This window comes from Plesiomonas sp. ZOR0011 (genome assembly GCF_000800945.1).
In the GTDB taxonomy this organism is placed as follows: Bacteria; Pseudomonadota; Gammaproteobacteria; order Enterobacterales; family CAMTGL01; genus Plesiomonas; species Plesiomonas shigelloides.
The window spans coordinates 1-51,050 of sequence record NZ_JRKB01000109.1 but is presented as its reverse complement, the minus strand read 5'-3'; the positions used below and the strand labels follow the sequence as shown (position 1 = coordinate 51,050).

At 54.0% G+C, this 51,050-nt stretch carries 44 protein-coding genes, 1 tRNA gene and 1 pseudogene; 21 read left to right on the top strand and 25 right to left on the bottom strand.

All coding sequences use genetic code 11. The annotated features are described in order from the left end of the window. Both L975_RS16360 and orn read right to left on the bottom strand, forming a co-directional pair. Positions 1-73 (bottom strand) — tRNA-Gly (locus L975_RS16360). A gap of 196 nt (positions 74-269) precedes the next feature. Continuing rightward, positions 270-815, bottom strand: coding sequence for an oligoribonuclease (gene orn, locus L975_RS16355; protein ID WP_047709325.1), 546 nt, complete (start codon positions 813-815; stop codon positions 270-272). 86 nt (positions 816-901) lie between these two features. On the opposite strand from orn, the gene rsgA reads away from it, so the two are divergent. From rsgA to mscM, 3 genes are all read left to right on the top strand, one after another. Then, entirely contained in the window at positions 902-1,945 is a 1,044-nt protein-coding gene (rsgA, locus tag L975_RS16350; protein WP_010864782.1) for a small ribosomal subunit biogenesis GTPase RsgA, read from the top strand. A 328-nt stretch (positions 1,946-2,273) separates the two neighbouring features. Then, on the top strand, positions 2,274-3,194 hold the full coding sequence (gene asd, locus L975_RS16345; protein ID WP_047709324.1) for an archaetidylserine decarboxylase: 921 nt from the start codon (positions 2,274-2,276) through the stop codon (positions 3,192-3,194). A gap of 77 nt (positions 3,195-3,271) precedes the next feature. Further along, the gene (mscM, locus tag L975_RS16340; RefSeq protein WP_052181555.1) at positions 3,272-6,625 is read left to right on the top strand and encodes a miniconductance mechanosensitive channel MscM; all 3,354 of its coding nucleotides are present in this window, start codon (positions 3,272-3,274) and stop codon (positions 6,623-6,625) included. Positions 6,626-6,911: 286 nt separating this feature from the next. Here mscM and epmA read toward each other — a convergent pair whose 3' ends face one another. Next, on the bottom strand, positions 6,912-7,886 hold the full coding sequence (gene epmA, locus L975_RS16335; protein ID WP_010864786.1) for an elongation factor P--(R)-beta-lysine ligase: 975 nt from the start codon (positions 7,884-7,886) through the stop codon (positions 6,912-6,914). 392 nt (positions 7,887-8,278) lie between these two features. Between epmA and frdA the strand changes: the two genes are divergently transcribed. The 5 genes from frdA (at position 8,279) to L975_RS16310 (ending at position 12,372) form a co-directional block, all read left to right on the top strand. Next, positions 8,279-10,072: a fumarate reductase (quinol) flavoprotein subunit gene (gene frdA, locus L975_RS16330; RefSeq protein WP_010864787.1), complete on the top strand. Its 1,794-nt coding sequence runs from the start codon at positions 8,279-8,281 to the stop codon at positions 10,070-10,072. After that, on the top strand, positions 10,072-10,806 hold the full coding sequence (locus L975_RS16325; RefSeq protein WP_010864788.1) for a succinate dehydrogenase/fumarate reductase iron-sulfur subunit: 735 nt from the start codon (positions 10,072-10,074) through the stop codon (positions 10,804-10,806). Before frdA ends, L975_RS16325 begins: the two co-directional genes overlap by 1 nt. 8 nt (positions 10,807-10,814) lie before the next feature. Further along, positions 10,815-11,213 (top strand): fumarate reductase subunit FrdC, encoded by a 399-nt coding sequence (frdC, locus tag L975_RS18255; protein WP_010864789.1) that lies wholly within the window; start codon positions 10,815-10,817, stop codon positions 11,211-11,213. Between the two features lie 12 nt (positions 11,214-11,225). Beyond that, the gene (gene frdD, locus L975_RS18250; protein WP_010864790.1) at positions 11,226-11,585 is read left to right on the top strand and encodes a fumarate reductase subunit FrdD; all 360 of its coding nucleotides are present in this window, start codon (positions 11,226-11,228) and stop codon (positions 11,583-11,585) included. 214 nt (positions 11,586-11,799) lie between these two features. After that, positions 11,800-12,372, top strand: coding sequence for a lipocalin family protein (locus L975_RS16310; RefSeq protein WP_052181554.1), 573 nt, complete (start codon positions 11,800-11,802; stop codon positions 12,370-12,372). Between the two features lie 159 nt (positions 12,373-12,531). On the opposite strand, the gene sugE is transcribed toward L975_RS16310, so the two are convergent. Next, positions 12,532-12,846: a quaternary ammonium compound efflux SMR transporter SugE gene (gene sugE, locus L975_RS16305; protein WP_047709323.1), complete on the bottom strand. Its 315-nt coding sequence runs from the start codon at positions 12,844-12,846 to the stop codon at positions 12,532-12,534. Positions 12,847-12,962: 116 nt separating this feature from the next. After that, on the bottom strand, positions 12,963-14,171 hold the full coding sequence (locus tag L975_RS16300) for an MFS transporter (RefSeq protein WP_052181553.1): 1,209 nt from the start codon (positions 14,169-14,171) through the stop codon (positions 12,963-12,965). 142 nt (positions 14,172-14,313) lie between these two features. Between L975_RS16300 and L975_RS16295 the strand changes: the two genes are divergently transcribed. After that, positions 14,314-15,387, top strand: a complete 1,074-nt coding sequence (locus L975_RS16295; RefSeq protein WP_052181552.1) for a DUF2157 domain-containing protein — start codon at positions 14,314-14,316, stop codon at positions 15,385-15,387. Between the two features lie 204 nt (positions 15,388-15,591). Here L975_RS16295 and L975_RS16290 read toward each other — a convergent pair whose 3' ends face one another. From L975_RS16290 to L975_RS17825, 3 genes are all read right to left on the bottom strand, one after another. Continuing rightward, entirely contained in the window at positions 15,592-15,876 is a 285-nt protein-coding gene (locus tag L975_RS16290) for a pyrimidine/purine nucleoside phosphorylase (protein WP_047709322.1), read from the bottom strand. Positions 15,877-15,990: 114 nt separating this feature from the next. Then, positions 15,991-16,344: a DMT family protein gene (locus L975_RS16285; RefSeq protein WP_010864797.1), complete on the bottom strand. Its 354-nt coding sequence runs from the start codon at positions 16,342-16,344 to the stop codon at positions 15,991-15,993. 41 nt (positions 16,345-16,385) lie between these two features. After that, positions 16,386-16,517, bottom strand: a complete 132-nt coding sequence (locus tag L975_RS17825; RefSeq protein WP_010864798.1) for an entericidin A/B family lipoprotein — start codon at positions 16,515-16,517, stop codon at positions 16,386-16,388. A 435-nt stretch (positions 16,518-16,952) separates the two neighbouring features. Between L975_RS17825 and L975_RS16280 the strand changes: the two genes are divergently transcribed. Beyond that, positions 16,953-17,285, top strand: coding sequence for a hypothetical protein (locus L975_RS16280; RefSeq protein ID WP_039046340.1), 333 nt, complete (start codon positions 16,953-16,955; stop codon positions 17,283-17,285). A gap of 302 nt (positions 17,286-17,587) precedes the next feature. Here the strand turns inward: L975_RS16280 and groL are convergent, their stop codons facing one another. The 3 genes from groL to L975_RS16265 all read right to left on the bottom strand — a co-directional run bounded on the left by groL (position 17,588) and on the right by L975_RS16265 (position 20,412). After that, positions 17,588-19,234: a chaperonin GroEL gene (gene groL, locus L975_RS16275; protein WP_010864800.1), complete on the bottom strand. Its 1,647-nt coding sequence runs from the start codon at positions 19,232-19,234 to the stop codon at positions 17,588-17,590. Positions 19,235-19,287: 53 nt separating this feature from the next. Further along, positions 19,288-19,581, bottom strand: coding sequence for a co-chaperone GroES (locus tag L975_RS16270; protein WP_010864801.1), 294 nt, complete (start codon positions 19,579-19,581; stop codon positions 19,288-19,290). A 312-nt stretch (positions 19,582-19,893) separates the two neighbouring features. Then, the gene (locus L975_RS16265) at positions 19,894-20,412 is read right to left on the bottom strand and encodes an FxsA family protein (protein ID WP_047709321.1); all 519 of its coding nucleotides are present in this window, start codon (positions 20,410-20,412) and stop codon (positions 19,894-19,896) included. A gap of 302 nt (positions 20,413-20,714) precedes the next feature. On the opposite strand from L975_RS16265, the gene aspA reads away from it, so the two are divergent. The 10 genes from aspA to phaC all read left to right on the top strand — a co-directional run bounded on the left by aspA (position 20,715) and on the right by phaC (position 33,382). Beyond that, complete coding sequence (aspA, locus tag L975_RS16260) at positions 20,715-22,148, top strand: aspartate ammonia-lyase (protein ID WP_010864803.1); 1,434 nt, start codon at positions 20,715-20,717, stop codon at positions 22,146-22,148. A gap of 114 nt (positions 22,149-22,262) precedes the next feature. Continuing rightward, positions 22,263-23,561 (top strand): anaerobic C4-dicarboxylate transporter, encoded by a 1,299-nt coding sequence (locus L975_RS16255; protein WP_010864804.1) that lies wholly within the window; start codon positions 22,263-22,265, stop codon positions 23,559-23,561. A gap of 258 nt (positions 23,562-23,819) precedes the next feature. Further along, positions 23,820-24,155, top strand: coding sequence for a divalent-cation tolerance protein CutA (gene cutA / locus L975_RS16250; RefSeq protein ID WP_039046339.1), 336 nt, complete (start codon positions 23,820-23,822; stop codon positions 24,153-24,155). Further along, positions 24,131-25,981: a protein-disulfide reductase DsbD gene (locus L975_RS16245; RefSeq protein ID WP_047709320.1), complete on the top strand. Its 1,851-nt coding sequence runs from the start codon at positions 24,131-24,133 to the stop codon at positions 25,979-25,981. Before cutA ends, L975_RS16245 begins: the two co-directional genes overlap by 25 nt. A 95-nt stretch (positions 25,982-26,076) precedes the next feature. Continuing rightward, positions 26,077-26,736, top strand: coding sequence for a response regulator transcription factor (locus L975_RS16240; protein WP_047709319.1), 660 nt, complete (start codon positions 26,077-26,079; stop codon positions 26,734-26,736). Positions 26,737-26,767: 31 nt separating this feature from the next. Beyond that, positions 26,768-27,388, top strand: coding sequence for a MarC family protein (locus L975_RS16235; protein WP_010864808.1), 621 nt, complete (start codon positions 26,768-26,770; stop codon positions 27,386-27,388). Between the two features lie 352 nt (positions 27,389-27,740). Beyond that, the gene (purH, locus tag L975_RS16230) at positions 27,741-29,330 is read left to right on the top strand and encodes a bifunctional phosphoribosylaminoimidazolecarboxamide formyltransferase/IMP cyclohydrolase (protein WP_047709318.1); all 1,590 of its coding nucleotides are present in this window, start codon (positions 27,741-27,743) and stop codon (positions 29,328-29,330) included. A gap of 87 nt (positions 29,331-29,417) precedes the next feature. Then, positions 29,418-30,731: a phosphoribosylamine--glycine ligase gene (gene purD / locus L975_RS16225; RefSeq protein ID WP_047709317.1), complete on the top strand. Its 1,314-nt coding sequence runs from the start codon at positions 29,418-29,420 to the stop codon at positions 30,729-30,731. Between the two features lie 361 nt (positions 30,732-31,092). Further along, positions 31,093-31,446, top strand: coding sequence for a phasin family protein (locus tag L975_RS16220; RefSeq protein ID WP_010864812.1), 354 nt, complete (start codon positions 31,093-31,095; stop codon positions 31,444-31,446). Positions 31,447-31,510: 64 nt separating this feature from the next. Further along, entirely contained in the window at positions 31,511-33,382 is a 1,872-nt protein-coding gene (phaC, locus tag L975_RS16215) for a class I poly(R)-hydroxyalkanoic acid synthase (protein WP_052181551.1), read from the top strand. Positions 33,383-33,627: 245 nt separating this feature from the next. Here phaC and hupA read toward each other — a convergent pair whose 3' ends face one another. From hupA to nudC, 5 genes are all read right to left on the bottom strand, one after another. Continuing rightward, positions 33,628-33,900, bottom strand: coding sequence for a nucleoid-associated protein HU-alpha (gene hupA, locus L975_RS16210; RefSeq protein ID WP_010864814.1), 273 nt, complete (start codon positions 33,898-33,900; stop codon positions 33,628-33,630). Between the two features lie 213 nt (positions 33,901-34,113). Further along, positions 34,114-34,719, bottom strand: coding sequence for a YjaG family protein (locus L975_RS16205; protein ID WP_010864815.1), 606 nt, complete (start codon positions 34,717-34,719; stop codon positions 34,114-34,116). Positions 34,720-34,841: 122 nt separating this feature from the next. Beyond that, positions 34,842-35,585, bottom strand: coding sequence for a deoxyribonuclease V (gene nfi, locus L975_RS16200; protein WP_052181556.1), 744 nt, complete (start codon positions 35,583-35,585; stop codon positions 34,842-34,844). A 128-nt stretch (positions 35,586-35,713) separates the two neighbouring features. Beyond that, on the bottom strand, positions 35,714-36,781 hold the full coding sequence (gene hemE / locus L975_RS16195; protein ID WP_047709316.1) for a uroporphyrinogen decarboxylase: 1,068 nt from the start codon (positions 36,779-36,781) through the stop codon (positions 35,714-35,716). 87 nt (positions 36,782-36,868) lie between these two features. Further along, entirely contained in the window at positions 36,869-37,678 is an 810-nt protein-coding gene (gene nudC / locus L975_RS16190; RefSeq protein ID WP_047709315.1) for an NAD(+) diphosphatase, read from the bottom strand. A gap of 111 nt (positions 37,679-37,789) precedes the next feature. Between nudC and L975_RS16185 the strand changes: the two genes are divergently transcribed. After that, complete coding sequence (locus tag L975_RS16185) at positions 37,790-38,284, top strand: Rsd/AlgQ family anti-sigma factor (RefSeq protein ID WP_010864819.1); 495 nt, start codon at positions 37,790-37,792, stop codon at positions 38,282-38,284. Between the two features lie 435 nt (positions 38,285-38,719). On the opposite strand, the gene rpoC is transcribed toward L975_RS16185, so the two are convergent. From rpoC to L975_RS17820, 9 genes and pseudogenes are all read right to left on the bottom strand, one after another. Continuing rightward, positions 38,720-42,943 (bottom strand): DNA-directed RNA polymerase subunit beta', encoded by a 4,224-nt coding sequence (rpoC, locus tag L975_RS16180; RefSeq protein WP_047709314.1) that lies wholly within the window; start codon positions 42,941-42,943, stop codon positions 38,720-38,722. Between the two features lie 97 nt (positions 42,944-43,040). Beyond that, positions 43,041-47,069 (bottom strand): DNA-directed RNA polymerase subunit beta, encoded by a 4,029-nt coding sequence (gene rpoB, locus L975_RS16175; RefSeq protein WP_010864821.1) that lies wholly within the window; start codon positions 47,067-47,069, stop codon positions 43,041-43,043. 322 nt (positions 47,070-47,391) lie between these two features. Beyond that, on the bottom strand, positions 47,392-47,757 hold the full coding sequence (gene rplL, locus L975_RS16170) for a 50S ribosomal protein L7/L12 (RefSeq protein ID WP_010864822.1): 366 nt from the start codon (positions 47,755-47,757) through the stop codon (positions 47,392-47,394). Between the two features lie 63 nt (positions 47,758-47,820). Continuing rightward, positions 47,821-48,318: a 50S ribosomal protein L10 gene (rplJ, locus tag L975_RS16165; RefSeq protein ID WP_010864823.1), complete on the bottom strand. Its 498-nt coding sequence runs from the start codon at positions 48,316-48,318 to the stop codon at positions 47,821-47,823. A gap of 261 nt (positions 48,319-48,579) precedes the next feature. Then, positions 48,580-49,281 (bottom strand): 50S ribosomal protein L1, encoded by a 702-nt coding sequence (gene rplA / locus L975_RS16160; RefSeq protein WP_010864824.1) that lies wholly within the window; start codon positions 49,279-49,281, stop codon positions 48,580-48,582. A gap of 4 nt (positions 49,282-49,285) precedes the next feature. After that, complete coding sequence (rplK, locus tag L975_RS16155; protein ID WP_010864825.1) at positions 49,286-49,714, bottom strand: 50S ribosomal protein L11; 429 nt, start codon at positions 49,712-49,714, stop codon at positions 49,286-49,288. 115 nt (positions 49,715-49,829) lie between these two features. Further along, positions 49,830-50,375: a transcription termination/antitermination protein NusG gene (gene nusG, locus L975_RS16150; RefSeq protein ID WP_010864826.1), complete on the bottom strand. Its 546-nt coding sequence runs from the start codon at positions 50,373-50,375 to the stop codon at positions 49,830-49,832. Position 50,376: 1 nt separating this feature from the next. Then, positions 50,377-50,760 carry a preprotein translocase subunit SecE gene (secE, locus tag L975_RS16145; protein WP_039046332.1) on the bottom strand — a complete coding sequence of 128 codons (384 nt, stop codon included), beginning with the start codon at positions 50,758-50,760 and terminating at the stop codon, positions 50,377-50,379. Between the two features lie 192 nt (positions 50,761-50,952). Next, a pseudogene (locus L975_RS17820) lies at positions 50,953-51,050 on the bottom strand (elongation factor Tu); the annotation flags it as partial.

Sequence of the window (51,050 nt, the reverse complement as noted above, 5' to 3'; positions counted from 1 at the left end):
AGCGGGAAACGAGACTCGAACTCGCGACCCCGACCTTGGCAAGGTCGTGCTCTACCAACTGAGCTATTCCCGCATCACTTACACGGCGTAACAGCGAAGTACTCGAACAGGTCGAATTCATCATTGCTACGGGCTGCGAATTATACGGAGATTCCCCCGCGACGCAACCCCCTAAAGCAAAAAACTTGTCATCGCCAGCGCGTCTGCTGACAAATCGGCCAATCCGGATAATTTGCCAGCAAATTTTGCCGTCACGGCGCGCAAGTCACTTATAAACGGATGAAATTCTCGCGGTAATAGCGCAGCTCTGCGATAGATTCACGGATGTCATCCAACGCCAAATGGGTGCCTTGCTTGCTAAAACCAGCCAGAACTTCAGGCTTCCAGCGACGCGCCAGCTCTTTTAAGGTGCTGACATCCAGATAACGGTAATGGAAGTACTGCTCCAGCTGCGGCATGTGGCGATACAAGAATCGGCGATCTTGGCCGATGCTGTTGCCACAAATCGGTGACGCGCCCGCAGGCACCCACTGCGCCAGAAAATCCAGCGTCTGCGCTTCTGCTTGCGCTTCGCTGCAGGTGCTGGCGCGCACGCGGGCCACCAGACCACTTTCGGTATGGGTGCGGGTGCACCAGTCATCCATCCCCGCCAGAACATCGTCAGGCTGATGAATGGCAAGTACCGGCCCTTCGGCTAAAATGTTCAAGTGCTTGTCGGTCACAATGGTGGCGATCTCCAGCACTTTATCGGTATCCGGATTGAGTCCGGTCATTTCCATATCAATCCAGATTAAATTTTCTTTATCAGCGGCCATGGGCACTCCTGCATTTTTTCTCGCAAACTGCGTGTATGATACAGGGTTTAAACTCCCTGCGTGTAATTACCAAAGAGCAAATCACTTTGAGTAAGAAAAAGCTAACCCTCGGCCAACAACGCCGAGTCAATGCCAACCAGCAACGCCGGTTGAAGCAAAAAGACCAAAATCCGGAATGGGATGATGCCCTGCTCGGCGATGCCCAAGAAGGGGTAGTCATCAGCCGTTTCGGTATGCATGCCGACATCGAGGCCGCAGACGGCAGCCTGCACCGCTGTAACCTGCGCCGCGCCATCAACAGCTTGGTGGCCGGTGATAAAGTGGTTTGGCGGCCAGGCAAGGAGCATATTCACGGGATCAGCGGCGTGGTCGAAGCCGTGCATGAACGCCACTCGGTGCTTACCCGTCCAGATTTTTATGACGGCGTCAAAGCGGTCGCCGCCAACATCGATCAGATTGTGATCGTCTCGGCGGTAGTCCCAGAGCTGTCTACCGATATTATCGACCGTTATCTGGTGGCCTGCGAGCAGGTCAACATCGCGCCGCTGATTGTGCTGAATAAAGTCGATCTGCTGAGCGCCGAAGATCGCTTATGGGCGGTCGAAGCCCTGGAGCAATACCACAGCATCGGCTATCGCATCTTGTGGGTGTCTTCCCATACCGGCGAAGGCATGGATGAGCTCAATGACGCCCTGCGCGAGCGCATCAACATTTTCGTGGGTCAATCAGGGGTAGGAAAATCCAGCTTGATCAACGCCTTGCTGCCAGAGGCCAATGCCGGTACCGGCGCGGTATCGGATAACTCGGGTCTCGGTCAGCACACCACCACCGCCGCGCGTCTGTATCACCTGCTGGAGGGCGGCGACCTGATTGACTCCCCAGGGATCCGCGAATTCGGTCTGTGGCATTTGGATCCGGAGCAAGTTACCGAATCTTTCATCGAGTTTCGTGACTACCTCGGCCTGTGCAAATTCCGCGACTGCAAGCATGATAACGACCCAGGCTGCGCGATCCGCGAAGCCGTGGAGGCGGGCAAAATCAGCCAAACCCGTTACGACAGTTATCACCGCATTTTGGAAAGCATGCTGCTGGCCCGTGCCCGCCGCCACTTCCCACAGCGCGATAATTAACTCGGTGCGCCTCACCCTGCGCGGTGAGGCCGTCTTCTGCGTACGCTAAGCGGTGCGACACAGCGCCTAGCTGCGCGCAGTGTTAGTGCTATCGCCTGAGTCGCATGCCATGCGCATCAGCATGACGTGATAAGAGAAATGGCAGGGATGACGCAGCTGACCGGCGCGGTCAACCTGCATCAACACTGACAAGGCGGCGGATTACGGGTAAAATGCGCGCCTTTTATGCATACGCACTGCGCACGCAGTCAGGCAAACTCGGATACATAACGAAGTTTCGCCCCATGACACTGCCCGCACAGACTCTAGGTGAACGGAGAAGCTACAGGTGTTCAACCAAGTAAAAATTGCACTGCAGTATCTGCTGCCAAAACAGCGGCTGACCCAACTGGCCGGCTGGGCGGCGGAAAAAAACGCCGGCGCGCTGACACACTGGGTGATCCGGCTGTTTGCCCGTCATTACGGCATCAACATGCAAGAAGCGCAAAAGAGCGATCTGAGCGCCTATGCCAGTTTCAACGAATTTTTTACCCGTCCGCTAAAGCACAGCGCGCGTCCAATTGATTTTGCACACAACTGCCTGTGCCTGCCCGCTGACGGCATGATCAGCCAGATTGGCCCACTGCGTGACGATCTGCTGCTGCAAGCCAAAGGCCACTACTATTCACTGGATACGCTGCTGGCCGGCCAAACCGAGTGGGTACGACGTTTTCGTCATGGCGCCTTTGCCACCACTTACCTGTCTCCGCGCGATTATCACCGCGTGCATATGCCGTGTGATGGCACTCTGCGCGAGATGATTTACGTGCCGGGTGAGCTGTTTTCCGTGAATCCACTGACCGCGGAAAACGTACCGGGGTTGTTTGCCCGTAACGAGCGCGTGATCTGCTTGTTTGATACCGCCGCCGGCCCAATGGCGCAGATTCTGGTCGGTGCCACCATCGTCGGCAGCATCGAAACCGTGTGGGCGGGAACCATTACCCCACCACGCCGTGGCGAGTTGCAGCGCTGGACCTATCCAGCTGCCGGTGACGAGCAAGCGGTACATCTGACCAAAGGTCAGGAAATGGGCCGTTTCAAGCTCGGCTCCACGGTAATCAACCTGTTTCCTGAAGGCAGTGTTGCATTTGAGTGCACATTACAGCAAGGTGTTACCACCCGCATGGGCGAGCGTTTTGCCCGGCTGCTGAGTGCCCCGAGTTCTGCTGAAGGTGACACCACCCTCGCATCCCCGCACTCCGGAGCCTGACTAACGCCAGCCTGCGGCTGAACGTTAACAGTATTTAGACCGTCGTTCGCGGCGGTCTTTGTTCCGCGAGGTCGCGCATGTCACGACACCCTTTACAGCGTTATTGTTCCCTCTTGTTGCTGCTGTGTGCCTTACTGGTCAACAGCCTGCCGCTACAGGCAGAGGTGTTGCAACCGGCAGACAAGCTGCAACAATCCATCGACACCACCGAAGCCGGTAATCTGCCCGATAAAAAAGCGATTTTAGAAAATCTGCAGACGGCACTGACTTGGCTGAAAACCCGTGATGAAGCGCAAAAGCGGCGCACGGAATATCAGGCGGCGATTGATAACTATCCCAACCTCACCAGCCAATTGCGCCAGCAGTTACAACAGCTACAGCGCAGCGCTAACAGCACCAGCCATACCCACAATGGCGCAGGGCTGACGACTGCCGAGCTTGAGCAGCAAATTTTGCAAACCAACAGCAAATTGCTGGGGGCGACGCGCGATCTGCAACAAGAAAGCGATCAAATTCAGGCCATCATCGATTCGCTGAACGATATTCCGACGCGGCAAAGTGAAGCGCGCACCTCCCTCAATCAGGCCGAGCAACGCTTATCGACGCTGCCGCCAAGCAGCAATACCCCGTTGCAGCAATCGCAAGAGCAAGCGCTGCGCGCCGAGGTAACTGCGCGCAAGGCTCAAGTGGATACCCTGGAGCTTGAGCAACTGTCGGCCAACAACCGGTTGGAATTGGCACGCCTGCGCCAAGAGATCTCGCGCACGGAGCGCGATCAGCTCGACAGCCGCCTGCAAGCCCTGCGCAATGCCTTTAACGAGCAACGCCAGCAAGAAGCGCAGCAAGCGCTCAAGCAAAGTACCGCCTTAATTGAGCAAAGCGCCGATCTGCCTGCCTTTGTCACCGAGCTGATTAACCAAAACCAGCAGTTGTCACAGGCGCTCAATCAACAGGCCAGCTTTTTAGAGCGCACCGCGGAAGCGCAGCGCAGCACCCAAGCGGACATCAATCAGGTTAAACAAGCGCTGAGCAGTATCCGTGAACAATCGCAGTGGTTATCGGTTTCCAACGCCCTCGGCGAGAGTTTGCGCTCACAAATTGCCAAACTGCCGAAAATGCCCAAACCACAGCAATTGGATCGGGAAATGGCGGATATTCGCGCCCAACGGCTGCAATATGATGAGATGCAAAATACGCCCCTGAGCGAAGAGCAGCTCACGCAAATTGAGGCGCTCCCGAAGAACCTGCGTAACATCTGGAACAGCCAGTATCAGACCCGCCATGACTTACTGACGTCGCTGATCACCGGCACCGATACCAGCATACTGGAGCTGGCCAAACTGAAAGTGGCCACGAACCAACAAATCGATGTGCTGCGCGAAATTAAAGTCGCCACCAATCGCTATCTGTTCTGGTTGCCAGACTTAAACCCGATTGGCCTCGGCTTCCCACTCGCGGTGCTACACGATGTGCGCCAACTGGTGGCGATGGATGTGTTCGGTCAGATAGCGCAGGGTTTTGTCGCCAGCTTACACAGCGAAAGCCTCTTGTGGTTGCTGGCCGCTATCGGCGTGAGCATCGCCAGCCGTTACAGCATGGGTAACTACCGCCGTTTTCTGGACAAAGCCGCCAGCCGGGTAGGCAAAGTGACCTTAGACAGCTTCGGTCTGACGCTACGCACCTTGCTGTGGTCGGTGTGGGTTTCCCTGCCCGCGCCGGTGCTGCTAGCCGCGGTGGGTTACAGTCTGCTCAATGCGTGGGCCTATCCGGTGGCCATTGCCTTTGGTGAAAGCCTGATCAATTTGGTTATCGTGATCAGCTTGTTCGTGATCACCGCCAATTTTGCCCGCGCTAAAGGGCTCTTCATCGTCCATTTTGGTTGGGACAGCAAGAAAGTGGGCCGCGCGATGCGCTATTACGCCGTGTCGCTGGCCAGCTTTGTGCCGCTGTGGTGTGTCGCCGATACCTTAAGCTCGCTTAACGATCGCCAGTTTAACGATACGCTGGTACGACTGGCCTTTATTGGCCTGTGCATCGTGCTGATGGTACTGACCGCCAGCTTACGGCGCACCAAAGTGCCGCTGTACCTCAACGCCCAAGGCTCGGGGCAGAACCTGATTAACTACTTGCTGTGGGGCGTGGTGTTAGCCACGCCGCCACTGGCGATTTTGTTCACCTGCTTAGGCTATCTGTCGACCTCACGGGCGCTGCTGGCGCGGGTGGAGGTGTCGTTGGTGGTATGGCTGTTCTTATTGCTGTTCTACTACCTGACCCGTCGCTGGATGTGGATCCAACGCCGGCGTATCGCCTTTGAGCGAGCCAAGCAGCGCCGCTCTGAGATCTTGGCGCAACGGGCACGCAGTAACGATGATGAGCATGCCACCAGCAATGATGGTGCGCAGGACATGATTGAAGAGCCGGTGATCGATCTGGATGTGATCAGCGCCAAATCCTTGCAGCTGATGCGCTCGATGATCTCGTTGGCCGCCCTCGGCTCGCTGATGTTGATTTGGTCTGAGCTGCGCTCGGCGTTTGCCTTCTTGGATAACATCAACCTGTGGAATGTCATCGACATCACCAATGGGGTCGAAAGCGTCCAGCCGATTACGCTGGGCTCGCTGCTGCTGGCCGGTCTGGCGCTGATCATTACCGCCAAGATCATCCGTAACCTGCCAGCGCTGATGGAGCTGGCACTGTTACAGCATCTGGATCTGACCCCGGGAACCGGTTATGCCATTACCACTTTAACCAAGTACTCGATCATTTTATTCGGGGTGATGATCACCGCCTCGATGATTGGGGTGGATTGGGCTAAGTTGCAGTGGTTAGTGGCGGCGCTCGGTGTCGGTCTCGGTTTTGGTTTGCAAGAGATCTTCGCCAACTTTATCTCTGGCCTGATTATTTTGTTTGAAAAGCCAATCCGCATTGGCGATACGGTGACGATTCGCGATCTGACCGGTACGGTGACCAAAATCAACACCCGTGCCACCACTATTGCCGATTGGGATCGCAAAGAGATCATTGTGCCGAACAAGGCCTTTATCACCGAGCAGTTCATCAACTGGTCGCTATCCGATCCGATCACCCGCATCGTGCTGCGGATCCCCGCCCCGCAACATGCCGATACGCAACTCGTCACCAGTTTGATAGAGCAAGCCGCGCGAAATACACCGAATGCCTTGGAAACCCCAGCACCCGAGGTGTATCTGGTCGACTTGCAGCAAGGGATCCCGCTCTATGAGATCCGCTTGTACGCGGCAGAAATGGGCCATCGAATGCCTATTCGCCATGAGCTGCACAAGCAGATCTTGGCTCTGTTCCACGCCCATGAACTGGAACTGCCGTATCCGCCCAGTCAGATTCGGGTGGAGAAGATGCCGGCCAGTGAAGCGCTACGCCGCAGCGCGGTGAGTAATGTGATGACGATCTAGCGGGTGGCCTTCCTCGCTAATTAGATTTGCCAGCAAATGATAATGAGAACTCATTGCATTTAAGTGAGTTCTCCTTTATTGTACAAGGACTGCACAGAAATCGGTTTCAGCCCTTCCGTTTTCTGCCACGCTCTCCCCCGCATATTGCCGTGCCAGACCGCAGGTTTTGCACAAGCTGGCACGGCAAAAATAAAAAAACGGCGGTCCTAATGGACTGCCGTTTTTGTCTGCTCGCTAGCAATAAACGATAAATTATCGCGCTTCAGCAACACTCACGCGATAATATTCACGCGATCGAGACCGGAAATGCCATCACTTCACTGATATCTTCGGCATTCACGGCCACCATCAGCAAACGTTCAACGCCCAGCGCAACTCCCGAGCAATCCGGCATACCGGCGGCCACGGCGGCCATCAGACGCTCATCAATGGGGTAAGTCGGTAAGTTACGTGCCGCCCGCTTGATATTTTCCTGCTCTAAGCGTTTGCGCAGCTCTTCAATGTCACTCAGCTCATGGAAGCCATCTGCCAACTCCATGGCGTGATAAAACACCTGAAAACGCTCAGCAACGCGGTGATCTTCCGAACTGATTTGCGCCAGCTCCGCCTGATTGGCTGGGAAGTGATACACAAAGACCGGTTTCTCTTGGCCCAGATTCGGCACCACTTCGCGCTGGAACAGCACGTGCAGCAGGCAATCGCGCTCTTCCCCTTCTAGCAGATCTGTTAGCCCTTTAGCTTCAACCAGCTCAGCCAACACCGCTTTATCTGCTGACAGCGGGTCAATATCCAAATGACGCAAGAAGGCTTGCTGATAAGAAAGACTTTCCGCCGGTTCACAGTCGAGGATCTGCTGCAGCAGATCGTCCACTTCATTCATCAGACGGTACATATCAAAGCACGGCCGGTACCATTCCAAGATGGTAAATTCCGGATTATGTCGGCTATCGGCATCCTTGTTACGAAATGAGCGACCTAACTGGAAAATCGGACCGCTTCCCGCGGCCAACAGGCGTTTCATGTGATATTCAGGATTGGTGACCAGATACAGTTTCTGGCTCTCACAATCATCACAGCCTTGGTATTCCAGTTGAAACGGAAATTGGTATACATCCGCTAAGGTAGTCTGACTCATAGCCGGCGTTTCGACTTCCAGCACACCCCGATCAGCAAAGAAACGACGCACATCTGCCAGCATGGAGGCACGCTTTAGCAGATTGCTCATTGGCGCTGAAGGCTGCCAGTTCACCGATTCGCTCATGATTTCCTCTGGATAAACACTCGTAATTGGTGCCGCAGTCTACCCGCGAGTCCGTCATCAGACAAATCCTTGGCGGCATTTCCTCTGTCTGGCCGTCATTTAAATGTAAAAATTCCGCCGTGGGGTTTCGCTTTAGTGAAAAAATGAAGCACTAATGTAAATTAATTCTTAAATTCACTATTTTTGTGACTCCGTGCGGTTTTTTGCGCTCGATCACGAAATCAAATCTTGCTCACTCTTTCGAGTGAGTAAACTCTCAAAACAGGTAACTAAATCAAGTTTTGTTACAGGTGCGATGACTACAATAGCCGCGCTGAAACCGAGGATTTCCCCCTTATTTATTTTTTTTAATCCCGACGACTATAATTTGTCCAATATTTCGGAGGAATGCTGTGCAGACCTTTACCGCAGACATCGCTATCATTGGTGCGGGTGGTGCGGGCTTGCGTGCCGCAATTGCCGCAGCCGAAGCCAACCCTAATCTGAAGATCGCGTTGGTATCCAAGGTATACCCTATGCGCAGTCACACCGTTGCAGCCGAAGGTGGCTCCGCAGCGGTAGCACTGGATCATGACAGCTACGACAACCACTTCAACGATACCGTATCCGGTGGTGATTGGCTGTGTGAACAAGACGTAGTCGAATACTTCGTTAAACACTCACCGATTGAGATGACCCAACTGGAGCAGTGGGGTTGTCCGTGGAGCCGTCGTCCGGATGGTTCTGTAAACGTACGTCGCTTCGGCGGTATGAAAATTGAGCGTACTTGGTTTGCTGCGGATAAGTCCGGCTTCCATATGCTGCATACCCTGTTCCAGACGTCTATCCAATATCCACAAATCCAGCGCTTTGACGAGCACTTCGTACTGGACCTGCTGGTAGACAACGGCGAAGCCCGTGGTCTGGTCGCAATGAACATGATGGAAGGTACTCTGGTACAGATCCGCGCCAACAGCGTGATCCTGGCTACCGGTGGTGCCGGCCGTGTTTACCGTTACAACACCAACGGCGGTATCGTAACTGGTGATGGTATGGCGATGGCTTACCGTCATGGCGTACCTCTGCGTGACATGGAATTCGTTCAGTACCACCCAACCGGTCTGCCGGGCTCAGGTATCCTGATGACCGAAGGCTGCCGTGGTGAAGGTGGTATTCTGGTGAACAAAGACGGCTACCGTTACCTGCAAGACTACGGTCTGGGACCAGAAACCCCAGTCGGTCAGCCGAAGAACAAGTACATGGAACTGGGTCCACGTGACAAAGTTTCTCAGGCGTTCTGGCACGAGTGGCGCGCAGGCCGCACCATCTCTACCCCTCTGGGCGATGCGGTACATCTGGACCTGCGTCATCTGGGGGCTAAGTACCTCAACGAGCGTCTGCCATTCATCTGTGAACTGGCGAAAGCTTACGTGGGCGTGGATCCGGTTAAAGAGCCAATCCCAGTACGTCCAGCCGTACACTACACCATGGGTGGTATCGAAACCGATAACCAGTGCGAAACCCGCATCAAGGGTCTGTTCGCAGTGGGTGAGTGTTCTTCTGTGGGTCTGCACGGTGCGAACCGTCTGGGTTCTAACTCACTGGCTGAAATCGTGGTATTCGGTCGTCTGGCCGGTGAAAATGCCGTGGCACGCGCCGCTGAAATGGGCGAAGCCAACGATGCAGCTCTGAATGCACAAGCCAAAGACATCGAAAACCGTCTGCACAGCGTTCTGAATCAGGAAGGTAATGAGTCCTGGTCGAAGATCCGTGACGAGATGGGCATGTCCATGGAAGAAGGTTGCGGTATCTACCGTACCGAAGATCTGATGCAAGCCACCGTTGATAAGCTGGCTGAGCTGAAAGAACGTATCAAGAAAGTGTCTATCAAAGACCGCTCCAGTGTGTTCAACACGGATCTGCTGTACGCCATCGAAGTGGGTTACAGCCTGGACGTGGCCGATGCCATGGCGAACTCTGCGCTGGCGCGTAAAGAGTCTCGTGGTGCGCACCAGCGTCTGGACGAAGGCTATACCGAGCGTGATGACGTGAACTTCCTGAAGCATACTCTGGCCTTCCGTAGCGAAGACGGCGGCGCGCCGCGTCTGGAATACAGCGATGTATGCATCACCAAGTCCCAGCCTGCCAAGCGTGTATACGGCGCTGAAGCAGAAGACCAAGAAAAGCAGAAGAAGGAGCAGGCATAATGGCAAGCCGTACTCTGAAGATGGAAGTGATGCGCTACAATCCTGAACAGGATACCGCGCCTTATTTCCAGACCTTTGATGTACCATACGACAACGCCACTTCCCTGCTGGATGCGTTAGGCTATATCAAAGACAACCTCGACAGCGATCTGTCTTACCGTTGGTCCTGCCGTATGGCCATCTGCGGCTCTTGCGGCATGATGGTTAACAACGTGCCTAAGCTGGCTTGTAAGACTTTCCTGCGTGACTACGCCGACGAAGGCATGCGCATCGAAGCGCTGGCCAACTTCCCGATCGAGCGTGACCTGGTGGTTGACATGACTCACTTCATCGAGAGTCTGGAATCCATCAAGCCATACATCATCGGTAATGACCGTAAAGTGTCTGAAGGTCCAAACGTTCAGACCCCGGCTCAGCTGGAGAAATACCGTCAGTTCTCTATGTGCATCAACTGTGGTCTGTGCTACGCAGCCTGCCCGCAGTTTGGCCTGAACCCAGAGTTCGTAGGTCCTGGTGTACTGGCTCTGGCACAGCGTTACAACACTGACAGCCGTGACCACGGTCAAGCTGAGCGTATGCCAGTTCTGAACGGCAAAAACGGTGTGTGGAGCTGTACGTTCGTCGGTTATTGCTCTGAAGTGTGTCCGAAGCACGTTGACCCAGCCGCTGCTATCCAGCAGGGCAAGGTAGAAAGTGCCAAAGACTTCATGATCGCCATGCTGAAGCCACAGTGAGGAAAGAAATGAGCACTATCTCCAAACGTAAACCTTATGTTCGCGAGATGAAAGCGAACTGGTGGCAGAAACTGGGCTTTTACAAGTTCTACATGATCCGTGAAGGCAGCGCTGTACCAACCGTATGGTTCGGTCTGGTTCTGCTGTACGGCATGTTTGCTCTGCGCGGTGGTGTAGACAGCTGGTATAGCTTTGTCGGCTTCCTGCAAAACCCTATCGTTCTGCTGCTGAACCTGATTGCTCTGGGTATGACCCTACTGCACACCGCAACCTGGTTCAACCTGGCACCGAAGGCACAGATGATCATCATTAATGATGAAAAACTGCCTGAGAGCAAAATTGTTAAAGCACTGTGGGCAGTAATGGTGGCATTCACTATTTTTGCCCTGGCTATCGTACTGATTTAAGGAAGGAAGAGGATGAAACCATCAATCCCTCAGCGTTCTGACGAACCGGTATTTTGGGGCCTGTTCGGTGCGGGCGGTATGTGGAGCGCCATCGTTTCTCCGGTGATCATCCTGCTGGTCGGCATCATGCTGCCACTGGGTATGCTGCCGGATGGTGCGATGAGCTACGAGCGCGTACTGGGCTTTGCTCAGAGCATCATCGGTCGTCTGTTCATGCTGGGTATGCTGATCCTGCCTATCTGGTGTGGTATGCACCGTATCCACCACGCGATGCACGATCTGAAAGTGCACGTACCGGCGGGTAAACTGGTGTTTTACGGTCTGTCTGCGATCTACAGCCTGCTGGCGCTGATCGTGGTATTCACGCTGTAATCCTACTAGCGAGGCGAAACGTGCTGGTCACGGTTCGCCTCGACATGCGTTCGATATCCGCGCGATCTCCGCGAGAGATAAAAATACCCGGCATCGCCGGGTATTTTTTTATCCCTATCCTTGCTATACCTAAACCAGAGATACCGAAAGCTGTACGGCACTGATGCTGTGCATGACTCTCATCTTGCTTAGGCATTTTGCTAAGGATAGGCCAATGCTATCACCTCGCGCCCTGCTCTCCGCCGCTACCTTGTGGTTAACCGCACTGTTAACCGCCTGTACGCAAGTTCCGCCCGGCGCCAAGCCGATTCAACAACTGGATCTGACGCGCTATCAAGGTACGTGGTACGAAATTGCGCGCCTCGACCACTCGTTCGAGCGCGGCCTGACCCACGTCACAGCCGACTATCTGCCGCGTGATGATGGCGGGATCCGCGTCATCAACCGTGGGTTTGACCCCGCGAAACAGCGCTGGCAAGTTGCTGAGGGCAAAGCCTATTCACTGGCGCCCGATATGCCGGGCTCACTGAAAGTCTCCTTTTTCGGCCCGTTTTACGGTGGCTACCATATCCTTAAACTGTCTGACGACTACCACTATGCGCTGATCAGCGGCCCGAGCCATGAATACCTGTGGATCTTGGCCCGCACGCCAACTCTGCCCACCGCCGAGCTCGACGCGCTCTTACAGCAAGCCAAAGCGGCCGGTTTTGCCACCGACGCCCTGATTTTTACCGACCAGCGCGCTCCGCGACCACAAAGTGAACTGGCAAGCACACCGGTACCCTAAACCAAGCGACAGCGCCGCACGCCAGTCATCCCTTGTCAGACAAGGATAAAAACAGGCATCGCGGCGCACTCACCGACATCAATAATAAAGTTCAGGGATGGTGGCCATCAGCGGTGGAGAATACACCGCTCGACCGGTCAACGAAGATATTCGCGCAACTCAACTACTGAATTTTAGCCCCAAGATCCCGCACACAATCAGCACCAAACTGCCGACCCGCACCAAAGAAGCGGACTCGCCAAACAAAATGATGCCCATGATGGCCGTTCCAACCGCGCCGATACCAGTCCACACCGCATAAGCGCTGCCCGCTGGTAACTGACGCATCGCCATTGCCAGCAACACCATGCTACCACTGATGGTTAAGGCAAAAATCACCGTCGGTAACGGACGGCTAAACCCATGGCTGGCTTTTAAGGCCAGCGCCCAACACACTTCAAAGATACCTGCAATAATCAGGTATACCCACGCCATAGTCCTACACTCCTCCATGGCATTCTTCGGGGTCGTCCCCATACGAAAGGCAGTCATACCGGGTCGTCCCGGGACTGAATAGACAACGTGCGACTCTGGGCCGCACGAGAAAGAAACTAGCAATGCTGACGCGAAGAGTCGAGGTCGCTAGGTAGATTGCGCCGGCGCAGCGCATAAAGCAAGCCGGGGATCAGTAACAAGGCGGCCACCGCCGCGGCCACTACTGCTGGCCAGTTGCCGCTTCCCCACCAGTACAGCAGATAAAAACCGCCGGCGGCAGAGCCAAAATAGTAGAACATTAAATACAGCGCGCTGGCCATCGCACGCCCTTCACCGGCATGCTTACCGACCCAAGCGCTGGCTAATGAGTGCAGCAGGAAAAAACCGATACTATTAATCAACAGTCCGGCAATGATCACCCACAGCTGCAAACTCAACGTCAGCAATGTGCCGCCCGGCAAACACCCCACACCCAGCGCCATCCCCGCCGGAACCGAATAGCGCACGCTCCAATGGCCGGCTAAACTGGCCGACACCGTGCCGCTTAAATAGCATAAAAACAGCAATGACAACGCACTGGCTGGCAGATGCCACGGCGCGCCGTGTAAGCGAAAGGTCAGTACCGAAAACAGATTGATGAAAATACCAAACGCCAGCATGCTGATTAAAAACACCGGCCACAGATAAGGATTGCGTAGGTGGCGCAACAAGGTGCCAAACAGTGCGCGCGGCCGTAAGGCTTGTGCACGAAAATGCTGCGGTTTAGGTAATAACACGGCCACCAGCGATACACCAGCCGCGGTGAGCAGCGCCAGTGTCCACACCGTAGCTTCAATACCAAACCACTGTGACATCCCACCGCCAATCAAACGCCCCGCGATTCCGCCCACCGAATTGGCGGCCACATAACTGCCCACCGCCCGCATAAAGGCTTTAGACTCAAACTCTTCGGCCATGTAGGCCACCGCCACGGCAGGAAAACCGGCCAATCCAATGCCTTGGATCACCCGCAGCACAATCCAGCTGCTGAGGCTCTGCGCCAACAGCAGCGCCAGCGCCGTCCCTAACGACAGCCCTAAGCTACACAGCATGATGCGACGCCGACCGAGCGCGTCGGCGGCGATCGCCCACGGCAGCAAACTCAGGCTTAACCCGAGCGACGCGCCAGCAAAGATGCCGTTCACCTCGCTGGCACTGGCACCGAACTGCGCCGCCAGCAGCGGCAACATCGGTTGTGGTGCGTACAAATTACAAAAGACCAGAAAAGAGGATAGCGCCAGCGCGGCGGTGGCGCGCCGGTAATCGCGGCTTCCCTGCGTGATCATGTTGTGTCCTTACCTCGGGGCGACCGATACGTTCAGTGCGCCAAATCACTGCACCCAGTCCGTCACTATAATGGTTATAATCTCAGCAGAATATGCGTCAGGGCAGATTTTACCGATTCCGCTCTCACCACAAGGAACGATGATGCCACACACGACTCCCGTGACCACGCCTGAACAGGACACGCGGCCACGTCAGCTCACGCCGCAACTGCTGAGCGCGGCCGAGCAGCAACAGATCCTGCAACCCGGACAAGCCGCGGCGCTATGGCAGTTTGTCTGCCAACAAGCGCCAACACCGAGCTCGCGTTTTACCATCGCGCAGGTGCTGTACACCTTAGGCGGCTTACTGGCGATTGGCGCGATGACCGTCTTTATGCAGCAAAGTTGGTCACGCTTTGGCCCACTGACCTACAGCACGTTGTCCGCCGCTTTACTGCTGATTGCACTCCTGCTAGCAGAAGTGCTGCACCGGCGTCGTTACCCATTGCCAGCGGCCTTATGCGCTACGGTCGTGATGCTGACCGCGCCGCTGATTTTGCTCGGGTTACAAATGCACTGGGGATGGTGGGATGATCCGCACACCCGTCTGCCGCTGTTTTATCTCGATTATCCGGGCATGGCCGATCGGCGTTGGTTATCGTTGGAAGTGCTCGGCTTGCTGACCGGTCTGGCGATGGTGTGGCGCTACCGCGCACCACTGTTGATGCTGCCACTGAGTTTACTGCTGTGGGTCACGCTGCTGCATAACGCGCTCGATCTGTTGAGTTGGTGGCATAGCAGCTGGCGTCGTCAGTGTCTGCTGTCACTGCTGATTGGCGTTGGCATGTTAGGGATCGCCGGCTGGCTGGATCATCGCTATCGGCGTCAGCCCGATTATGCTCACTGGTGGTATGTCAGTGCGCTAACCATCTGTTGGACTAGCCTGACCTTGCTCGACAGTCACAGCGAGCTGGGACGCTTTATTTACTGTTTACTGAATTTAGGCTTGATGCTGCTGGGGCCGCTGTTGAACCGGCGGGTATTTACCCTGTATGGCACGCTGGGTGTGTTTGCCTATTTTGGCTATCTAGCGTGGTCACTGTTTGCAGACAGCACGCTGTTCCCGTTTATTCTGTGCGCGGCAGGGCTGTTGGTGATTGGCCTTGGCGTCAAATGGCAGCAGCATGAAGTGGCGATTGCCAATTGGGTGCGCCGCCGCTTGCATCTGGATGCCTAAGCGCGGCTAAATCGTAATAACTACGGACGCTGCAAAAATTATAGCCCCGCGTATGCGGGGCTATGCAATCGAGCAACTATCGTCGATGCGAATCGGTCTGTATCTCGGCGTGTGTATCTAAACGTATGCCGCGATCATTGGCGCGGCTTATCTGATGACTAGTGACTCGCACATGACTTGTTACATTGCTCAGCTCAGCTCAGCTTAGCCACCAAACTGGCACAAGTAGGCAGTATCTTGCGCCACTTGCAGATCAAAGGCGCTGTCACCAGGGACATGAAACTCACTGCCCGCCGCAAAGGTCTGCCACGCATCGCTACCCGGCAGACGCACCGTCAGCGCACCGCGCAGCACCACCATCACTTCCGGCGCGCCGGTATTAAAGCGGTACTCGCCCGGCGCCATCACACCAACGGTAGCCCGACGCTCACCATCTTGAAAACCGATGGATTTAACCTGCCCAGCAAAATAGTCGTTCACTTCCAGCATGTTGTTACTCTCCCTGTCAAAATGGCTCGGCTGATCCCAAGCCTGCAGTCGGCAGCATACCGGTGATTTTTTGTTCTGACTAGATAAAAACCACGCCGCAAAACCCGTGCCCGGTTAGCCCATGATCTTATCGCGAAACATGAAGAACACCGCGCCCAGCAGGCATAAACCGGCCCAGACAAAGTCCATCCGAAACGGCTCTTTCAGGTAGTACAACGAGAACGGCACAAACACCGACAGCGAAATCACCTCTTGGATAATTTTAAGCTGCCCTGGCGATGCGACGGTATAACCAATGCGATTAGCCGGCACTTGCAGCAAATATTCAAACAAGGCAATGCCCCAACTAATCAGCGCAGCAAACAACCAAGGTTTATGGGCGAAGTTTTTCAGGTGGCCATACCAAGCAAAGGTCATAAAGATATTGCTCAGACACAACAGGCCTATGGTTGTTACCAGCGGCGGCATAACATTCCTTTTTTAACGGTGTACTTCAACAATTAACGGCCTTAATCGACGGCGCGCTGAATAGAGCTACCTAATTTTTGCACATCACGACCAAACCCTTTGGTGGTCTCACAACCGGTGGTCAAAAATGCCAGCAGTAACGGTACAACTAGCCAGATCATACGTGGTTTCATGGTTATCCTCACGCGTTCACTCTGGCCGGTGGCCAGATTCAAGCTCTACAGACGTCTGATTTTATTATAACCGTCCCCGCCTTCCCATCCTGTCGGCGTGAATTTGCTTGGTCTGACAATACGCCAGCTTCCAGCAAAAAGCGCAATCGCTGCCACAAAACCGCATAAAACCAGAGGTAACTCGCACAAAATCACAGCACCGACGCTAAAGATCGACTAGCCTCAAAGAAAGGTGTTCACGAAGAACGCCGCCAATAGCCGTGAGCCCAATGCGCTCATCATGCTAACGGCACTTTTCAGGGCGGACGGATTTCCCCCTGCCAGCGATAGCCGATTCCGCCGTGGATACCACAGTGCATCGTCTATCATACACCGTGATGCCGAGCATCAGCAGTGCCTGCCAGAGCAGGCCGAACCAACACAAGGACGTAGCGCATGTTGAACAACCCCGAACAAATTCTGCATCAGATCCAGCACCATCTATGGCAAACCCTGAATCAAGCCACTACGGTAGACGATTTTATTTTGCGCCAACCTCGCCAGCAGCGTAGCCCACGCCGCGCCCTATTCAGTCTGCCGCAAGGCTTTCACAGCCGTAGCCAGCGCTTTCGTCCGTATGTGGAAGAGTTATTGTATGAGCTCGATGGTCTGAAAATGCAGGCCGATAGCCCACTGATTGACGTGCACATTTCAACACTGGCGCACAAGCTGGAGCTGTTACGTAGCGAGCTGCGCTGTCAGCTGCGGGGAATCCAGCAAGCCAGTTAAAGATTAAGCTCTTGCGGTATTGGCCTCATCGCCCGTAAGCGCTTTCTTGTATACGAAACATGCACGAGAAATAAACGAAGATCCGGCGATAATAAGCTCAGACAGATACAACCATAAACAGTGATAGCAACAGATAGCGCGGCGCACCGCAGTAATGACTCTTACGCCGTATTACTGCGCACAGAGCTTCATAAATCACAGAGCCGCATAAATAATGGGCTCCATAAAAATAAGCGCCATAAAAAAACCCACCTAACGGTGGGTTTTTCTTTTTTATACACTGAACAGGTCAGGTATAGGCATTACATCATGCCCATACCGCCCATACCGCCCATGCCGCCCATACCGGCGCCCATGTCAGCTTTCTCTTCCTTCGGCATGTCAGTAACCATGCACTCGGTAGTGATCATCAGACCGGCTACGGAAGCTGCGTACTGCAGTGCAGAACGGGTTACCTTGGTTGGATCCAGGATACCCATTTCCAGCATGTCACCGTACTCTTCGGTCGCTGCGTTGTAACCGTAGTTACCTTCGCCCGCTTTCACGTTGTTCGCAACCACAGAGCCTTCTTCACCCGCGTTAATCACGATCTGACGCAGAGGCGCTTCCATCGCACGCAGAGCTACGCGGATACCCACGTTTTGCTCTTCGTTTTGACCAGTCAGGCCAACCAGCTTGCTAGCAACACGCACCAGAGCAACACCGCCACCAGCAACCACGCCTTCTTCTACCGCAGCACGAGTTGCGTGCAGGGCATCTTCTACGCGCGCTTTCTTCTCTTTCATTTCCACTTCGGTAGCAGCACCGACTTTGATCACAGCAACACCGCCAGCCAGTTTCGCTACGCGCTCTTGCAGTTTTTCACGGTCGTAGTCAGAAGTGGCTTCTTCGATCTGCTGACGAATCTGCGCTACGCGGCCTTGGATAGCGGCTTCATCACCCACGCCATCGATGATGGTGGTGTTGTCTTTGGTGATCACAACGCGCTTAGCTTGGCCCAGGTCTTCCAGAGTCGCTTTTTCCAGCTCCATACCGATCTCTTCAGAGATCACGGTACCGTTGGTCAGGGTCGCGATATCTTGCAGCATTGCTTTACGACGGTCACCGAAACCTGGCGCTTTAACAGCAGCCACTTTCACGATACCGCGCATGGTGTTCACTACCAGCGTTGCCAGCGCTTCACCTTCGACATCTTCCGCGATGATCATCAGTGGCTTACCAGACTTGGCTACCGCTTCCAGAACTGGCAGCAGTTCACGGATGTTGGAGATCTTCTTATCTACCAGCAGGATGAATGGGTTATCCAGCTCAGCAGAGCCAGTTTCTGGCTTGTTGATGAAGTATGGAGACAGGTAACCGCGGTCGAACTGCATACCTTCTACCACGTCCAGCTCGTCTTGCAGGCCGGTGCCGTCTTCTACGGTGATCACGCCTTCTTTACCTACGCGCTCCATAGCTTCAGCAATCAGGGTGCCCACAGTCTCATCGGAGTTAGCAGAGATGGTACCTACCTGAGCGATAGCTTTGGTATCAGCACAAGGAACAGACAGCGCTTTCAGCTCTTCAACCGCAGCAATCACCGCTTTGTCGATACCGCGCTTCAGATCCATTGGGTTCATGCCCGCAGCAACAGCTTTCAGACCTTCGTTCACGATAGCCTGCGCCAGTACGGTGGCAGTGGTAGTACCGTCACCTGCCGCATCGTTCGCTTTAGAGGCAACTTCTTTCACCATCTGCGCACCCATGTTCTCGAACTTGTCTTCCAGTTCGATTTCACGTGCTACAGACACACCGTCTTTAGTGATAGTTGGCGCACCGAAAGATTTATCCAGTACCACGTTACGGCCTTTCGGGCCCAGTGTTACTTTTACCGCGTCAGCCAGTACGTTTACACCACGCAGCATTTTTACGCGTGCATCATTGCCAAACTTCACGTCTTTTGCAGCCATGACAGATTCTTCCTTCAAAAATTGTGTTAAGGGTTAAAAGCAGTGAGCGATTATCAGGCCTGAACGATCGCCAGGATGTCGCTTTCGGACATGATCAGCACTTCTTCGCCGTCAATTTTCTCGCTCTTCACGCCGTAGCCATCGTTGAAAATAACGATGTCACCTACTTTTACGTCCAACGGCTTCACTTCGCCGTTGTCCAGAATGCGGCCGTTACCGACAGCCAACACTTCACCCCGGGTAGACTTACCCGCTGCTGATCCGGTCAATACGATGCCGCCAGCAGACTTGGATTCAACTTCTTTGCGCTTAATGATTACACGGTCATGCAGTGGACGAATGTTCATCGTTTCTACTCTCCAGATAACAAATTTAACACCCGGAATTCCATACCGGCTGTGTAGTTTCATATGTAGTTTCAAAGGTGGCGACCGGCCTAAGGCCTGCCGCGCTTGTGGTAATTGAAATGGGGGACTCCCGCGCCGGCTTCAAGGGGGCAAACAAAAAATTTTTTATTCCGGCATAAAAAAGGGATGAATGGCGAAATCGATCACATTCATCCCCGAGAGCTTTACAGCGTTACATGCCCAGCTTACGCATTCATGCACATAGCGATGAAGACCGCGTCACGATGCCGGCATACATGCCTACCTTCATGATTAATGTAGGCGTGGCGGCTGATCGTGGTCATCTGGCCCTTGCTGGCTGTGATCGCCCTGATGAGTCGGCGGGTCTTTACGCTCAAACTCACCATCAAAGGTGCGATGACCGCTGCGATTATCCTCGCCACCAAACGGGGTAAAGCCTGCACTGCCGGTGCCAATAATTTGCATTCGCGGCAGCACCCAATGCGCCAGCGCCTTTTGTACCCACGGCAGCAGCAGAATCAACGCCACAAAATCGGTTAAAAAGCCGGGGATAATCAGCAAAATACCGGCGATAACCAGCATACCGGCCTGCACCACTTCTTGGGCCGGCATTTCACCCTGCGCCAGTTTTTGCTGGATAAGCATCAGCGTCTTGACCCCTTTACTGCGGATCAGCGATACCCCCACCATCGATGCCAGCAAAGCCAGTGCCAGCGTTGTCCAGCCGCCAATCTGATCAGCGACCTGAATAAATATCGTTATCTCAATAAACGGCAGAAATAACAGCAACAGCAGAAAGAAAAGACGCACTATGTGCTCCTCGATGCGTAATAGCGTTAAATAGTAAGATGGGGGCGATTGACCGTAATTTCAATCCGCCGCTCACTGTAGAGGGATTTCACCCTCGATGACACGTGAGTGGGATCACATTTATTAACTCTATTTAGGTAACATGCAACAAAAAGTGATCTAGGTAAATTTTTCCCCCGGCCATTCCAATAAGATCACCTACACTTTCAGGGAAGAACGGTAATTTTTCCTGCCGTTTTGCATAAAAACGACACACTATACTTTAACAAACTCATTACCCGTACATTCAAGGTTTACCTATTATGGCTAACAATATTCGTATCGAAGAAGACCTGCTGGGTACCCGCGAAGTTCCTGCTGATGCTTACTACGGCATCCATACTCTGCGCGCTATCGAGAACTTTAACATCTCCAACACCACTATTTCTGACGTACCAGAGTTCGTACGCGGCATGGTGATGGTGAAGAAAGCCACTGCGCTGGCCAACAAAGAACTGGGCGCAATCCCAGCGAATGTCGGCGACATGATTGTTAAAGCCTGTGATCTGATTCTGACTACTGGCAAGTGCATGGACCAGTTCCCGACTGACGTATATCAGGGCGGCGCCGGTACTTCCGTAAACATGAACACCAACGAAGTTGTAGCTAACGTTGCGCTGGAACTGATGGGTCTGGAAAAAGGCCGTTACGACGTGATCAACCCATGCGACCACGTAAACGCCAGCCAGTCTACCAACGACGCTTACCCAACCGGCTTCCGTATCGCTGTGTACAACAGCATCATGCAGCTGATTGAGAAGATCGAATACCTGAAAGTGGGCTTCGATAACAAAGCGACCGAATTTGCAAAAGTACTGAAGATGGGTCGTACCCAGCTGCAGGACGCGGTTCCAATGACCCTGGGTCAGGAATTCCACGCGTTCTCCGTACTGATGCAAGAAGAAATCCGCAACCTGAAGCGTACTGCTGAGCTGCTGCTGGAAGTGAACCTGGGCGCGACTGCGATCGGTACCGGTGTGAACACGCCAGAAGGTTACTCTTCAACCATCATTGGCCACCTGTCTAACGTGACTGGTCTGCCATGCGTGATCTCTGAAGACCTGATCGAAGCCACCTCTGACTGTGGCGCTTACGTCATGGTTCACGGTGCTATCAAGCGTACTGCCGTTAAGCTGTCTAAGATCTGTAACGACCTGCGTCTGCTGTCTTCCGGCCCACGCGCTGGTCTGAAAGAAATCAACCTGCCAGAACTGCAAGCCGGTTCTTCCATCATGCCAGCTAAAGTTAACCCAGTGATCCCAGAAGTGGTGAACCAGGTTTGCTTCAAAGTGATCGGTAACGACACCGCTATCACTTTCGCTGCCGAAGCCGGCCAGCTGCAGCTGAACGTAATGGAGCCAGTAATTGGCCAAGCGATGTTCGAGTCCATCTCTATCATGGCGAACGCGTGCGTGAACCTGCGTGACTTCTGCGTTGATGGCATTACTGCTAACCCAGAAAAATGTGCTGCCTACGTGTTCAACTCTATCGGGATCGTAACTTACCTGAACCCGTTCATTGGCCACCACAACGGTGACATCGTAGGTAAAATTTGTGCTGAAACCGGCAAGGGCGTACGTGAAGTCGTTCTGGAGCGCGGTCTGCTGACTGAGGAACAACTGGACGACATCCTGTCCGTTGAAAACCTGATGAACCCTCAGTACAAAGCAAAACGTTTCACGGAAGAAGAGGCGTAATCAGCTCGAACGTACAATAAAGCCGGCTTCTGCCGGCTTTTTGTAGTTCAGTTGGTGTCGTTATTACAAATAAAGGATTCTTGTCGTCCGACACCTTTTGGAGAAGATATCACTATGATGTGGATGGAGTTAGCCGTTGTTCTCATCGGCATTTTTATTGGTGCGCGTATTGGTGGCATCGGGATCGGCTTTGCAGGCGGTCTAGGTGTTCTGGTTCTCGCGTTAATGGGCGTGAAGCCGGGTAATATTCCTTGGGATGTTATCCTGATTATCATGGCGGTAATTTCTGCCATCGCAGCAATGCAAATCGCTGGCGGTATGGATTATCTGGTGAGCGAAGCAGAAAAACTGCTGCGTAAGCACCCAAAACAAATCACTTTCTTAGCACCGCTGGTGACCTATTTCATGACGCTGCTGGCCGGTACCGGTCACACCGCGTTCTCTACTCTGCCGGTCATTGCTGAAGTGGCGAAAGAGCAGGGAATTCGTCCGTCTCGTCCACTGTCTATCGCAGTAGTGTCTTCCCAGATTGCAATCACTGCCTCTCCAGTATCCGCTGCCGTGGTGTTCTTCTCTGGCATCATGGAGCCGCTGGGTGTGAGCTACCTGCAAATTCTGGGGATCTGTATCTCCACGACGCTGGCTGCGGTGATCCTGACCTCTTTCGTGACCAACTTCTTAGGTTGTGAACTGAAAGATGACCCGGTATACCAAGAGCGTCTGGCTAAAGGCCAAATCAAACTGCGTGGCACTAAAGAAGTGACCCTGCTGCCAGGTGCCAAGCTGTCTGTGGGTATATTCCTGGTCGCTATTCTGGCGGTAATGGCTTACGCCACGGCAATCTCCCCAACTGTGGGCCTGATTGAAACCCCAGTAATGCCACGTAACGATGCGATCATTGCGTTCATGCTGACTGCAGCAACCGCGATCACCGTACTGTGCAAAGTTGACTCGGGTAAGATTGTTAACGCCGCAACCTTCAAATCGGGTATGTCTGCCTGTATCTGTGTGATGGGTGTGGCTTGGCTGGGTGATACCTTCGTTGCTGCGCACTTAGACGGCATCAAGGAAACCGCAAGCTCAATCCTGAACCAATATCCTTGGATGCTGGCTGTGGTTCTGTTCTTCGCTGCGATGCTGCTGTACTCCCAAGCGGCAACCGCTAAAGCTCTGCTGCCTGCAGCGCTGGCGCTGGGCGTAGCACCAGTTACCGCTATCGCCTCTTTCGCAGCAGTTTCTGCTCTGTTCGTTCTGCCAACCTACCCAACCCTGTTGGCGGCGGTAGAAATGGATGACACCGGTTCGACTCGTATCGGTAAAGCGGTATTCAACCACCCGTTCATGATCCCGGGTGTGCTGTGTATCGGTCTGTCCGTACTGTTCGGTTTCCTGGTCGGTGGCATGGTGCTGTAATCGCACTTAGCGCCACAGGTTAAACCTGACAACAGGCACCCATGCGGTGCCTGTTGTTGTTTTGGCCCCCATTCGCTTGTTCGCGATCTTCGTAATCTTCTCTTCCTTCCACATACCATACTGACCACGAGTAATACTGAACCGCCCCACGCGACCAAGCCGGTAGACCATGCCTTCGCCGACATTGGACAGCGGTTTTCGGTATATTTCAGGTATAGTACGCCGGTATATGTTTTATCCACGTGAGAGCCTGATGTGATGAATTCCGTAACTGCGGCGGTTTCTGCCCGTCTGGTGCTGTGCACCGCTCCGGATCAGGCCTGCGCCCAGATGCTGGCGCGGACCTTGGTCAACGAACAATGGGTGGCCTGCGCCAATCTGCTGCCCGGTATGCTGTCAGTCTACCGCTGGCAGGGCGAAGTCCATGAAGATGCGGAAGTGCAACTGATTTTGAAAACCGACAGCCAACATCTGGCCGGCATGCAAGCGCGCCTGCGTGAGCTGCATCCGTACCAAACTCCAGAGATCTTGGTGTTAGCAGTCGAGGATGGCGACAAGGAGTATCTGGCATGGCTCAGCGCCTCATTACGTTAATCAGCCTCCTGCTGCTCAGCACCAGTGCACTGGCGCTGAATCTGTTTCCCAAAGCCAATCCGCAGGGTTTTGTACCGGTGGATGAGGCGTTCCCTTTTGATTTTCACCAGCAAGGCAACCAATTAGAGCTGCACTGGCAAATCAAGGATGGCTATTACCTGTATCGCCACCAGCTGAGTGTCAGCGCCAACGATGCCACGTTAGGTGACTTCACACTGCCGCCCGGTAAAGCTCATCGTGATGAGTTTTTTGGCGAAACCCACATCTTTACCGCGCCACTGACCTTGAACATCCCGATTGCGGCCACCGGCCAGCAACCAAGCGTCAGCGTAACCTATCAGGGCTGCGCCGCCGCGGGGCTATGCTACCCGCCAGAAACGCGCGTGGTGCCATTAAATGCGTTAGTTACGCCAACCCCAAAGAATGTAGCCAACGCGCTTGCCGAACCGACTGTGGCGAAGTCCGTACCGTCAATGCCTGACGCGGCCAACAAGCCGTCGTCAGCTACAAACCAGAGCAACGCCGAAGCCGTGAGCACGGCAAGCTCAGGCGCACTGAATAACAACGCACCAGAACAAGAACAACTGGCATCACGGCTGGCCGCTAACCGCTGGGCACCCCTGCTGTTCTTCGTTCTGGGATTAGGGCTGGCGTTTACCCCCTGCGTACTGCCGATGTTCCCCCTGCTCTCCGGCGTGGTCTTGGGCGGCGGTCAACGTCATTCGCACGGCCGCGCACTGGCGTTATCGCTGGCCTATGTGCAGGGGATGGCACTCACCTACACCCTACTTGGACTGGTAGTCGCCGCCGCCGGTTTGCAATTTCAAGCCGCGCTACAGCACCCTTACGTACTGATTGGCTTGTCGGTATTGTTTACCCTGCTGGCGCTATCCATGTTTGGCCTGTTCAGCTTGCAACTGCCTTCGGCGCTGCAAACCCGTCTGAGTTTGCTCAGTGGTCAGCAGCGTGGCGGCAGCTTGCCGGGGGTGTTTTTGATGGGGGCGATTGCCGGTCTGATCTGCTCGCCTTGCACCACCGCGCCGTTATCGGGTGCACTGCTGTATGTGGCCGATAGCGGCGATCTGCTGACCGGTGGGCTGACGCTGTATCTGCTGGCCTGCGGGATGGGCTTACCACTGGTCGGCGTCGCCTTATTTGGCAACCGGCTGCTACCAAAAAGCGGCCCGTGGATGAATCAAGTCAAAACCGGTTTTGGTTTCCTGCTGCTGGCGATGCCGGTGTTCCTGCTGTCTCGCTTGCTGCCCGAGGTTTGGACTTTACGCCTGTGGAGCCTGCTAGCACTGAGCGCGTTAGGGTGGCTATTCAGCACCCTGCCAGCACACCGCCGCGGATTTTTAGTGCTGCGGATCGCGGCGTTGATTGGCATGATCCTGCTGGCGCGTCCGCTGCAAGATTGGGTCTTCCCGCCACAATCGGCCGCGGCAGCGCGTGAGCTAACATCCACACCGCACTTTATCACCATCCGTAATCAGGCCGAGCTGCAACAAGCGTTGCAGCAAGCGGCCGGTAAACCGGTGATGCTGGATCTGTACGCCGACTGGTGTGTGGCCTGTAAAGAGTTCACCAAATACACCTTTAGCGATGCCCAGGTACAAAACGCTTTCTCTGAGATGGTGTTACTCAAAGCCGATGTGACGGCTAATAATGCCGCCGATCAGGCGTTGCTGCGTGAGCTCAATGTACTGGGTTTACCGACTCTGCTGTTCTTTAATCCGCAAGGCCACGAGATCCCGCAAAGCCGAGTCACCGGCTTTATGCCAGCCAGCCCGTTCCTACAGCATCTGCAGCAGCGGGTACTGCAATAATTTTGTTGCGTGCCGCACAGATGGGCACGCAATAGATTGCTCAATCGCATCCCCTGTGATTAACGTAATGGAAACATGTTCTCACAGGGAATGCTATGGACAGCGCCTATACCCTTCTGATCGCCGACGACCATCCGTTGTTTCGTGCCGCCTTGCATCAGGCCTTGGCGCTTAGCGTCAGCAGCGCCGAGCTGTTCGAAGCCGATTCGCTCGACAGCTTACTGCAACTGCTCGAACAGCACCCCGATCCAGACTTGCTGCTGCTGGACTTAAAAATGCCCGGCGCCAACGGATTTTCCGGCCTGCAAACCCTCCGTCAGCGTTACCCCTTACTGCCGATTGTGGTGATCTCCGCCAGCGACGATCCGGCCATTATCCAGCAAGTCCGCCAGCACGGTGCGCTGGGCTTTATTCCTAAATCCGCTCAACTGAGTGTCCTGATTGATGCCATTGGGCAAGCGCTGGCCGGCGATACCATCTTCCCTGCCGATCTGGATAGCTTAGCCCCGCAACCCGACCCACAGGCGCGCATCCTGCAAGAGCGCCTCAGCAGCTTGACCGCTCAGCAACAGCGAGTGCTTGAAATGCTCAGTGCCGGTTTACTGAACAAACAGATCGCCTATGACCTCAATGTGTCGGAAGCCACAGTCAAAGCGCACATGACCGCTATCTTTCGCAAGCTGGGGGTAAAAAATCGCACCCAAGCGGTGATCCTGCTGCAACAAAGTGAGCTGAAAAGCCAAACGGGGTTATAATGCCCACGCCCCGTTTAGCCAGGAAGTGTGCATGTTTGAATCATTGATCGTTCAGTTTGTTGTACTGTGGGCAGTCATCGATCCGATCGGCTCGATCCCCGTTTATCTCTCAAAAACCGCCTCACTCTCGGCCTTGGATCGCCGCCGTGTGGCCAGCAAAGCCATCTTGGTCTCCACCGGAATCCTGCTGTTTTTTCTGGTTGCCGGCCAGTTACTCTTGGAAGCAATGCAGATCCCGCTTAGCGCCTTCCAAACCGCCGGAGGGTTGGTGCTGCTGCTGTTTGCTCTGACCATGATTTTTGGTGAGAGTAAACCCGAGCAAGAGATGCAGATGGATTATGACATCAGTGATTTAGCCGTCTTCCCGATTGCCGTTCCGTCGATTGCCTCACCGGGTGCCATGATGGCGGTGGTCATGCTGACCGATAATCACCGTTACTCGTTGATCGATCAAGCCCTCACCGCCTTGGTGATGTTGGGGGTATTGCTGATCACGTACTTGCTGCTGCGCAGTGCCTCGCGCATTCAGAAAGTGATTGGCCGCACCGGCGCCTCGGTGATCAGCCGCGTGATGGGGCTGATTTTGGCGGCGGTGGCCGTCAACAACCTGCTGGTTGGGTTGCGCGATTTCTTCTTACCGCTGACCCACTAAAGCGACCGCGCGCACTGAGTATCGCTCGCCATTTCCTCACCGGCTGCCACGGCGGCCGGTCTTTAGCGCCTCTCCTTTCTCCTCATCGTGCTCTGTATTTTTCTCCTCATTTATTCTTTTCATCATCCCCCTCCCAGTCTGCTCGCTCACCCCACTAGCCATACACCTAACTCCCTGAAGAACACCACCCAATATAACCACCGGCAAAAAAACGCTCCCCTGACGCAAACGTTTTCGTATAGAATGGCCGCGCACAACGGCGCAGGGTCATGAACGACAGGTTGTTTGCGCAAGCCAGACTCAAGGCTTGCGCAAACTACTTTCTGCTCACTGCAAGGGGATGTGATCTACAATGGAACAGTACCGTCCTGTACGCCGAGCGCTGCTCAGCGTGTCTGATAAAACCGGCATTGTCGAATTCGCCCGTGCGCTGGCCGCACGCCACGTCGAACTGCTCTCCACCGGCGGCACCGCGCGCCTACTCAGCGAAGCCGGACTGCCGGTCACCGAAGTCTCCGATTACACCGGCTTCCCGGAAATGATGGACGGACGCGTTAAAACCCTGCACCCGAAAATTCACGGCGGCATTCTCGGTCGTCGCGGCCAAGACGATGCCATCATGCAGCAGCATGAAATCGCCCCGATCGACATGGTAGTCGTCAACCTGTACCCGTTTGCCGCCACTATCGCGCGCCCTGACTGCACACTGGAGCAGGCGGTAGAAAATATCGATATCGGCGGTCCAACCATGGTGCGCTCGGCGGCGAAAAACCACCGTGATGTGACCATCATCGTCAATGCGGCCGATTACGACCGCGTACTGACCGAGATGGATGCGCATCAAGGTTCTTTAAGCCATGCCACCCGTTTTGATCTGGCCATCGCTGCCTTCGAGCATACCGCCGCTTACGACAGCATGATCGCCAACCACTTCGGTACCTTGGTTCCGGCCTATCACGCCGAGCATCGCGAGCCTGCTGGCCGCTTCCCTCGTACCTTGAACCTGAACTTTGTTAAAAAGCAGGATATGCGTTACGGCGAAAACAGCCATCAAGCGGCCGCGTTTTATGTTGAAAGTGAGCTGCACGAAGCCAGTGTCGCCACCGCCGAACAGCTGCAAGGCAAGGAACTGTCTTACAACAACATCGCCGATACCGATGCTGCACTGGAGTGCGTCAAAGAGTTCAGTGAGCCGGCTTGCGTCATCGTCAAGCACGCCAATCCATGCGGCGTGGCACTGGGTGCCAATATCCTTGAAGCTTACGATCGCGCGTTTCGTACTGACCCAACCTCCGCCTTTGGTGGCATCATTGCCTTTAACCGCGAGCTGGATGCCGATACCGCGCAGGCCATTATCGAGCGCCAGTTTGTCGAAGTGATCATCGCGCCGACCATCACAGTGCGCGCCGCCGCCATCCTCTCCACCAAGGCCAATATTCGCGTACTGGCTTGCGGTGAATGGAGTGCGAAAACCCACAGTCTAGACTTCAAACGTGTTAACGGCGGCTTGTTGGTGCAAGACCGTGACCAAAGCATGATCAGCGCCGCCGATCTGACCGTGGTCACCACCCGCCAGCCAAGCGAAGACGAACTGCGCGATGCACTGTTCTGCTGGAAAGTGGCCAAATACGTCAAATCCAACGCCATCGTGTATGCCAAAGGCAACATGACCATCGGCGTCGGAGCCGGTCAAATGAGCCGCGTCTACTCGGCCAAAATTGCTGGCATCAAAGCCGCGGACGAAGGGCTGGAAGTCAAAGGCTGCGTCATGGCCTCCGATGCCTTCTTCCCGTTCCGTGACGGTATCGATGCCGCCGCAGCCGCTGGCGTAACCTGCGTGATCCAGCCGGGTGGCTCGATTCGTGATGAAGAAGTGATCCAAGCGGCCAACGAACATGGCATGAGCATGCTGTTTACCCACATGCGCCACTTCCGTCACTGATACAGCAAAACCGGCGGGCTTGTCCCGCCGGTCCATTTTTGGCCGACCGGTGCCGCGCACCGAAACATTCAATCTCTGGAGTCATGCATGAAAGTCCTGATTATCGGCAGTGGCGGTCGTGAACATGCCCTGGCATGGAAAGCCGTACAATCCCCACAGGTCTCGCACGTTTATGTCGCCCCCGGCAATGCCGGCACCGCGACCGAAGCGGGAGTCAGCAATGTGGATATCGCCGTTACCGATCTGCACGCCCTCGGCGCCTTTGCTCAGCGTGAAGGCATCGAACTGACCATTGTCGGCCCTGAAGTCCCACTGGTACTGGGTGTGGTCGACCATTTCCGCGCGCTGGGCCTGCCCATTTTTGGCCCAACTCAGGCCGCCGCTCAGTTGGAAGGCTCTAAAGCGTTCACCAAAGATTTCCTCGCCCGTCACCAGATCCCCACCGCTGAATACCAAAACTTCACCGAAGTCGAGCCAGCACTGGCTTACATTCGCGCCAAAGGTGCCCCGATCGTGATCAAAGCCGACGGTCTGGCCGCTGGCAAAGGGGTGATTGTGGCCATGACCTTGGCCGAAGCCGAAGCGGCGGTCGAAGATATGCTGGCCGGCAATGCCTTTGGTGATGCAGGGCACCGCATCGTGGTAGAAGAGTTCCTCGATGGTGAAGAAGCCAGCTTTATCGTGATGGTCGATGGCGAGCACGTCTTGCCGATGGCCACCAGCCAAGATCACAAACGCGTCGGCAACCAAGACAGCGGCCCGAACACCGGCGGCATGGGCGCTTACTCCCCCGCGCCAGTGGTCACCGCAGAGATCCACCAGCGCGTCATGGATGAAGTGATCTGGCCAACCGTGCGTGGCATGGCCGCAGAAGGCAACGTCTACACCGGCTTTTTGTACGCCGGCTTGATGATCATGGCTGACGGCACCCCGAAAGTGATCGAGTACAACTGCCGCTTTGGCGATCCGGAAACCCAACCGATCATGCTGCGCCTGCGATCCGATCTGATCGAACTGTGCCAAGCCGCTGTCGCAGGGCGCTTAGATCAGTGCCGATCAGAGTGGGATCCTCGACCAGCGCTCGGCGTAGTGCTGGCTGCCGGCGGTTATCCCGGCGATTACCGTAGCGGTTATGTCATTCACGGCCTCGAGCACGCCGCCGCCAACGCAGGCAGTGACAGCAAAGTGTTCCACGCCGGAACCCGCAGCAATCCTGAGCAGCCCGCGCAAGCGCTGACCGCCGGTGGCCGCGTACTGTGCGTCACGGCATTGGGCGACAGCGTCAGTACTGCCCAGCAGCGTGCCTACCAGCAAGCGGCCTTGATTCAATGGGATGATATCTACTACCGCACCGACATCGGTTTTCGCGCCATTGCCCGCGAACACGTGGTAGAAAAATAAGGGTGTAATCAGCGCCGTTTTTAGACTTTATCGGTATATCTTTAGCGCGCTTTGTCGCGGATAACGTTAACGTGAACGTCAATAACCGTACTTCACCGCCGCGTTATCCGCGCTCTTTTCCCACCAAGCGCGACGCTCCTTCCCGCCAAACCAGCTCATCTTGATCAGTTAACCTTTACGCTAACGTTAAGCTACAACTCTGACCACTTAGTGACCCTGTTTTTACACAAAAGCTTCGTTACACTGCAATACAATGCACATATAAATCAGGGTACTGTGTGCTGTAAAAGGTATGTGTGCCACCAACGGTATGTTTGCAGCACAGCACACGATGTGCGTTATTCACAAGGAGCAGATAGAAATGAGTACGGAAATTTTCAAAACCTTCGCCGATCAGGCACAAAACTTCTATGCACCGGTTTATAAATACAACCGTCTGCTGACTGAAAATCTGGAGCAACTGAGCAAAGTGCAGCTGTCGGCCGCCAAAGCTTATTCTGAGCTGGGTCTGGAGCAGATCAAAGCCGTGGGTGACATCAAAGACCCACAATCTCTGGTGGCCTTTGGTAACAAGCAGCTGGAGCTGGTGAACAAAATCTCCAAGCAGCTGCTGGACGACACCCAGAAGCTCTCTTCCATGAACGAGCAGTTCAAAAAAGAACTGGAAACGCTGACCAAAGATCAACTCTCTCATTTACAAGTTAACGCCAACTAAATTTGGCTGCCGACACGCCTGCGGGCGTGTCATTCTTTCATGATGGTGTTACAGGGAGAAAACCATGGCTTCTGCAAATCAGTTCAACGGAGCGCTGGATGCGCTGGCTGATCTGAACCGTAAGCTGGTTGAGCTGTACCTGTCGCGCTCTACGGCTCAAGGTCCGCTGAATCAAGTATTGATGCAGGCCAACATGAACGATGCGAATCGCTTCTTTGAGCATGCATTTGGGCAACCCAATGCACTGGTGGAGCAGCAGCTCAAGTGGTGGCAACAGCAACTTGAATTATCCCAGCACGCGGTATTGCGCCTGTTTGGCCAGCCGAGTGAACCGGTGATCCAACCGGATCGCAGCGATCGCCGCTTTACCTCTGATGAGTGGCAACAAAACATCCTGTTTGATTACCTCAAACAATCTTATCTGCTGACGACGCAAAATGTGCTCGGCAGCATCAACCAGCTCGAAACGCTGGATGAAGAAACCCGCAAGCGACTGGAGTTCTTCACTCGCCAGTATTTGTCTGCTCTGTCGCCAAGCAACTACCTGCTGAGTAACCCTGAGCTGCTCAAGGTGACACTGGAAAACAACGGCCAAAATCTGGTTAAAGGGATGGAGTTGCTGGTCGAAGATATGGAGAAAAGCGCTGACACGCTGAATATCCGCATGACCGATCAAAGCTCCTTCCGCCCCGGTGACAATCTGGCCACCACCCCGGGCAAGGTGATTTTCCGCAATCACCTGTTTGAGCTGATTCAGTATGTGCCGACCACCGAAGAGGTGTTGCAGCGGCCACTGTTGATCGTGCCGCCATTTATCAACAAGTTCTATATTCTGGATCTGCAGGCACAAAACTCGTTTGTCCGTTGGGCGGTTAGCCAAGGGCATACCGTGTTTATGATGTCATGGGTCAATGCGACTCCTGAACACAAAGACATCACCTTTGAAGACTATGTGATTGATGGGGTGCTGGCCGCGCTGGATGCGATTGAAACCGCCACCGGCGAAAAAGAGGTTAACGGTATTGGTTACTGCATCGGCGGTACGCTGCTGTCGGTCACCATGGCCTATCTGGCTGCACGCCGCATGAAGCAGCGCATCCGCACCGGCACCTTGTTTACCACCTTGTTGGACTTCGCCAAACCCGGCGATATCGGGGTCTTCATCAATGAAGAAACCGTCAGCGCGGTGGAAACGCAAAACCAGATCAAAGGCTACATGGATGGTCGGCAAATTGCGGTGTCGTTCAGTCTGCTGCGGGAAAACTCCCTGTACTGGAACTACTTTGTCGATAACTACCTCAAGGGCAAGAGCCCGATGGCGTTCGACATCCTGTACTGGAACTGTGACAGCACCAACGTACCGGCCACCTGCCACAACTTCCTGCTGCGCCAATGCTATCTGGAAAACCAGCTGATCATGCCTGGTGGGATCTCGATTCGCGGCACGGCCATTGATCTGAATAAGATCAAATTACCACTGTATTTCCTCTCGGCTGCTGAAGATCATATCGCGCTGTGGGATGCGACCTATGACGGTGCTAAGGTGATTGGCAAAGACAACAGCCATGTGACCTTTGTACTGGGCGAATCCGGCCATATCGCCGGCGTGGTCAATCCACCGGAGAAAGGCAAATACGGCTACTGGTGCAATCCGGATAACAGCTTCTTGCCGGATGACTCGCAAGCATGGCTGAATGCCGCAGAGCACCATAAAGGCTCATGGTGGCCACACTGGCAACAATGGCTGGTCAGCCATCTACCAGAAGGCAGCAAACCGGTGCCAGCTCGTCAGCCGGTCGCACGTGAAAATCAGCCGCTGTTAGGTGATGCCCCGGGTGAGTATGTCAAAGTGCGCATCAGCGACATTGACCAGCAAATCAAAGCCAGTTTGCTGCATCCGAGCAGTGAAGAAAGCGCTGAGGAAAATGCTGCCTAAGCGTTATCAACAACGTTATCAGCCAGAAAGCGGTGAGTAAAAAAACAAGCGGTCAATGCGAGTCAGCGCTAACAGTAACAGCGCACACAAGGCTTAGCCGCTTGTAGTACTCAACGCCAACAGGTCAGGCAGAAAGTCAGTACGGTAATAGCGTGCTAGATATACAAAATGATAGATAAACAAAGTGATAGATAAACAAACGGGGAGTCCATGGACTCCCCGTTTTTTGTATCTGGCGCGATAAATTACTTCACGGAATCTTTCAGCGCTTTACCGGCTACGAACGCAGGCACGTTGGCTTCTGCGATCTGAATTTCTTTACCGGTTTGTGGGTTACGACCTGTACGTGCCGCGCGATGGTTCACTTTGAAAGTACCGAAACCGACCAGCTGTACTGGATCACCATCCTTCAGTGATTCAGTAATTGCAGACAGCGTGGATTCCAGTGCTGCTTTTGCTTGCGCTTTAGACAGATCCGCTTTTTCTGCAATCGCGTCGATCAGTTGAGTCTTGTTCATAGGTTGTCCTTACGTTTTATTTATCACGTTACTCGTAGCTATACAGGTCTCATACCCGTCTAGTGTACTTCGCTATGACGCGCCCTGATCCGTTTGAGATCACCACGCCAACATGCGCTTACCCACGTCGCCATGGGGCCAATGCAAACCAATCCAAATGTAGAACACTTTGCCCCGCAAAGGGATCGGATTCGCGAGAATTCCGGCGTTAAATCACGCTTCTCGCACGCCACTCACTGCAGCGATACCAATATTACTGATACCCGCTTCACGCAAGTCAGCCCGCAGGCCCTTGATCAGCTCTAGGTCACGCTCTTCGCAGGCTGCCAGCAGACGATAAATCTCCCACTGTACATCCAGCTCATTTTGGATATTTGGCAACGCCTTGAGCTCCTCTTCGGACAGCTCACGGTCTTGATCATGCATCTCCAGCATTGCCACGGTGTTAATCGAGATCCGGCTGATGCTTAACGCAAACGCCAACTCTTCACCGCTCAGCTGCGAGTGCAACAAATCACTTAAACCGACACACGCATCGATAGCCGGGAAAACACCGTACATATCAAAGTCATCGGCCGCAGGGATTTGTTCTTCAAATTTTTCTAGCTGGTTTTCGAAATTAACTTTGGCGCCTTTTACTGTCAGGACTTCCCACGCCAAATCCAGCACCGTACGGTACAGTACAGGGTTACCAAAGCCACTCGCCAAAGCAAAGGCTTGATAGTTCGGGTACATCCGCTCGCACAGGCACACCATAAAGGTTTGCAGCTGCCAAGGCTCCAGACGTTCCAAACGTTTGTGAATCGGATTACGTAACATACCCAGTCCTCTATACTGTTTCAGCGCCTGAGTGTAACTGATCTTCTACGCTGATCGATAGAAATAAGCGGCCACCAGCAGGGAGATTGCACTGATTTGCAGCAATTGATCACCTTGCCCCCTTATGAAGAGGGAGCGGCTGCACAAGAAGCCACCGCTTTTGCCTCTACCTTGGCTTCTCCGTTCGCCGCATGCGCCGCCAACAGCGCCTGCCACGTAGGGCGCGCCGAAGCGATACCATCGGCAAAACGGGTCGGCTCCGGCAAGCGATAACCGCGGCAACAGTGTTGCACCCACTGCAGCGCCGAATCAGGGCTGATCCGATGCCCAGCCGAAATAAACAGCGGACGACAACGCACTTTACTGCGCCACACATAGCCTAACAAGCTTTCCCCCGCCCACAACGCCGCGCTTGCGCCAACGCTGTCAGCCAGTGGTGCATAACTGCCATACAGGTGACTTTTCGCCACCCCAATGGTCGGCACATCCACCAGTAAACCAAAGTGACTGGCGACGCCAAGGCCACGCGGATGGGCGATCCCCTGCCCATCCACCAGCAGTAAATCGGGCCGTTGTGGTAGCATCTGCCACGCGGCTAACAGGGCCGGACATTCGCGAAAAGACAATAACCCGGGAATGTACGGCAACGTCGTCGGTACCCGCGCAATGCGAAAATCCAACAAGGTCAGTTCGGGATAGCGCAGCAACACGATGGCCGCACGGGTGACCGCGCCACCTTGCTCAAAACCGACATCCGCACCGCCAATAACGTGCACCGGCCCCACACGGTCAGTACGCTCCACCGCGGCCGCTAAGCGGCGCTGCTCATCGCGCAGCGCGGCATAATCGGTAGTCGGTACCTTCATCTCTGGCGTTGCCTTTTGGTTCTCATTCACCATGGCATTTGGCATGGTAATGGCTCCTGATTGCCGCTGAGCGCAGTATATGCGCGCTCAGCGAACTGTAAGCCTAGCCGCGTGGTAACAACGCAGACTCAGCGCGCGTGATACGGCTGAGACAAGCGGTGTACCGCTTCCACGAATACCCCGGCATGGGCCGGATCGACATCCGGATGAATACCGTGGCCTAAATTACACACATGGCCGGTGCCGGCACCGAACTCCGCCAACAGGCTAGCCACTTCCTGCTCGATACGGGCAGGCGGTGCATACAACATGGATGGATCCATATTGCCCTGCAGGGCAACGCGCGAGCCGATGCGCGCACGCGCGTCAGCCAAACTGGTGGTCCAATCCAAGCCCACTGCATCACAGCCGGTATCGGCAATCGCTTCCAGCCATTGACCACCACCTTTGGTGAACAAGGTCACCGGCACACGACGGCCATCATGCTCACGCAGCAGCCCATCGACAATTTTGTGCATGTAGAGCAGCGAGAATTCGCGGTAATCACGGCCAGTCAGCGCGCCGCCCCAGGTATCGAACACCATCACCGACTGTGCACCGGCGCGGATCTGGGCATTCAGATACACAATCACGCTATCGGCCAATTTATCCAGCAGCAGATGCAGAGTTTGCGGCTCGGCATACATCATCTTTTTAATACGGGTAAACGCCTTGCTACTGCCACCTTCGACCATGTAGGTCGCCAGCGTCCACGGGCTACCGGAAAACCCAATCAGCGGCACCGCGCCCTTGAGCTCACGGCGAATGGTGCGTACCGCATCCATGACATAGCCCAGCTCTTGCTCTGGATCGGGCACCCCGAGCTTTTGTACATCGGCCAAGGAGCGCACTGGGCGTTCAAAACGCGGACCTTCTCCGGTTTCAAAGTACAGCCCCAAGCCCATCGCATCAGGGATAGTCAAAATATCAGAAAACAAAATTGCCGCATCCAGCGCAAAACGGCGCAGGGGCTGCAAGGTCACTTCACAGGCCAGCTCCGGATTTTTGCACAGGGCCATAAAATCCCCGGCTTCGGCGCGGGTCGCCCGATACTCCGGCAAATAGCGCCCCGCTTGGCGCATCATCCAAACCGGTGTCATGTCTACCGGCTCGCGCAGCAGGGCACGTAAATAGCGATCGTTTTGCAGTGTGGTCATCTTAGGCTTCCTTTTTATTCTATTGCGCCCGATTGTAACACCGTCCAGCGCAGATACACCTGTCGTGCGGCGGCCTTGCCGGCGCGCTCACTGATTGTCGGCGGCTACCGTTGCCTGCGCTTGCTGACACAAAGGTAAAGTCAGATTAATCAGATGCCGCGCTACCGTCCCAACAGGCGGTAAGGGCGGTAATGCTTCGGGGCTAAACCAATCAGCGCTCACCAATTCCTGATGATCAACGCACAACTCTCCGCCAGCATATTCCGCCACAAAGGCCGCCATCAATGAGTTCGGAAACGGCCACGGCTGAGATTTGATGTAGCGGATATGCTCAATCTCAATGCCGGTCTCTTCACGCACTTCACGTGCAACGGCTTGCTCCAACGTCTCGCCCGGCTCGACAAAGCCGGCCAACACGGTATGCATGTTGCCCTGATGACGTGGATGCTGCGCCAGTAAAATCTGGTGCCCACGGCGAACCGCAACAATCACGCATGGCGCGATCACCGGATACACCGTTTGCGCACAGGCGCTGCACTGCATCGCCCACTGAGTCGGTACTTTTTGGAGCGGAGCTGCGCAAAATCCGCAAAAACGGTGACTACGCTGAAAATGCGCCAACTGCACCGCGCGCCCAACCAGCTGAAACAGTGCCTCGGGCTGCGCCAGCAAACTGCGCAATGAACCTCGCTCACTGGCCGGTTTAGCCGGTATATCCTCGGCCATCAGCAGGTATAGGGTTTGTCCTTGCCACTGCCCGACGGCCTGCGCCGGTTGTCCGGCAAGCCCCCAGCTAGACGCTTCTCCGTGTGGTAATTCTCCACCGGGCAGCCATAACTGCCCCTCTTGCATCAGCAACCAAAACCCCTGCTGCTGCGGATCAAGAAATTGTTCCATAGCACTCCTTGCAGCTATGCAATTTTACTGGCATCTTTTATAACAAGGTTGTCACAATATGTTTCACCATGAGTCGCAACCTTGCCTTGAATGTATCTGCGGAGACAGACCATGCTTACCAAACTTGCACGCGATCCCGCTCCCACACAGGGACAGGCAAAACAAGGTCAAGCCAAGATCATCGATCTCTGGCTACACGAACGCAAAGCGCTACTGATCCATTACTGCCAACTGGCGGGCTTGCCCCCGTTTCACCGTGAGAAACAGGCACTCCCGACACTGGAACAGATCACCGCCTTCAACGCCCGTTTGGTAGATTACCTCTCCGCCGGTCACTTTGAAATCTATGATCGCATCATCAGCCAAGCCGAACAGCATGGCGCAGGCAAACTCAATCTGCATCCATCGCTGTATCCACGCCTGACGGCCAATACGCAGCAATTACTGCACTTTCACGATTGCTATACCGATATCAGCGAAGATGATGACGCCCTGCTGGAGCTCGATCAAAATCTATCGACGCTCGGTGAGCTACTGGAGCAGCGCTTTGCCCTCGAAGATCAACTGATCAAAGCCGTGGTACTGACCACCGGGCAAAGTTTCTAACGCTCGGAGAAGACAGTAAGCTCTAGCCGCGACGCAGCATGTACGGGGAACAGGATGTTCCCGCGCCTTTCTACGCGTCACTTTGCCATATTACTTCCACGCCCTAATGGTCTACCTGCAATGCCTCTTTTGCCAATTGAGTAACCATCTCTCACGCTATTCGCGCCACGCCCGACGCCCAATACCACAACACGATCTAACTAAGCCAAACCAAGCCGCGCAGTTCTCTCGGTCACTCGCTACCCTTTTTTATTCCGCTTTTTATTCCACGCTTTATTAAGTTTGGAATATCACGCGTCAAGCCCATCGCCATGCATTACCTACCCATCGGCCCAGCAACGGTGGCGCGCTAAGCGGCAATAAAAAAGGGCACCGTCTCCGGTGCCCTTTTCACGATTAAGATGTCACGACCTTAGTCGTCACGCGAGGAACGACTTATTCGTCGTCACCCAGTGCGCCCAGACCGCTCAGCAGACCGGCCAGGTTAGCAGAAGCCTCTTCTGCGCTCACTTGTGGCGCAACTGGAGCTTCAGCCTTCTGACGACGACGGCTGCGATCTTGGTGGTACGCATAACCGGTACCCGCCGGGATCAGACGACCTACGATAACGTTCTCTTTCAGACCGCGCAGTTCGTCACGCTTACCAGCAACTGCCGCTTCAGTCAGCACGCGGGTGGTTTCCTGGAAGGACGCCGCGGAGATGAAGGACTCAGTTGCCAGAGACGCTTTGGTGATACCCAGCAGTTCACGTTCGAAGGTCACTGGCTCTTTACCTTGAGCTTCACGCTCACGGTTGGTGATCTTCACGCGAGCCACTTCGGCTTGCTCACCTTCCAGGAACTCAGAATCGTAAGCGGCAGTGATGGTACCCTTACGCAGCATCTGACGGATGATAACTTCGATGTGCTTATCGTTAATCTTAACGCCCTGCAGACGGTAAACGTCCTGCACTTCGTTAACGATATAGTTAGTCACCGCATGCACACCGCGCAGACGCAGGATGTCATGTGGAGTCTCTGGACCATCGGAGATCACATCGCCACGCTGTACCAGTTCGCCTTCGAACACGTTCAGCTGACGCCACTTCGGAATCATCTCTTCGTAAGCATCGCCACCGTCGGTTGGTGTGATCACCAGACGACGCTTGCCTTTGGTTTCTTTACCGAAGGATACGATACCGGTGATTTCCGCCAGGATCGCAGGCTCTTTCGGCTTACGAGCTTCAAACAGGTCCGCAACGCGTGGCAGACCACCGGTAATATCCTTGGTACCGCCGGATTCTTGTGGAATACGGGCCAAAGCATCACCAGTGCCAACCATCGTACCGTCGTCCAACTGAACGATCGCTTTGCCTGGCAGGAAGTACTGCGCTGGCATATCGGTACCAGGAACCAGAATGTCGTTACCGTTCGCATCAACCAGTTTCAGGGCAGGACGCAGATCCTTACCACCACCGGTACGCTCGGCTGCATCCAGTACCACCAGAGAAGACAAACCGGTCAGTTCGTCGGTCTGACGGGTAATGGTCAAGCCATCCAGCATGTCGACAAACTTGATGTAACCGCCCACTTCGGTAATAACCGGCATGGTGTGCGGATCCCAGTTCGCCACGGTTTCACCCGCGTTCACTTCCATGCCGTCACCTTTCGCCATAGTGGCACCGTAAGGCACCTTATAGCTTTCTTTGGTACGACCGAACTCGTCGATCACGGTCATTTCAGTGTTACGAGAAGTGATCACCAGCTTGTTGTCAGCGTTGGTTACGAACTTCGCGTTGTGCAGCTTCAAGCTACCCTTGTTCTTCACCTGGATGCTATTCTCGGCTGCCGCACGCGATGCCGCACCACCGATGTGGAACGTACGCATGGTCAGCTGAGTACCTGGTTCACCGATGGACTGTGCCGCGATAACACCAACCGCTTCACCTTTGTTCACCAGGTGACCACGGGCCAGGTCACGACCGTAGCACTTCGCACACACACCGAAATCGGTGTTACAGGTAACCACAGAACGAACCAGGATGCTGTCGACAGATTTCTCTTCGATCAGGTCACACAGTTTCTCATCCAGCAGCGTGTTGCGCGGGATCAGAATGTCTGCAGTGCCCGGGATCAGAATGTCTTCTGCTGCCACACGGCCCAGTACACGCTCACGCAGAGGCTCTTTCACGTCGCCGCCTTCGATCAGCGGAGTCATGACTACGCCTTCCAAAGTGCCGCAATCGTCTTCGGTGATCACCAAGTCTTGCGCTACGTCTACCAGACGACGAGTCAGGTAACCGGAGTTCGCTGTCTTCAGTGCGGTATCCGCCAGACCTTTACGCGCACCGTGAGTAGAGATGAAGTACTGCAGTACGTTCAGACCTTCACGGAAGTTCGCGGTGATTGGGGTTTCGATGATGGAGCCATCTGGCTTCGCCATCAGACCACGCATACCCGCCAGCTGACGCATCTGTGCAGCAGAACCACGCGCACCGGAGTCGGCCATCATAAATACGCTGTTGAAGGAAGACTGCTTCTCTTCTTCGCCGTCACGGTTAGTCACGGTTTCAGTAGACAGGTTTTCCATCATGGCTTTCGATACTTTATCGTTGGCCACAGCCCAGATATCGATCACCTTGTTGTAACGTTCGCCGGCAGTTACCAGACCAGACTGGAACTGCTCCTGAATGTCTGCCACTTCCGCTTCCGCATCGGCCAGAATCTTGGCTTTCGCTTCCGGGATAACCATGTCGTCGATACCAACGGACACGCCGGAACGGGCTGCGTAAGCAAAACCGGTATACATGATCTGGTCAGCAAACACGACGGTCGCTTTCAGACCCAGCACACGGTAGCAGGTGTTCAGCATACGAGAGATCGCTTTCTTACCCAGCGCTTGGTTAACGATGGAGTAAGGCAGACCTTGTGGAACGATCATCCACAGGATCGCACGACCTACGGTAGTGTCGATCAAGCGAGTAGACACTTCTACTTCACCGGTATCGGTCTTCACGTGCTCGGTAATACGAACCTTAACGCGCGCATGCAGCTCAGCCTGGCCAGAGCGGTACAGACGTTCCGCTTCTTTCGGACCAGTCAGCACCATGCCTTCGCCTTTGGCGTTGATCTTGTCGCGGGTCATGTAGTACAGACCCAATACCACGTCCTGAGAAGGCACGATGATTGGATCACCCGATGCCGGAGACAGGATGTTGTTAGTCGACATCATCAGCGCACGAGCTTCCAGCTGCGCTTCCAGCGTCAGAGGAACGTGAACCGCCATCTGGTCACCGTCGAAGTCCGCGTTATACGCCGCACAAACCAGCGGGTGCAACTGCAGAGCTTTACCTTCGATCAGAACCGGTTCAAAGGCCTGAATACCCAGACGGTGCAGGGTTGGCGCACGGTTCAGCAGGATTGGGTGTTCACGGATCACTTCATCCAGAATATCCCAAACTACCGCTTCTTCGCGCTCGACCATTTTCTTGGCCGCTTTGATGGTGGTCGCCAGACCACGTGCTTCCAATTTGCCGTAGATGAATGGCTTGAACAGCTCCAGACCCATCTTCTTCGGCAGACCGCACTGATGCAGACGCAGGTATGGACCTACGGTGATTACAGAACGGCCGGAGTAGTCAACACGTTTACCCAGCAGGTTCTGACGGAAACGACCCTGCTTACCTTTGATCATATCGGCCAAAGATTTCAGAGGACGCTTGTTAGAACCAGTAATCGCACGGCCACGACGGCCGTTATCCAGCAGCGCATCAACCGCTTCTTGCAGCATACGTTTTTCGTTACGTACGATGATGTCTGGCGCAGCCAGATCCAGCAGACGCTTCAAACGGTTGTTACGGTTGATCACGCGGCGATACAGATCGTTCAGATCGGAGGTCGCAAAACGGCCACCGTCCAACGGAACCAGCGGACGCAGATCTGGCGGCAGTACCGGCAGCACGGTCAGGATCATCCACTCTGGTTTGTTACCAGATTGAATGAACGCTTCCAGCAGCTTGATACGCTTAGTGATCTTCTTACGCTTGGTCTCGGAATTCGTTTCGTTCAGCTCTTCGCGCAGCTGTTCGCACTCAGCCGGCAGGTCCATCGCTTTCAGCAGGGCCTGTACCGCTTCCGCACCCATCTTGGCGTCGAATTCGTCACCGAACTCTTCCAGTGCATCCAGGTACTGCTCTTCAGTCAGCATCTGGCCACGATCCAAGTTGGTCATGCCGCCTTCAACAACTACGTAAGATTCGAAGTACAGTACACGTTCGATATCACGCAGAGGCATGTCCAGCAGCAAACCGATGCGGGATGGCAGAGATTTCAGGAACCAGATATGCGCAGTCGGGCAAGCCAGTTCGATGTGGCCCATACGGTCACGACGAACTTTAGTCTGGGTCACTTCGACGCCACACTTCTCACAAATCACGCCACGATGCTTCAGGCGCTTGTACTTGCCACACAGACACTCGTAATCCTTCACTGGGCCAAAGATGCGGGCACAGAACAGGCCGTCGCGCTCAGGCTTGAAGGTACGGTAGTTAATGGTTTCCGGCTTTTTTACTTCGCCGAAAGACCAAGAACGGATCATGTCTGGAGACGCAAGACCGATTTTGATGGCATCAAACTCTTCGGTCTTAGTTTGCGCTTTCAGAAACTTTAGTAAGTCTTTCACGGATTGGCTCCCGTCGGAGTTAAACCAGTGGAGCGCGGCGGCGCCGCGCTCCTATTTCCTGCTGCGATGTCATTGCAACCGCAATCGAGAGAGGACCTTATTCGTCTTCCAGCTCGATGTTGATACCCAGAGAGCGGATCTCTTTCAACAATACGTTGAAGGACTCTGGCATACCCGGTTCCATACGATGATCGCCATCCACGATGTTCTTATACATCTTGGTACGGCCGTTCACGTCATCCGACTTAACAGTCAGCATTTCCTGCAGAGTATAAGCAGCACCGTATGCTTCCAGTGCCCACACTTCCATCTCACCGAAACGCTGACCACCGAACTGCGCCTTACCACCCAGCGGCTGCTGAGTAACCAGACTGTAAGAGCCGGTAGAACGGGCGTGCATCTTGTCATCAACCAGGTGGTTCAGTTTCAGCATGTACATGTAACCCACGGTTACTGGACGCTCAAACTGCTCACCGGTACGGCCATCAAACAGCGTAATCTGACCAGAACGTGGCAAGCCGCCCAGTTCCAGCAGGTCTTTGATTTCGGACTCTTTCGCACCGTCAAAGACTGGGGTCGCCAGTGGCATACCCTTACGCAGGTTTTCCGCCAGACGCAGCACTTCGTCATCAGAGAAGGTGCTCATGTCGACTTTCTGGCGAACATCGCTACCCAGATCATACGCTTTCTGGATGAACTCACGCAGCTTGGCAACTTCTTGCTGCTGCTTGATCATCGCGTTGATCTTCTCGCCGATACCTTTCGCCGCCATACCCAGGTGAGTTTCCAGGATCTGACCGATGTTCATACGAGATGGTACGCCCAGCGGGTTCAGCACGATATCAACCGGAACACCGTTGGCATCGTGTGGCATGTCTTCGATAGGGTTAATCTTAGAGATAACACCCTTGTTACCGTGACGACCCGCCATCTTATCACCCGGCTGGATCTGACGTTTAACGGCCAGATAAACCTTCACGATCTTCAGCACGCCTGGTGCCAGATCGTCGCCTTGAGTGATCTTACGACGCTTCGCTTCCAGTTTCTTCTCGAACTCAGCCTTCAGCTCGTCGTACTGCTCGATCAGCTGTTCCAGCTGATTTTGCTTCTCTTCATCATCCAGACCCAGATCCAGCCACTTGTCGCGAGACAGTTTAGCCAGTTTCTCCGCTTCCAGACCGCCAGCAACCAGCAGATCGTGGATACGAGCAAACAGACCGGCTTCCAGGATCTGCAACTCTTCAGTCAGGTCTTTCTTAACCTGCTTGAGCTGCATCTCTTCGATTTCGAGTGCACGCTTGTCTTTCTCTACGCCATCACGGGTAAAGACCTGAACGTCGATAATGGTACCGGAGGTGCCATTTGGTACGCGCAGGGAAGAATCCTTCACGTCAGACGCTTTCTCACCGAAGATCGCACGCAGCAGCTTCTCTTCTGGCGTCAGCTGGGTTTCACCTTTCGGCGTTACCTTACCAACCAGAATGTCACCGCCCTTCACTTCCGCACCGATATACACGATACCGGATTCGTCCAGCTTAGACAGCGCTGCTTCACCCACGTTCGGGATATCAGCCGTGATCTCTTCAGGGCCCAGCTTAGTATCACGCGCTACACATGCCAGTTCTTGGATGTGAATAGTGGTGAAACGGTCTTCTTGAACTACACGCTCGGAAACCAAGATGGAGTCTTCGAAGTTGTAACCGTTCCATGGCATGAACGCCACGCGCATGTTCTGACCCAGCGCCAGTTCACCCAAATCGGTGGACGGACCGTCTGCCAGCACATCACCACGCTCAACCGGCTCACCCAGTGATACACATGGGATCTGGTTGATACAGGTGTTCTGGTTAGAACGGGTGTACTTGGTCAGGTTGTAAATATCGATACCAGCTTCACCTGGAATGGTCTCGTCTTCGTTAACTTTGATAACGATACGGGACGCATCCACGTACTGGATTTCACCGCCACGCTTAGCAACTACGGTTACACCGGAGTCAACCGCTACAGCGCGCTCCATACCGGTACCAACCAGCGGCTTATCAGCACGCAGAGTAGGTACAGCCTGACGTTGCATGTTCGCACCCATCAGGGCGCGGTTAGCATCATCGTGCTCCAGGAATGGGATCAAAGACGCACCGACAGAAACGACCTGTTGGGTCGAAACGTCCATGTAGTCCACCTGATCTTTGCTGAACAGGCTGGATTCGCCTTTGCTACGGCACGTTACCAGTTCTTCTTCGAAGCGGCCGTCTTCGTCCAGGTTGGAGTTCGCCTGGGCAATAACGTAGTTACCTTCTTCGATAGCAGACAGGTAATGAATCTCGTCGGTCACCACGCCGTCTTTCACGCGACGGTACGGAGTTTCCAGGAAACCATACTCGTTGGTCTGTGCATACACAGACAAGGAGTTGATCAGACCGATGTTCGGACCTTCAGGGGTTTCGATTGGACACACACGACCGTAGTGAGTCGGGTGAACGTCTCGCACTTCAAAGCCAGCACGCTCACGGGTCAAACCGCCCGGGCCCAGTGCAGAAATACGACGCTTGTGCGTCACTTCTGACAGCGGGTTGTTCTGATCCATAAACTGAGACAACTGAGAAGAGCCGAAGAACTCTTTCACTGCCGCAGAAATTGGTTTCGCGTTGATCAGATCCTGTGGCATCAGGGTGTCCAGATCGCCTAAAGACAGACGTTCTTTCACCGCACGCTCAACACGTACTAAGCCCACACGGAACTGGTTCTCGGCCATTTCGCCAACGGAACGAATACGACGGTTACCCAGGTGGTCGATATCATCGACTTCGCCTTTACCGTTACGGATATCGATGAGCTTCTTCATGACATCAATGATGTCTTCGTTGCTCAGTGTACCCGCGCCTTCGATCTCGTCGCGCAGCAGAGAACGGTTAAACTTCATGCGACCCACGGCAGACAGATCATAGCGGTCAGCTGAGAAGAACAGGTTCTCAAACAGCGCTTCTGCTGCATCACGTGTTGGCGGCTCGCCAGGACGCATCATGCGATAGATTTCAACCAGAGCGCTTAAGCGATCAGTGGTGGAATCCACACGCAGGGTTTCGGAGATGTACGGACCATGATCCAGATCGTTGGTGAACAGCACCTCGATGGTCTTGTGGCCGGCTTGGCTCAGTTTAGCCAAGGTCTCCAGGGACAGCTCCATGTTGGCGCCGCAAATCAGCTCGCCAGTGGAGGCATCCACGTAATCTTTTGCCGATACTTTGCCGACAATGTATTCAACCGGCACGTCGATACGCTCAACGCTGTCTTTCTCCAACTGGCGGATATGACGAGCGGTGATGCGACGGCCTTTCTCTACGTACACTTTGCCGTTAGCTTCGATATCGAAGGTCGCGGTTTCACCACGCAGACGCTCTGGAACCAGAGTCATCTCTAACTTGCCGTGACGGACTTCGAAAACAATCTTTTCGAAGAACAGATTCAAGATCTGCTCAGTCGTGTAGTTCAGCGCACGCAGGATAATGGTGGCTGGCAACTTACGACGACGGTCAATACGTACAAACAGGTTGTCTTTCGGATCAAATTCGAAATCCAGCCAAGAACCACGGTAAGGGATAATACGTGCGTTATACAGTACCTTACCGGAGGAGTGGGTTTTACCCTTATCGCTGTCAAAGAACACACCCGGGCTACGATGCAGCTGGGATACGATAACTCGCTCGGTACCGTTGATAACGAAAGTACCGTTCTCGGTCATGAGCGGAATTTCGCCCATGTAGACTTCTTGTTCTTTAATGTCTTTTACTGTGCCTTCTGGCGCGTCTTTCTCGTACAGCGTCATGCGCAGTTTGACACGCAGAGGAGCAGAATAAGTTACGCCACGGATTTGGCACTCTTTTACATCAAAGACTGGCTCACCGAGACGATAGCTAACGTATTGCAGCTCAGAATTGCCGCTGTAGCTCTGGATCGGGAAGACGGAGCGGAACGCCGCTTCCAGACCGTACTGCCCTTCCGGATCTTGCTCGATAAACTTTTGAAACGAGTCAAGCTGGATGGAGAGTAAGTAAGGCACGTCCAAAACCTGTGGACGTTTACCAAAGTCCTTACGAATGCGTTTTTTCTCGGTATAGGAGTAAACCATAGGGTTCCTCAGCTCGCTGAATAGTCGACCCATTCTGTCCGTCCTGATAGGACAGTTCGTGCAACACTATTTTGTGACCGAAGGACGATGTACCCTTCGCAATACCTGTTTCTATCACTCTTAAACCATTTCATTGCGTTTTACACAGAGATCTGGCTCTGACGCAGTATATTAAGGCGTCGATAGAAACAAATATTGAGGATCACTTATGGCCAAACAGTGTGAAACACCACAAGCATCCTTTACAGCGCAAAAAGGCTGGTGACTAAAAAGTCACCAGCCATTAGCCTTTGCAAATCAGGCTACGAACTGGAAAGTCCGATTACTTGATTTCAACAGAAGCACCAGCTTCTTCCAGATCTTTCTTCAGAGCTTCAGCTTCTGCTTTGCTGATACCTTCTTTCAGGTTAGCTGGAGCAGATTCTACCAGGTCTTTAGCTTCTTTCAGGCCCAGACCAGTTGCGCCACGTACTGCTTTGATAACAGCTACTTTGTTCGCGCCAACAGCAGACAGAACTACGTCGAATTCAGTCTTCTCTTCAGCAGCTTCAGCTGGACCCGCAGCAACAGCTACAGCAGCAGCAGCAGAAACGCCGAACTTCTCTTCCATTGCAGAGATCAGCTCAACAACTTCCATTACAGACATTGCTGCAACTGCATCAATGATTTGCTCTTTAGTGATAGACATAGCAATTATTTCCTAAAATAAGAAGATGGTTATCTTGCAAACGACACGCTAAAAAAGGCGTAATTACGCTGCTTCTTTGGCGTCGCGAATAGCCGCAATAGTGCGAACCAGTTTGCCTGCAGAGGCTTCTTTCATGGTCGCCATCAAGCGTGCAATCGCTTCGTCGTAAGTTGGCAGAGTTGCCAGACGGTCAATTTGAGCCGCTTGGATAAACTCGCCTTCAAAGGCTGCGCCCTTAACTTCAAAGTTGGCATTATCTTTAGCAAATGCTTTGAACAGACGAGCAGCTGCGCCCGGATGTTCGTTAGAGAATGCAACCAGAGTTGGACCAACAAACGCATCAGCCATGCACTCGTAAGAGGTGCCGGCAACAGCACGACGCAGCAGGGTGTTACGTACTACACGTACGTACACGCCAGCTTCACGGCTGGTTTTGCGCAGTTCAGTCATTTTTGCTACAGAAACGCCACGTGCATCGGCGATAACTGCAGACAGCGCACCTTTGGCCACTTCGTTGACTTCAGCAACAATCGCTTGTTTGTCTTGAAGATTCAGTGCCATTGGCTTTTGCTCCTGGATTAGCCGAGCGTAATTGCTCGGAACTCACACCACCCGAATAAACGGGCGTAATACACGGCGAGCAGAATCCAGTCAGAAAAAATTCTTTCGGTTCTGTCACCGTCTACGCAGGTTGATCGGATTAAGTACTTTGCAGTACACCTGCGGTCTTGGACGGAGGCTTGGAAAAGGCCAAGCTCCAACCATAATCAAAGGCGTTAGATTGTATAGAAATCCAACGCCTTTGTAAAGCAAAGCTGTTGATTAAACAGCAGCGCTCAGGCTGTTCTGATCAAGAGCTACACCAGCACCCATAGTGGTGGAGATGCTAACTTTCTTGATGAACACACCTTTAGCAGAAGAAGGCTTCGCTTTCTTCAGAGCTACCAGCAGAGCTTCCAGGTTCTCTTTCAGCTGCTCGGCGGTGAAGTCAACCTTACCGATGGTAGAATGGATGATACCATTCTTGTCGTTACGGTAACGAACCTGACCTGCTTTAGCGTTGTTCACAGCTTCAGCAACGTTAGGGGTTACAGTACCCACTTTCGGGTTTGGCATCAGACCGCGTGGGCCCAGGATTTGACCCAGTTGACCAACAACGCGCATTGCATCTGGAGATGCGATAACTACGTCGAAGTTCATTTCGCCTTTCTTGATCTGGTCAGCCAGATCTTCCATACCTACCAGGTCAGCACCAGCGGCTTTCGCAGCTTCTGCGTTTGCACCTTGGGTGAACACAGCAACGCGAACAGTACGGCCAGTACCGTGTGGCAGAACGGTAGCACCACGAACGTTTTGGTCAGATTTACGAGCATCGATACCCAGATTAACTGCAACATCAACACTTTCAACAAACTTAGCGGTCGCCAGCTCTTTCAGCAGAGCAACGGCTTCGTTGATTTCGTACTGCTTAGTAGAATCAACTTTGTCACGGATCACGCGCATGCGCTTGGTCAGCTTAGCCATTGTCTTAATCCTCTACCAGCAGGCCCATGGAACGTGCAGTACCTTCGATAGAACGCATCATCGCGTCTACGTCAGCACCAGTCATATCAGCCGCTTTGGTTTCAGCGATTTCGCGAACTTGAGCGCGAGTAACTTTACCGCATTTCTCTTTGTTCGGCTTACCGGAACCTGACTTGATACCAGCTGCTTTCTTCAGCAGAACTGCTGCTGGAGGAGTCTTGGTAACGAAGGTGAAAGAACGGTCTGCGTAAACAGTGATAACCACTGGAATTGGCAGGCCTTTTTCCATGCTCTCAGTACGAGCATTGAACGCCTTACAGAATTCCATGATGTTAACACCCTGTTGACCCAGAGCTGGACCAACTGGTGGCGACGGGTTAGCCATACCAGCTGCAACTTGCAGCTTAACGTAGGCTTGTACTTTCTTAGCCATTGATATTTCCTCAGTTTGGGTTCGAGCGCCTCAGAATTAAGGCTCCCCGATAACAAAAAGGCGCGAAATTGTAGTTTAATTTCGCGCCCTTTTCAAGCATTAGACTAAAATCTGATCACGCCTTTTCGACTTGGCTGAAGTCCAGTTCAACTGGAGTCGCTCGGCCAAAAATAGAGACCGACACTTTCAGGCGGCTCTTCTCGTAATCGACTTCTTCCACCACGCCGTTGAAATCAGCGAATGGACCGTCATTAACCCGTACCATTTCACCCGGTTCAAACAGGGTTTTCGGACGTGGCTTATCACCCACTTGCTGCAGGCGATTCAAAATAGCATCCGCTTCTTTATCGCTGATTGGTGCTGGACGATCAGAGGTTCCACCGATGAAACCCATCACACGTGGAATGCTACGCACCAAGTGCCAGCTGCGGTCTTCCATCACCATCTGAACCAGCACATAGCCAGGGAAAAACTTCCGCTCGCTCTTACGGCGTTGACCACCGCGCATTTCAACGACTTCTTCGGTCGGTACCAAGACCTCACCGAACAGCTCTTCCATGTTGTGCAGCTTGATATGCTCACGCAGCGATTGAGCCACGCGGCCCTCAAAACCGGAAAACGCCTGTACAACGTACCAACGTTTTTTAGGAGCCTCAGTCATGTTAGAACCTCAAGCCTGTAATAAAGGACACCAGGTTAACCAGAATTGTATCCAGTCCCCACAGTGCCAGTGCCATAACGACAGTAACAGCCGCAACAATCAGGGTTGTATGCGTGGTCTCCTGACGGGTTGGCCATACGACTTTGCGCACTTCGATCCGGGATTCGCGAGCGAATTCCAGGAAAGATTTACCCTGACGAGTAAAGGCAGCAAGACCTAATGCCGCAGCCACCATCAAAATAATCACCAAAGCGCGGAGCACGACTGCGACATCATCAAATACAGCATTGCCGACCACGGTTGCTGCCAGGATAGCGAAAACGCCAACCCATTTAACGATGTTCAAGCTGCTTCCACTGCCTTGGGTTTCGGTATTCGCATTCATACAACCCACCTGTTACTCTCGAACGAATAAAAATAAACTTGATACAAATAACTCAACCTCGCAATGCGAGGTAGTCAGTAAGGCGTATATTACCCTATATACGCTTATCAACCGAGACTTATTGTAATCCCTGCTGATAAACGTAGAAAAAGGGCATCATAAAGATGCCCTTTTCTGCGTATCAATCAGGCCTTAGGCGATGATCTTAGCAACCACGCCCGCACCTACAGTACGGCCACCTTCACGGATAGCGAAGCGCAAGCCTTCGTCCATCGCGATTGGTGCAATCA

Excerpts from the sequence above, each read along its gene's own strand:
- L975_RS16325 (WP_010864788.1), top strand. The coding sequence starts at position 10,072 with ATGGCAAGCCGTACTCTGAAGATGGAAGTGATGCGCTACAATCCTGAA.
- purH (WP_047709318.1), top strand. The coding sequence starts at position 27,741 with ATGGAACAGTACCGTCCTGTACGCCGAGCGCTGCTCAGCGTGTCTGAT.
- rplK (WP_010864825.1), bottom strand. The coding sequence starts at position 49,714 with ATGGCTAAGAAAGTACAAGCCTACGTTAAGCTGCAAGTTGCAGCTGGT.
- hemE (WP_047709316.1), bottom strand. The coding sequence starts at position 36,781 with ATGACCACACTGCAAAACGATCGCTATTTACGTGCCCTGCTGCGCGAG.
- sugE (WP_047709323.1), bottom strand. The coding sequence starts at position 12,846 with ATGGCGTGGGTATACCTGATTATTGCAGGTATCTTTGAAGTGTGTTGG.
- phaC (WP_052181551.1), top strand. The coding sequence starts at position 31,511 with ATGGCTTCTGCAAATCAGTTCAACGGAGCGCTGGATGCGCTGGCTGAT.
- L975_RS16245 (WP_047709320.1), top strand. The coding sequence starts at position 24,131 with ATGGCTCAGCGCCTCATTACGTTAATCAGCCTCCTGCTGCTCAGCACC.
- frdD (WP_010864790.1), top strand. The coding sequence starts at position 11,226 with ATGAAACCATCAATCCCTCAGCGTTCTGACGAACCGGTATTTTGGGGC.
- L975_RS16240 (WP_047709319.1), top strand. The coding sequence starts at position 26,077 with ATGGACAGCGCCTATACCCTTCTGATCGCCGACGACCATCCGTTGTTT.
- orn (WP_047709325.1), bottom strand. The coding sequence starts at position 815 with ATGGCCGCTGATAAAGAAAATTTAATCTGGATTGATATGGAAATGACC.
- L975_RS17825 (WP_010864798.1), bottom strand. The coding sequence starts at position 16,517 with ATGAAACCACGTATGATCTGGCTAGTTGTACCGTTACTGCTGGCATTT.
- rpoB (WP_010864821.1), bottom strand. The coding sequence starts at position 47,069 with ATGGTTTACTCCTATACCGAGAAAAAACGCATTCGTAAGGACTTTGGT.
- epmA (WP_010864786.1), bottom strand. The coding sequence starts at position 7,886 with ATGAGCGAATCGGTGAACTGGCAGCCTTCAGCGCCAATGAGCAATCTG.
- L975_RS16270 (WP_010864801.1), bottom strand. The coding sequence starts at position 19,581 with ATGAACATTCGTCCACTGCATGACCGTGTAATCATTAAGCGCAAAGAA.
- L975_RS16235 (WP_010864808.1), top strand. The coding sequence starts at position 26,768 with ATGTTTGAATCATTGATCGTTCAGTTTGTTGTACTGTGGGCAGTCATC.
- nudC (WP_047709315.1), bottom strand. The coding sequence starts at position 37,678 with ATGGAACAATTTCTTGATCCGCAGCAGCAGGGGTTTTGGTTGCTGATG.
- hupA (WP_010864814.1), bottom strand. The coding sequence starts at position 33,900 with ATGAACAAGACTCAACTGATCGACGCGATTGCAGAAAAAGCGGATCTG.
- nusG (WP_010864826.1), bottom strand. The coding sequence starts at position 50,375 with ATGACTGAGGCTCCTAAAAAACGTTGGTACGTTGTACAGGCGTTTTCC.
- cutA (WP_039046339.1), top strand. The coding sequence starts at position 23,820 with ATGAATTCCGTAACTGCGGCGGTTTCTGCCCGTCTGGTGCTGTGCACC.
- groL (WP_010864800.1), bottom strand. The coding sequence starts at position 19,234 with ATGGCTGCAAAAGACGTGAAGTTTGGCAATGATGCACGCGTAAAAATG.
- L975_RS16185 (WP_010864819.1), top strand. The coding sequence starts at position 37,790 with ATGCTTACCAAACTTGCACGCGATCCCGCTCCCACACAGGGACAGGCA.
- nfi (WP_052181556.1), bottom strand. The coding sequence starts at position 35,585 with ATGAAGGTACCGACTACCGATTATGCCGCGCTGCGCGATGAGCAGCGC.
- L975_RS16300 (WP_052181553.1), bottom strand. The coding sequence starts at position 14,171 with ATGATCACGCAGGGAAGCCGCGATTACCGGCGCGCCACCGCCGCGCTG.
- L975_RS16295 (WP_052181552.1), top strand. The coding sequence starts at position 14,314 with ATGCCACACACGACTCCCGTGACCACGCCTGAACAGGACACGCGGCCA.
- L975_RS16220 (WP_010864812.1), top strand. The coding sequence starts at position 31,093 with ATGAGTACGGAAATTTTCAAAACCTTCGCCGATCAGGCACAAAACTTC.
- rplA (WP_010864824.1), bottom strand. The coding sequence starts at position 49,281 with ATGGCTAAGCTGACCAAGCGCATGCGCGTGATCCGTGACAAAGTTGAT.
- rplL (WP_010864822.1), bottom strand. The coding sequence starts at position 47,757 with ATGTCTATCACTAAAGAGCAAATCATTGATGCAGTTGCAGCAATGTCT.
- L975_RS16280 (WP_039046340.1), top strand. The coding sequence starts at position 16,953 with ATGTTGAACAACCCCGAACAAATTCTGCATCAGATCCAGCACCATCTA.
- mscM (WP_052181555.1), top strand. The coding sequence starts at position 3,272 with ATGTCACGACACCCTTTACAGCGTTATTGTTCCCTCTTGTTGCTGCTG.
- aspA (WP_010864803.1), top strand. The coding sequence starts at position 20,715 with ATGGCTAACAATATTCGTATCGAAGAAGACCTGCTGGGTACCCGCGAA.
- L975_RS16290 (WP_047709322.1), bottom strand. The coding sequence starts at position 15,876 with ATGCTGGAAGTGAACGACTATTTTGCTGGGCAGGTTAAATCCATCGGT.
- secE (WP_039046332.1), bottom strand. The coding sequence starts at position 50,760 with ATGAATGCGAATACCGAAACCCAAGGCAGTGGAAGCAGCTTGAACATC.
- purD (WP_047709317.1), top strand. The coding sequence starts at position 29,418 with ATGAAAGTCCTGATTATCGGCAGTGGCGGTCGTGAACATGCCCTGGCA.
- frdC (WP_010864789.1), top strand. The coding sequence starts at position 10,815 with ATGAGCACTATCTCCAAACGTAAACCTTATGTTCGCGAGATGAAAGCG.
- L975_RS16310 (WP_052181554.1), top strand. The coding sequence starts at position 11,800 with ATGCTATCACCTCGCGCCCTGCTCTCCGCCGCTACCTTGTGGTTAACC.
- L975_RS16255 (WP_010864804.1), top strand. The coding sequence starts at position 22,263 with ATGATGTGGATGGAGTTAGCCGTTGTTCTCATCGGCATTTTTATTGGT.
- L975_RS16285 (WP_010864797.1), bottom strand. The coding sequence starts at position 16,344 with ATGCCGCCGCTGGTAACAACCATAGGCCTGTTGTGTCTGAGCAATATC.
- L975_RS16205 (WP_010864815.1), bottom strand. The coding sequence starts at position 34,719 with ATGTTACGTAATCCGATTCACAAACGTTTGGAACGTCTGGAGCCTTGG.
- rplJ (WP_010864823.1), bottom strand. The coding sequence starts at position 48,318 with ATGGCACTGAATCTTCAAGACAAACAAGCGATTGTTGCTGAAGTCAAC.